53 protein-coding genes (1 of these 53 only partly in view) are annotated in these 56,745 nt (G+C 72.1%); 22 read left to right on the top strand and 31 right to left on the bottom strand.

The window, feature by feature from the left end; translation table 11 throughout:
- On the top strand, positions 1–46 hold the 3' portion of the coding sequence (locus tag D452_RS0115555; RefSeq protein WP_017545078.1) for a hypothetical protein. 548 nt of this gene lie to the left of the window's left edge; the window shows 46 of its 594 coding nt (coding positions 549–594); its start codon lies beyond the left edge, outside the window; it ends in the stop codon at positions 44–46.
- A gap of 66 nt (positions 47–112) precedes the next feature.
- On the opposite strand, the gene D452_RS0115550 is transcribed toward D452_RS0115555, so the two are convergent.
- The 4 genes from D452_RS0115550 to D452_RS0115535 all read right to left on the bottom strand — a co-directional run bounded on the left by D452_RS0115550 (position 113) and on the right by D452_RS0115535 (position 4,021).
- A complete protein-coding gene (locus tag D452_RS0115550; protein WP_017545077.1) occupies positions 113–655 on the bottom strand; it encodes a hypothetical protein in 543 nt (180 codons plus the stop codon).
- Positions 656–1,258: 603 nt separating this feature from the next.
- Positions 1,259–1,864: a response regulator transcription factor gene (locus D452_RS0115545; protein WP_017545076.1), complete on the bottom strand. Its 606-nt coding sequence runs from the start codon at positions 1,862–1,864 to the stop codon at positions 1,259–1,261.
- Positions 1,861–3,030: a sensor histidine kinase gene (locus D452_RS0115540; protein WP_017545075.1), complete on the bottom strand. Its 1,170-nt coding sequence runs from the start codon at positions 3,028–3,030 to the stop codon at positions 1,861–1,863. Before D452_RS0115540 ends, D452_RS0115545 begins: the two co-directional genes overlap by 4 nt.
- Before the next feature lie 16 nt (positions 3,031–3,046).
- On the bottom strand, positions 3,047–4,021 hold the full coding sequence (locus D452_RS0115535) for a CPBP family intramembrane glutamic endopeptidase (protein ID WP_017545074.1): 975 nt from the start codon (positions 4,019–4,021) through the stop codon (positions 3,047–3,049).
- Positions 4,022–4,191: 170 nt separating this feature from the next.
- Between D452_RS0115535 and D452_RS0115530 the strand changes: the two genes are divergently transcribed.
- Both D452_RS0115530 and D452_RS0115525 read left to right on the top strand, forming a co-directional pair.
- Positions 4,192–4,431, top strand: a complete 240-nt coding sequence (locus D452_RS0115530) for a hypothetical protein (protein ID WP_017545073.1) — start codon at positions 4,192–4,194, stop codon at positions 4,429–4,431.
- Entirely contained in the window at positions 4,428–5,354 is a 927-nt protein-coding gene (locus D452_RS0115525; RefSeq protein ID WP_017545072.1) for an SRPBCC family protein, read from the top strand. Before D452_RS0115530 ends, D452_RS0115525 begins: the two co-directional genes overlap by 4 nt.
- 27 nt (positions 5,355–5,381) lie before the next feature.
- Here the strand turns inward: D452_RS0115525 and D452_RS28385 are convergent, their stop codons facing one another.
- The gene (locus D452_RS28385) at positions 5,382–6,035 is read right to left on the bottom strand and encodes an IclR family transcriptional regulator (RefSeq protein WP_017545071.1); all 654 of its coding nucleotides are present in this window, start codon (positions 6,033–6,035) and stop codon (positions 5,382–5,384) included.
- Between the two features lie 121 nt (positions 6,036–6,156).
- Here D452_RS28385 and D452_RS28380 point away from each other — a divergent pair, with 121 nt between their 5' ends.
- The 4 genes from D452_RS28380 to D452_RS0115500 all read left to right on the top strand — a co-directional run bounded on the left by D452_RS28380 (position 6,157) and on the right by D452_RS0115500 (position 11,001).
- Positions 6,157–7,617, top strand: a complete 1,461-nt coding sequence (locus D452_RS28380; protein ID WP_017545070.1) for an aromatic amino acid lyase — start codon at positions 6,157–6,159, stop codon at positions 7,615–7,617.
- A gap of 100 nt (positions 7,618–7,717) precedes the next feature.
- The gene (locus D452_RS0115510) at positions 7,718–8,647 is read left to right on the top strand and encodes a helix-turn-helix domain-containing protein (RefSeq protein WP_017545069.1); all 930 of its coding nucleotides are present in this window, start codon (positions 7,718–7,720) and stop codon (positions 8,645–8,647) included.
- A 117-nt stretch (positions 8,648–8,764) separates the two neighbouring features.
- Entirely contained in the window at positions 8,765–10,177 is a 1,413-nt protein-coding gene (locus D452_RS0115505; protein WP_017545068.1) for an amidohydrolase family protein, read from the top strand.
- A gap of 71 nt (positions 10,178–10,248) precedes the next feature.
- On the top strand, positions 10,249–11,001 hold the full coding sequence (locus D452_RS0115500; RefSeq protein ID WP_239646400.1) for an Atu4866 domain-containing protein: 753 nt from the start codon (positions 10,249–10,251) through the stop codon (positions 10,999–11,001).
- Between the two features lie 56 nt (positions 11,002–11,057).
- Here D452_RS0115500 and D452_RS0115495 read toward each other — a convergent pair whose 3' ends face one another.
- The 15 genes from D452_RS0115495 to D452_RS0115425 all read right to left on the bottom strand — a co-directional run bounded on the left by D452_RS0115495 (position 11,058) and on the right by D452_RS0115425 (position 27,199).
- Positions 11,058–11,621, bottom strand: a complete 564-nt coding sequence (locus D452_RS0115495; RefSeq protein WP_017545066.1) for a dihydrofolate reductase family protein — start codon at positions 11,619–11,621, stop codon at positions 11,058–11,060.
- A gap of 208 nt (positions 11,622–11,829) precedes the next feature.
- On the bottom strand, positions 11,830–12,492 hold the full coding sequence (locus tag D452_RS0115490; protein ID WP_017545065.1) for an SRPBCC family protein: 663 nt from the start codon (positions 12,490–12,492) through the stop codon (positions 11,830–11,832).
- Positions 12,493–12,494: 2 nt separating this feature from the next.
- Positions 12,495–12,830, bottom strand: coding sequence for an ArsR/SmtB family transcription factor (locus D452_RS0115485; protein WP_017545064.1), 336 nt, complete (start codon positions 12,828–12,830; stop codon positions 12,495–12,497).
- Between the two features lie 116 nt (positions 12,831–12,946).
- Positions 12,947–14,047: a cytochrome P450 family protein gene (locus D452_RS0115480; RefSeq protein WP_026129349.1), complete on the bottom strand. Its 1,101-nt coding sequence runs from the start codon at positions 14,045–14,047 to the stop codon at positions 12,947–12,949.
- On the bottom strand, positions 14,029–15,366 hold the full coding sequence (locus tag D452_RS0115475; RefSeq protein WP_239646399.1) for a cytochrome P450: 1,338 nt from the start codon (positions 15,364–15,366) through the stop codon (positions 14,029–14,031). Before D452_RS0115475 ends, D452_RS0115480 begins: the two co-directional genes overlap by 19 nt.
- Before the next feature lie 347 nt (positions 15,367–15,713).
- On the bottom strand, positions 15,714–16,619 hold the full coding sequence (locus D452_RS0115470) for an aminoglycoside phosphotransferase family protein (protein ID WP_017545061.1): 906 nt from the start codon (positions 16,617–16,619) through the stop codon (positions 15,714–15,716).
- Between the two features lie 109 nt (positions 16,620–16,728).
- Complete coding sequence (locus D452_RS0115465) at positions 16,729–17,817, bottom strand: peptidase C39 family protein (RefSeq protein ID WP_017545060.1); 1,089 nt, start codon at positions 17,815–17,817, stop codon at positions 16,729–16,731.
- 55 nt (positions 17,818–17,872) lie between these two features.
- A complete protein-coding gene (locus tag D452_RS0115460; RefSeq protein WP_017545059.1) occupies positions 17,873–19,975 on the bottom strand; it encodes an iron ABC transporter permease in 2,103 nt (700 codons plus the stop codon).
- Positions 19,975–21,027, bottom strand: coding sequence for an iron-siderophore ABC transporter substrate-binding protein (locus D452_RS0115455; protein WP_017545058.1), 1,053 nt, complete (start codon positions 21,025–21,027; stop codon positions 19,975–19,977). Before D452_RS0115455 ends, D452_RS0115460 begins: the two co-directional genes overlap by 1 nt.
- Before the next feature lie 102 nt (positions 21,028–21,129).
- On the bottom strand, positions 21,130–21,939 hold the full coding sequence (locus D452_RS0115450; RefSeq protein ID WP_017545057.1) for an ABC transporter ATP-binding protein: 810 nt from the start codon (positions 21,937–21,939) through the stop codon (positions 21,130–21,132).
- 165 nt (positions 21,940–22,104) lie between these two features.
- Positions 22,105–22,950, bottom strand: coding sequence for a helix-turn-helix transcriptional regulator (locus D452_RS0115445; protein WP_017545056.1), 846 nt, complete (start codon positions 22,948–22,950; stop codon positions 22,105–22,107).
- A gap of 146 nt (positions 22,951–23,096) precedes the next feature.
- Positions 23,097–24,065, bottom strand: coding sequence for an arsenic resistance protein (locus D452_RS0115440; protein ID WP_017545055.1), 969 nt, complete (start codon positions 24,063–24,065; stop codon positions 23,097–23,099).
- A gap of 14 nt (positions 24,066–24,079) precedes the next feature.
- Positions 24,080–25,033, bottom strand: a complete 954-nt coding sequence (locus tag D452_RS0115435) for an alpha/beta fold hydrolase (RefSeq protein WP_017545054.1) — start codon at positions 25,031–25,033, stop codon at positions 24,080–24,082.
- Positions 25,034–25,442: 409 nt separating this feature from the next.
- Entirely contained in the window at positions 25,443–26,240 is a 798-nt protein-coding gene (locus tag D452_RS0115430; RefSeq protein ID WP_017545053.1) for an ABC transporter permease, read from the bottom strand.
- On the bottom strand, positions 26,237–27,199 hold the full coding sequence (locus D452_RS0115425; RefSeq protein ID WP_017545052.1) for a daunorubicin resistance protein DrrA family ABC transporter ATP-binding protein: 963 nt from the start codon (positions 27,197–27,199) through the stop codon (positions 26,237–26,239). Before D452_RS0115425 ends, D452_RS0115430 begins: the two co-directional genes overlap by 4 nt.
- Positions 27,200–27,310: 111 nt before the next feature.
- On the opposite strand from D452_RS0115425, the gene D452_RS0115420 reads away from it, so the two are divergent.
- Both D452_RS0115420 and D452_RS0115415 read left to right on the top strand, forming a co-directional pair.
- A complete protein-coding gene (locus D452_RS0115420; RefSeq protein ID WP_017545051.1) occupies positions 27,311–28,411 on the top strand; it encodes a TetR/AcrR family transcriptional regulator in 1,101 nt (366 codons plus the stop codon).
- A 370-nt stretch (positions 28,412–28,781) separates the two neighbouring features.
- Positions 28,782–29,999 carry a PP2C family protein-serine/threonine phosphatase gene (locus D452_RS0115415; RefSeq protein WP_026129346.1) on the top strand — a complete coding sequence of 406 codons (1,218 nt, stop codon included), beginning with the start codon at positions 28,782–28,784 and terminating at the stop codon, positions 29,997–29,999.
- A gap of 12 nt (positions 30,000–30,011) precedes the next feature.
- On the opposite strand, the gene D452_RS0115410 is transcribed toward D452_RS0115415, so the two are convergent.
- On the bottom strand, positions 30,012–30,812 hold the full coding sequence (locus tag D452_RS0115410) for a cyclase family protein (protein ID WP_026129345.1): 801 nt from the start codon (positions 30,810–30,812) through the stop codon (positions 30,012–30,014).
- Between the two features lie 164 nt (positions 30,813–30,976).
- Positions 30,977–32,251 carry an MFS transporter gene (locus tag D452_RS0115405; protein WP_017545048.1) on the bottom strand — a complete coding sequence of 425 codons (1,275 nt, stop codon included), beginning with the start codon at positions 32,249–32,251 and terminating at the stop codon, positions 30,977–30,979.
- 179 nt (positions 32,252–32,430) lie between these two features.
- Between D452_RS0115405 and D452_RS0115400 the strand changes: the two genes are divergently transcribed.
- From D452_RS0115400 to D452_RS0115375, 6 genes are all read left to right on the top strand, one after another.
- On the top strand, positions 32,431–34,104 hold the full coding sequence (locus tag D452_RS0115400) for a glycoside hydrolase family 13 protein (RefSeq protein ID WP_017545047.1): 1,674 nt from the start codon (positions 32,431–32,433) through the stop codon (positions 34,102–34,104).
- Between the two features lie 82 nt (positions 34,105–34,186).
- Positions 34,187–35,425 carry an FAD-dependent monooxygenase gene (locus D452_RS28375; protein ID WP_017545046.1) on the top strand — a complete coding sequence of 413 codons (1,239 nt, stop codon included), beginning with the start codon at positions 34,187–34,189 and terminating at the stop codon, positions 35,423–35,425.
- 210 nt (positions 35,426–35,635) lie between these two features.
- A complete protein-coding gene (locus D452_RS0115390) occupies positions 35,636–36,661 on the top strand; it encodes an iron-siderophore ABC transporter substrate-binding protein (RefSeq protein ID WP_017545045.1) in 1,026 nt (341 codons plus the stop codon).
- A gap of 14 nt (positions 36,662–36,675) precedes the next feature.
- A complete protein-coding gene (locus D452_RS0115385) occupies positions 36,676–37,698 on the top strand; it encodes a FecCD family ABC transporter permease (RefSeq protein ID WP_017545044.1) in 1,023 nt (340 codons plus the stop codon).
- Positions 37,695–38,816 carry a FecCD family ABC transporter permease gene (locus D452_RS0115380; protein WP_017545043.1) on the top strand — a complete coding sequence of 374 codons (1,122 nt, stop codon included), beginning with the start codon at positions 37,695–37,697 and terminating at the stop codon, positions 38,814–38,816. The genes D452_RS0115385 and D452_RS0115380 overlap by 4 nt, the downstream gene beginning before the upstream one ends.
- Positions 38,813–39,619, top strand: coding sequence for an ABC transporter ATP-binding protein (locus tag D452_RS0115375; protein WP_017545042.1), 807 nt, complete (start codon positions 38,813–38,815; stop codon positions 39,617–39,619). Before D452_RS0115380 ends, D452_RS0115375 begins: the two co-directional genes overlap by 4 nt.
- A gap of 2 nt (positions 39,620–39,621) precedes the next feature.
- Here the strand turns inward: D452_RS0115375 and D452_RS0115370 are convergent, their stop codons facing one another.
- Positions 39,622–40,206 carry a GbsR/MarR family transcriptional regulator gene (locus D452_RS0115370; protein ID WP_394297089.1) on the bottom strand — a complete coding sequence of 195 codons (585 nt, stop codon included), beginning with the start codon at positions 40,204–40,206 and terminating at the stop codon, positions 39,622–39,624.
- Between the two features lie 252 nt (positions 40,207–40,458).
- Between D452_RS0115370 and D452_RS0115365 the strand changes: the two genes are divergently transcribed.
- Positions 40,459–41,073, top strand: a complete 615-nt coding sequence (locus D452_RS0115365) for a TetR/AcrR family transcriptional regulator (RefSeq protein WP_017545040.1) — start codon at positions 40,459–40,461, stop codon at positions 41,071–41,073.
- Positions 41,074–41,179: 106 nt separating this feature from the next.
- On the opposite strand, the gene D452_RS0115360 is transcribed toward D452_RS0115365, so the two are convergent.
- Genes D452_RS0115360 through D452_RS0115345 form a run of 4 tightly spaced genes read right to left on the bottom strand, consistent with a single transcriptional unit; the run spans position 41,180 to position 44,951 of the window.
- Positions 41,180–42,391: an acyl-CoA dehydrogenase family protein gene (locus D452_RS0115360; protein WP_017545039.1), complete on the bottom strand. Its 1,212-nt coding sequence runs from the start codon at positions 42,389–42,391 to the stop codon at positions 41,180–41,182.
- A gap of 6 nt (positions 42,392–42,397) precedes the next feature.
- On the bottom strand, positions 42,398–43,411 hold the full coding sequence (locus tag D452_RS0115355; RefSeq protein ID WP_017545038.1) for a phosphotransferase family protein: 1,014 nt from the start codon (positions 43,409–43,411) through the stop codon (positions 42,398–42,400).
- Positions 43,408–44,190, bottom strand: coding sequence for an SDR family oxidoreductase (locus tag D452_RS0115350; RefSeq protein WP_026129342.1), 783 nt, complete (start codon positions 44,188–44,190; stop codon positions 43,408–43,410). Before D452_RS0115350 ends, D452_RS0115355 begins: the two co-directional genes overlap by 4 nt.
- A 5-nt stretch (positions 44,191–44,195) precedes the next feature.
- Positions 44,196–44,951 carry an SDR family oxidoreductase gene (locus tag D452_RS0115345; protein ID WP_017545036.1) on the bottom strand — a complete coding sequence of 252 codons (756 nt, stop codon included), beginning with the start codon at positions 44,949–44,951 and terminating at the stop codon, positions 44,196–44,198.
- 147 nt (positions 44,952–45,098) lie between these two features.
- Here D452_RS0115345 and D452_RS0115340 point away from each other — a divergent pair, with 147 nt between their 5' ends.
- On the top strand, positions 45,099–45,380 hold the full coding sequence (locus tag D452_RS0115340) for a GNAT family N-acetyltransferase (protein ID WP_017545035.1): 282 nt from the start codon (positions 45,099–45,101) through the stop codon (positions 45,378–45,380).
- Between the two features lie 28 nt (positions 45,381–45,408).
- Positions 45,409–46,323: an LLM class flavin-dependent oxidoreductase gene (locus D452_RS0115335; protein WP_017545034.1), complete on the top strand. Its 915-nt coding sequence runs from the start codon at positions 45,409–45,411 to the stop codon at positions 46,321–46,323.
- A 264-nt stretch (positions 46,324–46,587) separates the two neighbouring features.
- Here the strand turns inward: D452_RS0115335 and D452_RS0115330 are convergent, their stop codons facing one another.
- Positions 46,588–47,547: a quinone oxidoreductase family protein gene (locus D452_RS0115330; protein WP_017545033.1), complete on the bottom strand. Its 960-nt coding sequence runs from the start codon at positions 47,545–47,547 to the stop codon at positions 46,588–46,590.
- A 96-nt stretch (positions 47,548–47,643) separates the two neighbouring features.
- On the bottom strand, positions 47,644–48,966 hold the full coding sequence (locus D452_RS28370; protein ID WP_449289520.1) for an LURP-one-related/scramblase family protein: 1,323 nt from the start codon (positions 48,964–48,966) through the stop codon (positions 47,644–47,646).
- A 343-nt stretch (positions 48,967–49,309) separates the two neighbouring features.
- On the opposite strand from D452_RS28370, the gene D452_RS0115320 reads away from it, so the two are divergent.
- Positions 49,310–50,824, top strand: coding sequence for a carboxylesterase/lipase family protein (locus D452_RS0115320; protein ID WP_017545031.1), 1,515 nt, complete (start codon positions 49,310–49,312; stop codon positions 50,822–50,824).
- Positions 50,825–50,902: 78 nt separating this feature from the next.
- Positions 50,903–51,646, top strand: coding sequence for a GTP pyrophosphokinase (locus D452_RS0115315; protein ID WP_026129341.1), 744 nt, complete (start codon positions 50,903–50,905; stop codon positions 51,644–51,646).
- Between the two features lie 286 nt (positions 51,647–51,932).
- Here the strand turns inward: D452_RS0115315 and D452_RS0115310 are convergent, their stop codons facing one another.
- Positions 51,933–54,368 (bottom strand): Tex family protein, encoded by a 2,436-nt coding sequence (locus D452_RS0115310; protein WP_040693923.1) that lies wholly within the window; start codon positions 54,366–54,368, stop codon positions 51,933–51,935.
- Between the two features lie 223 nt (positions 54,369–54,591).
- The gene (locus D452_RS0115305) at positions 54,592–54,939 is read right to left on the bottom strand and encodes a hypothetical protein (RefSeq protein ID WP_017545028.1); all 348 of its coding nucleotides are present in this window, start codon (positions 54,937–54,939) and stop codon (positions 54,592–54,594) included.
- 183 nt (positions 54,940–55,122) lie between these two features.
- On the opposite strand from D452_RS0115305, the gene D452_RS0115300 reads away from it, so the two are divergent.
- A complete protein-coding gene (locus D452_RS0115300; RefSeq protein WP_017545027.1) occupies positions 55,123–55,815 on the top strand; it encodes an ArsR/SmtB family transcription factor in 693 nt (230 codons plus the stop codon).
- Between the two features lie 51 nt (positions 55,816–55,866).
- Positions 55,867–56,745: MFS transporter (locus tag D452_RS0115295; RefSeq protein WP_017545026.1), on the top strand; the 879-nt coding region annotated here is incomplete at its 3' end.

Below are 56,745 nucleotides of genomic sequence, written 5' to 3'. Positions count from 1 at the left end.
GACCGATCTGGGGTGGAGCGATTTCGGCACCTGCCCCGAGGATTAAGCATGCCGACTGGCCCATCCCCAGACGGGTGCCCCCACCACCCGGACCGGTGGCGGGGGCTGGTGCCTACTCCGTCTCCTCACCGGCGGGGAGCGGGAGCGGGAGCGCCGGTGGACCGACCGGGAACTCCCCCTCCAACGCCCTCCAGGCGGCCGCCCACCGCTGGAAGTCGGCGGACGTGCCCTCAAGAGCGACGACGAAGGCGTTGAGCAGGGCGAACGTGGGGAGCCTGTCGGATCGGAGCGCCTCGCAGAAGCGGGACGAGGACCTCACACCCACCCGGTCCGCCATCACCCTGAAGGACGGCGATCCGGCCCAGCGCCGGTACTTGTTCATCAGTTCGATGAACTCGGGGACGCTCTTGGCCTGCACCGGGTCCGGCTTCATCCCGGCACCGGGCAGATCCTCGGGGACCTCGGGTACGAATCGCGCCTGCACGAAACTCCGCTCACTCGGGGACCAGATGTGGGTCCGGCGTTCGGGACCGACCGGTCCCTGGACCAGGAGGACGGGGACTTCGCCCCAGAGGTTGCCGTCCTCGTCCATACGGATGTTCTGGGGGTCGACGTCGGTCTGGACGACGTACCTGGGTCCGCGTGCCTGGTCCATCAGCTCGCCTCCCGGGAACGTCGGTTTCCCGGGGAATCCGGGTGTCGATGTGCGGTCAAAATGGGAGAACCCTTCATGGCTGTTTTTCATGTTCGGGGTTTTCGTGGTCGGCTGGATGATCGCCTGGCCCATTTGTGTGCAGATCGGGGCGAGGGATTGGAGACGCCGCAGACCGGCTGGGAGGTGACCGATGACCGATGAGGGGAAATTACCTCACCAAGAGGCCGCATGCCCACCAGGACACTGGAGCTATGTCCGCCCCTGGTCGCTTAGGTGTCGTAATTGACTGTGTCGCCATTAGGCATGGATTTGTCGCCGGTGCAGTCCTATGGTGTTCGGAAGTGTTCGATAATGTTCGTTTGGCATCGAATGTCGTTCGATGGCTTTAGAATGTGAACTGATGGGTATGAGTGCGTTCGGTCGCGGGTCTTTGTTCGGTCCATTTTCGGTCTTGCGGATACCCGCATTGCGGCATAATGCCAAATGGGAGGGACGGCTGGATGACGGTCGGTTGGGACTGGAGACCCCAGTCGACCGGCGACGGGTCCTCCACGCACAAGGGCCGCACCCCGAGGGGTGCGGCCCTTGCTCACGGCGAACCGGTCAGATCCAACCGTGCTCCGAGGCGATCCGCGCGGCCTCATGACGGTTCGAGGCGTCGAGCTTGGAGATCACCGAGGCGAGGTGGTTGCGCACGGTCCCCCTGCTGAGGCAGACACGTCGGGCGATCTCCTCGACCGGCGCGCCGTCGCGCGCCAGGGCGAGGACGTCGGACTCACGCGGACTGAGCGGGGAGTCCCCCGCGCTGATCGCCTCGGCGGCCAGGTCCGGGTCGACGTGCCGACCACCGTTCGCGACCTTGCGCACGACCTCGGCGAAGGTCCGGGAGGACACGGTCTTGGGCAGGAAGCCGCGCGCGCCCGCGGCGAGTGCCGACTTCAGGTAACCGGGGCGTCCGTGCGAGGTGACGATCACACAGCGACATCCCGGCAGCTCGGTCGCGAGCCGACGGGTCACCTCGATGCCGTCGGGCCCGGGCAGTTGCAGGTCGAGCAGCGCCACGTCGGGGCTGACCCGAAGCGCCGTGGCCAGTGCCTCGTCGCCCGACGCCGCCTGGCCGACCACCTCGAAGTCGTCCTCCAGGGCGAGCAGTCCGGCGATGGCGTCCCGGATGAGGTGTTCGTCATCGGCGACGAGGAGACGGATCACGCCTGGCCCCCTCTGCGGAGCGGGATCGCGGCGTGGAGCCGGAACCAGTCCCCGTCATGGCCGGTGCGCACCCGTCCGCCGATCGCGCGCACGCGCTCGGACATCGCGTCCAACCCGGTCCCCTCGGCGAGCCGCGCGGGATCGGCGGGACCGGCTCCGTCGTTGGCCACGCTCAGGTGCATCTCGTTGTCCTCCTCCTTGGTGGTGAGCGTGACCCGAGTCGCCGCCGAATGACGCAGCAGGTTCGTCACGCCCTCTCGTACGACCCGTGCCAGCGCCTCGGCGTGCGCCGCGGGTACGGGATCCCCGGTCACCGTGCAGCGGATGCCAGCGGACTCCAGGAGGGACCTCGCTCCCGACAGTTCGTCCTCCCAGGTCGTGCGGTGTTCGCCCCGCACGACCCGGCGGACCTCGCTGCCCGCGTCCTCCGCGAGGCGCCGCACCTCGGTGATCTCCGCCGCGGCGCGTTGGGAATGGCCACGATGAATGAGCTCCGAGGCGAGAGAGCTCTTGACCGCCATGGTCGCCAGGGTCCGGCCGAAGACGTCGTGGAGGTCGCGGGAGATGCGCAGGCGTTCGTTGGCGAGGGCGAGCGCCGCGCGGTCCTCGTGTGCGGCCTGGAGGTCCAGGAGTACCCGAAGCATCCACGCGCTCGACCAGCAGAGCCACAGGACGACGGTGACCATGACCAGCCCGACCACCAGGAGAACGGGATCGCCGAAACCCACCAGCGCGACGGTGAGGGCGAGCGCCGCGGCGTTGAGCAGCAGCATCCGGTCTCCGCTGAGGGAGAGCCCGATGCTGGCGCCGCTCGCACCGATCGCCGCCGCGACGGTCAGGCCCGGAGCGGGGAACGGAAGCGTGAGGGTCACCGCGACGAAGGCGGCGAGGACCAGTACCCACGCTGACACCCAGATCAGGGGGAACCGCCCCGCGCGGCCGACCACGGAGTCGACGCTCCAGTTGGCGACGAGGACGTTTCCGGTGACCAGGACCAGGGTCAGCGCCCCCAGCGCGACCAGTGACACTGTGGGCGCCGCGGTCGGGCCCCCGGCCTCGACCACGCTCCTGAAGAGGGTCCCGGAGGGGATCGTGGTGGCGAAGTAGGTGGACCAGCGCAGGTACGCCTCGAACCTGCGCGGGCCGACCGAGGGGGAGGCGTTCATGGCCCTCATTCTCCCCTCACCGCTGCTCGGGGTGCGGGCTCGCGGGGGTCAGGGCCGGTCCGGTCCTGTGCGAACGCCACCACACCACGGCGGCGATCACGGCGACGGTGAGGGTGGGAACCAGCAGGACCGCGGACCCCGCACCCGCGGACCGGTCCGTCACGGCGGAGCCGATGTCCGTGTGCAGGGCCGCGGCGATCACGAAGGTGACCGTGTTGAGCAGGGCGTGGATGACGACCGCGATCTCGATGCCGCCGGTGCGCCAGGTGATGACGGCCAGGCTGGCCGCGAGCGTGAAGTACCAGAGGTTGATCCAGGGGTCGTCCGCACCGTGGAGGACCGTGAACAGTGCGCTGGAGACGAGGACGCCGAGGAAGAGCGAGACGCGTGGTCCGCGTCCCCAGCTCCCCGCGATCCGGAACACGAGGCCGCGCAGCCCGTACTCCTCACCCGCTGATTGCAGGGGGGTCAGCAGGAGGGTGATCACGATCAGGACCACCAGAGAGGCGGCCGACCAGTGCGTCCGTTCCCCGGCGGGGGACAGGTTCAGGACGAGTAGCGAGAGCAGCCAGACCGGGCCGATGAACACGAGGGCCCGACCGAGGACGTCGAACCTGAACCGGGAGGCCACCGAGTGCAGAGAGGCTCCCCTGCCTCCGTAGAGCCAGCGCTGGAGCACCATGCTCCACGGGATCAGGAGAGCGAGGGAGAACATGGTCGCGCCGTGGTAGAGCGGTGTGTAGTCGGTTCCGCCCATGGCCGGGTTGACCCTGCCCATCCTCAGGTCGGCGAAGCCCGCTGCCTGGGCGGCGGCGAAGCTGAGGACGAACATGCCGAGGATCAGGAGCGCGATGGCGAGGAGCCCGCGTCCGACGCGGCGTTTCCTTCCGGCGAGGACCCGGTGGTACTCGACCCCGGGCGGGACGTGTCCGCGTGCGCGGACGTGCTGTTCTCCGGCTTCGGGCTGCGGAAGCGTGTCGTTGAGGCTCATGTCCCGAACCTAGGCAGACGAAGCCCTGTCACACAGTGTCACCAGTCAGGGTCTGGTTCGGTGTTCCGCATGGAGTGGCCATGACAGATGTCATGGGCCGGATCGGCTGTCCCGGCCCGGTGCGCAACCTGGGTTGACAAAGATCGGCCGCGCAACCTAGGTTGACACCCATGGACGCGATGGAACTGGCGGCCACCGCCTCGGACACCTCCACCCCCGTCGAGGGGCTGCGCGCGGTCTCCTCGCTGCGCACCCTGGTCGACGCCCTGGAGCTGCGGCAGGTGGAGGAGGCGCTGCGATCCGGAGAGTCATGGACCTCCATCGCGGCGGCCCTCGGGGTGACCCGGCAGGCCGTCCACAAGAAGTACGGGAAGAGACTGCGCCACATCACGGAGAGAGGCCGGGCATGACCAACCAGTCCGCGAGACAGGGCCTGCTGAGCATGGGGAGCGACCGCGCCGCCATCGAGATCGCGGCGGGCCGGGAGGCCTCCCTCGCCGGTCACGCCGAGGTGGGGTTCGAGCACCTTCTGCTGGGCGCCCTCGTCAGTGGCGGTCCCGGCGCCCGCCACCTGATGGACGCGGGGCTGGACCTGACGGAGGCGCGTGCCGCCATCCGTACTCTGATGCGTGACGATCTCGCCCTGCTGGACATCGACACGTCGCTGACCGCCCAACCGGGCGGCAAGGAGGAGGCCGTCCGGCTTCCCCAGTCCGAACGCGTGAGTGAACTCCTCGTCGACTGCCCCTGGGCCGGAGGCGACGTCGCCCTGATCGCCGCGCTCATCGACGACGAGGGAGGGCGGGTCCGGCGTCTGCTGGAGCGTTCCGGGGTGGACCCCGACCTCGTGCGCGAGGGCCTCGACGGGCTCTCCCCGGACCCGGCGGAGCCCGTCGGGGCGGCCGATCCGGGTTCCGTGCCGGACGGGTGGGACAGCCTCACATACGAACGGGAGGTTCCGGTCTCGGCCGCGCGCTTGTGGGCGCTGGTCTCCGACCCTGAGCGTCGGGCGGAGTGGGAGCCCGGCCCGACCGAGGCGCGGGTGGTCGGTGACGGAGCGGTCGACCTCGTGTCGCCGGACCAGCCCGTGCGGAGGGAGGCGGTCACGCACCGGGTCGAGGGGCGGGAGATCGTCTGGACGCGGGGCGACGAGGGGGCAAGTCAGGCGCTCCTGATCGTCGTCGAGCCGCTCGGTGAGCGCGCCCGGCTGCGGGTGCGCAGGAGCTGGCCGAGCGCGCTACGCCACCGGCGGATCGCCAACCGCCTGCTCCACTGGATCGTCCGCAAGCAGCTGCGGATCCACGTCCAGACCATCACCCAGGCCGCCGCCTAGGGCGATCGTCCGCGCCCCGAAGCGCGTCTAGGACTCTGCGCTGAGGAGGGCGGACACACGCTCGGCCTCGGCCGTCAGGAGGGCGCCCAGTTCGGCGACGCGGGGCTGGTCCAGGCGATAGACCGGACCCACAACGCTGAGGGCCGCGACGATTCCCGTCGCGGCCCGCACCGGGGCGGCGACGGCCATGACCTCGGGTTCCACGATGGAGACCGTGGCGATGAACCCCTCGGGAGGGGGGGCGTCGCGCAGGGCCTGACCCACGGCGGACCCGTCCTGCGGGAAGCGGTGCCCCACCCAGCTGACGTGGCGGATCGTGTGGCTGCCCTCGGCCTGGGCGATGTACAGGACTCCCTGGTCCGGCGTGCCCACGCACAGGTAGCTGGACTCGCCGGTCGCGCGGGCCAGCTCGCCCAGGGACGGCTGCGCGAAGGCGACGAGTGAGTCGTGGCTCAGCGCCCTGGCCCCGATGCCGATCAGCCGGTGACCCGGGCGAAAGGCACCGTCCTCCCCTCGGAGGGCGAACCCCGTGGACTCCAGGGTGCGCAGCAGGCGCAGGGCGGTGCTGGGCGCCAGGTCGGTTCGGCGCGCGCACTCGGTGAGCGAGACCTCGCCCTGTTCGGCGACGACCGCCAGGAGTTCCAGGGCCCTCTCGACGGTCCGGGTCGACTGCTCAGCCACGTCGTTCCTCCGGTGAGAAATCCGCCCGGGAGACGGGCGAACATCGGGTTCGTTTCATACAATGGAATCAAGCTGCCACCTGATGGCAGACTATCGCCCCGGGAGGTTGAGGGAGGCGGGCATGCTGAACCTGGACGGATCTCCTCTGGACTGCGGCCGGATCGCGCGGGCGGCACGGTTCGAGGAGCCCGTCGCGTTGACGTCCGAGGCCTGGGCGCGGGTCGCGGCCGCGCACCGCGGGGCCGCGAGGGCCACGGAGCGCGGTCCGGTCTACGGACGCAACACCGGGGTGGGTGCGAACCGGGACGTCGCGGCCGGAGCCGAGGGGCACGGCCTGCGCCTGTTGCGAAGCCACGCGGCGGCGGGCGGGGCGCCGTTGCCCGGGGAGGCGGTGCGCGCGATGCTCCTCGTGCGGATCAACCAGATCGCGGTGGGCGGCTCGGGGATCTCCCCGCAGACCACCCGGGCACTTCTCAGCATGCTCAACACCGGCGCCCTCCCCAGCGTCCGGGAGCACGGCACCGTGGGCACCGGTGACCTGGCGGCACTCGCCGGGGCGGGGCTGACGTTGGTGGGCGAACGGCCGGCGGACGCCCCCTGGGCGCCGATGCGAGGTTTCCCCGAGACGGACGCGTTGGCGCTGATCAGCAGCAACGCACTGACCCTGGGCAGGGCCGCGCTCGCGGTCGCCGACCTGGACCCGCTGCTGCGCGTCGCCACGGTGACCACGGCCCTGTCCGCGCTGGCCTGCCGGGCCAACCCGGAGGCCTTCTCCGCTGAGGCCGCCCGCGCCGCCGTCGTGCCGGGCGCGGCCACCGTCGCCCGGGGGCTGCGTGAACTCATGGGACCCGTTCGGCCCGCACGGGTCCAGGACGCGTTCGGGTTCCGAGCGGCGCCCCAGGTCCAGGGGGTCGTCGTCGACGCGCTGACCGAACTCGCCGGGCTGGTCGGCTCGCTCACCGCCGCCGCACAGGAGAACCCGTTGGTCGTGGCGGACGGGGTCGTGCACCACGGCGGGTTCCACATGGCCGGGTTGACCCTGCGTCTGGACGCCCTGAGGCTGGGCCTGGCCCAGGCGGCCCCGTCGCTGTTGGGGCGGTTGCGTGCCCTGTCCGACCCCGCGGTCACCGGGCTGCCCGCCTTCCTCGCCACGGGGCCCGCGGGTTCCTCGGGCACCATGATCATCGAGTACACGGCGGCCTCCGCCTACGGTGTCCTCCGAGCGTCGGCGGCCCCGGCGTCCCTGGAGACCGTGGTCCTGTCCCGGGGCGCGGAGGAGGACGCCAGTTTCGCGCCGTTGGCGGTGCGGCAGACGGAGACCGCCACCGCCGCTCTGCGCACCCTCCTGGCCTGCGAGCTCCTCACCGCCCTGCGCGCGCTGTCGTTGCGGGGGAGCGACGCGTCCGTGTTCCACCGGGCCCGGCACGCCCTGCGCGCACAGGGCGGTGCGGACGACGACACCGGCGACCGCGACCTCCAGGAGGACCTGGACGCGGCCGAACGCGCGCTCCCGCAGCTCGGGGGGCCGTTGGCAACGCAGTGGGACACCGCGTCGGAGCGGGCGCAGGCAAGCGGGTTCTGACTCGCCGAGGGGACCGGGAGACGGGCCGGGCGTTGGGTGGGTGCGGCCCACCCACCCTCACCACTTCCGGCCGAAACCTCCCGGACCTAGCCTTGACGGCATGGGCACTGACCGAAGCTCCGATCCCCGGTTCCACCTGGGGGAGTTCCTGAGCGCCAGGCGTTCACGGCTGCGCCCCGAGGACCTCGGGCTGGTCACGTACGGCCGCCGCAGGGTTCCGGGCCTCCGCCGCGAGGAGGTGGCGCTCCTGGCCGGGGTCAGCACCGACTACTACATGCGCCTGGAACAGGGCCGCGAACGGCATCCCTCCGCGCAGGTGGTCGAGGCGCTGGCCAGGGCTCTGGAGCTGGACGGGGACGCCGCGGACCACCTGCGTCGACTGGCACGCGCCGAGGGACGTCCGCACGGCCGGGCCCGCCGGGACTCGCGGGTCTCCCCGCACCTGGCCCGCCTCCTGGAGCGCTGGAGTGACACTCCGGCCTTCGTGCTCAACAACCCCCTGGACATCCTGGCCCGTAACCGCCTCGCCGAGGCCCTGCACTCCGACTTCGCCCTGGACGACAACCTGGCGCGCATGGTCTTCCTCGACCCGGCCGCGCACCGATTCCACCGCGAGTGGCGCCGGACCGCCTCGGCGACCGTCGCCGAACTCCACCGCGCGGCGGGCCTGAACCCGGACGATCCCCGGCTGAACGAGGTCGTCGGTGAGCTCGCGCTCAAGAGCGCGGAGTTCCGTTCGCTGTGGGCGCGACACGACGTGCGGGGCAAGACAGGCGACGCCAAACCGCTGCACCACTCCGAGGCGGGCGACCTGGACCTGCGCTACGACAGCTTCACGGTCAACGGCGCCCCCGGGCAGCAGCTGATCGTCTACCAGGCGGAACGGGGGAGCCCCTCGGAGGGCGCTCTGGCCCTGCTCGGATCCCTGCACGCCGATGTCCACGATCGGGGCGACCAGACGGAGCTGGACCGCAACGGCCGGGACCGGTTCGATTCGAGACCGGGGTTCCGGGAGGCGCCGCCCCGGTGACTGGGAGTCGCGCACCAGGGATGACGGCGACCTGGTTGCCCCGGCGGAGCGGGACGAGACTTCGGGGTGAAGGCGGTGGAACCCTCCACCGCGCGGCATCCGACCGAGGAAGCATTCATGAGCTCCGAGACCATCGAACACGACCCCGGGAGCCCCGTCCTCCTGGAGGAGATCCGGCGTCGGGCCGACGACCCCGGGCGGCGTGTCCTGTTCACCAACGCGACCGTGGTCACCATGGACCCGGAACTCGGGATCCTGGAGCGCTCGGACGTTCTGGTCGAGGGGGACTCGATCGCCCAGGTGGGTCCCGGCCTGGAGGCGGGGAACGCGGTGGTGGTCGACGCCACGGGCACGATCATCACTCCGGGTTTCGTGGACACCCACCGGCACGCCTGGCAGTCCCAGCTGCGCAGGATCATGCCGGACGTGGACGATCTCGTGGACTACGTGACCACCACGCTGGCCGGTTACGCGCCTCTCTACGAGCCCCGGGACATGTACGTCGGCACCCGGCTGGCCGCGCTGTCGGCGATCGACAGCGGCATCACCTGCATGCTCGACTTCTCGCACAACTCGAGGTCGCGCGAGCACTCCGACGCCGCGGTCCGGGCGCTGGTGGACAGCGGCGTCCGCGGTGTCCACGCCGCGATGGGGCCGCACTTCGGTTCCTGGGACCAGCAGTGGCCCGGGGACCTCGCCCGGCTCCGGGAGGAGTACGCGGACGGTTCGGACCGGATGCTGACCCTGCGGGTCGGGGCGCTGGCCACCGACGAGATCGCCGGACCGTCCCTGGCCTACGGGCCGGAGCTGGCGCGCGTCGCCAGGGAACTGGATATCGGGGTCAGCGTTGACGCGGTCTTCGGTACCGCGTCGTCCCGGTCCGTGCGGGCCTGGGCAGACCAGCGGCTCCTGGGCCCGCACGTCACCCTGATCCACGCCACCGGCCTCACCGACGAGGCGTGGAGGCTGATCGGGGACACCGGGACCACGGTCTCCCTGGCACCGACCTCCGACGCCCAGATCGGTCTGGAGACCGCGATCCCCGCCGTCGACGAGGCACTCGCCGTGGGAGTGCGCCCGGGGCTGAGCATCGATGTGGAGGTCGCCCTGGCCGGGGACATGTTCACCCAGATGCGGGCCCTGCACACCGTGCAGCGGATGCGCGCGGTCAACGCCGCCTACGGCGCCGAGACCGAACCGGTCCGGATCGGCGTGCACGACGTGCTGGACTTCGCCACCCTCCAGGGGGCACGGACCAACGGGCTGGCCGGAGTGACCGGTTCGCTCACCCCCGGCAAACGCGCCGACCTCCTGGTCATCGGCGCCGAGGACCTGAACAACATGCCGCTGAACGACCCGGTCGGCACCGTGGTCCTGGGCGCGGACGCCCGCAACATCACCGCCGTCCTGGTCAACGGCGAGCCCCGCAAATGGGGCGGAAGGGTGCTGGACGTCGACCTGGCCGACCTGCGGGAACAGGTCCACGTCTCACGGGACCGGCTCCTCGGTCAGGCGAGGGCCCGGAGATGACCGCACGAGCGGAACCGAGCGACCACCGACGCGTGAACGCCACCAAGCGAGAACAGGACACACGGAGCACCATGAACAACATTCCGACGACCACCCCCGCGTCGAGCGGCACGGGGCCCGCGATCCAGCCGAGGCGCGACGAGGCGCTGCTGGCCCAGGTAGGTGAACCCGGCGGACGCCCGCTGCTGCTGACCGGCGGCGTCGTCATCACGAACAACCCGCTGATGGGCGACTGGCAGCGGGCGGACGTCCTCATCGGAGGAGAGGTGATCGTCGGGGTCGGTCCGGGCCTGCTGACGGCGGCCGGAGACGACGGCATGATCGTGGTCGACTGCTCGGGAACCGTCGTCCTGCCCGCCACCCTCGATCTCACCCGGGACCACGTGGGCGGCACCCTGACCCCGGGCGGGCCCGCGGATGTCGCCGTGTTCCGGGTCGCCGACGAGCCCGGAGCCCCCAAGGGAACCGCCCCGGCCGGGAACGGCCGCCTCGACGTGCAGATCACCGGCGGGCGGGTCCGGGTCTGGGACGGACAGCCGGTCCAAGGGCCGGGCTCCGCCCCGGAGCGGGGGAAGGAGCCCGTCCATGACCCGCACCACCCCCACACGGGGCTGTGGGTGGAGGAGAACGGGTTCGTCCGCCAGGAGCTGCTGCCGAACGGTCGCTACGACGAGGCACGGGGGGACAGGGAGAGCGCCTACACCGGCCGGTACTGGATCGACGGATCCCGGATCGACTACCTCGACGACCTGGGTTTCTGGGCCTTCGGAGAGTTCGACGGAGACGTGCTGCACCACGCCGGATACCGCTTCACCAGGCGCTGAGGTGCTCGGGCGGCGCCGAACGGTCACGGGCTGACATGGACGGTGCCGCCCGGGACTCACCGCACGACGTCGAGGATCTGCTTCTGCACGCCGTTGGAGTACACCTGGTGCTCGACGAGTGCGAGCCGGGTCAGGTCCTTGTCGGTGTCGCTGAACAGCCGCTTGCCCGCTCCCAGGAGCACCGGGAAGACCAGCAGGTGGTAGCGGTCGACCAGTCCGGCGTCGGCGAGGGCGTGGCCCAGGGTGGCGCTGCCCTGGACGGAGAGCGGACCGCCCTCGGTCCTCTTCAGTTCGGCGACGTCCTCGACCGTGCGCAGGATCGTGGCGGGCCAGCGCGGGTCCTCCTCGGTGAGCGTGGTGGACACCACGTAGCGCGGCTTGCGGTTGTACCCGGCGAACTCCTCCATGCGGGGCCACACCCCGGCGAACGCCTCGTAGCTGCGCCGGCCCAGCAGCAGGGCGCCAGCCTCCTCCTGTTCCCGGCCCTTGATCTCGAAGGCGGCCTCGTCAGGCTCCACGGAGTTCATGGTCCAGCCGGAGTTGCGGTACCCGCGTTCTCCGCCCGGGGCCTCCATGACCCCGTCGACGGACACGAAGGCGGTGACGATCAGGCTGCGCATGGTGGCTACCTCGCTGCTGGGGCGTTGGCTGTCCCGGGTTTTGTACCACCGGGGTCCGACGATCCGGGGTAGGCGGCCGCCATGCCGGCGGCGCGTCGAACACGCCGAGCCGGGGACATGGGTTGATCCGGTGGGGTGACCGGTGACAGGCTCCTGTGCGAGGAGACCGCCACGACAACGGCGTCGTGGCGGCCTCCCTCCGCACCGTTCAGTCCCGGCTCGGCGGTTCCTCTCCGAGGAAGAAGGCGGTGGTCCGGTCCCGGGCCGCCTCGGCCTGGGGACGCGATTCCCCGGAAGCCACGCCGGCCTCGGCCCACTGCGCGCTGCTCGCCGTGATGAATCGGCGGCCCTCGTCGGTGCGCTCCCAGCCCTCCGCCTCCTGAGGCGTGAGCGCGCCCGCGTGCAGGTGCTGGGCCAGCCCGAGCAGGGCCAGGTCCCAGCCCACACCGGTGGCGCCCGGGCCGAACTGCTCCCAGAACTGAGCCACCGAGTCCGCGTCCGCGGTGTGTTCGAGGGTCAGCCGCGCGCCGTCGCCGTCCGGGTCCACCCGGACCGCGATCCAGCTGACGTCCCCGCCGTACTCCCAGGTGGCGCTGAAGGAACGGGGTGCCTCACAGGTCTCGACGGTGCCGTTCGCGTTGCCCTCCACCTGGTATCGGCCGCCCGGTCGCAGGTCGCCCGAGACGGGGGCGAACCAGCGGGGGAGCCGTTCGGCGGAGGTGCAGGCCTCCCACAGGTCCTCGACCGTGGTGGAGTAGCGCTGGCTGATGGACGACACCAACGTCCGGCGTCCGTCACGTTCCCCGGTCTCCAACGCTCGGGAGACGGCTTCGATCTGCCCGTCCACGTCGACGGGGTCGCGCTCGCTCATGGTCACTCCTGGGTGCGTCGTTGTCGCTTTCCCCGGGCGATCTCGGTCTCCAGGGCGGCCAGCCGCGGCGCCCAGAACCGGCGGAACGGATCCAGCCAGTCGTCCACGGGGCGCAGCGCCTCGGCGTCGAAGGAGTACAGCCGCCGGGCCCCTTCGGCGCGCACGGTCGCGAAGCCGTGGTCCCTCAGCACCCGCAGGTGCTGGGAGACGGCGGGCTGGCTGATCCCGAACTCCTCGCGGACCACCGTGGTGAGTTCGCCGGAGCTGAGCTCCCCGTCGGAGAGCAGTTCGAGGAGCCGCCGTCTGACCGGGTCACCGAGAACGTCGAAGGCATGCATGACCAGAGTATATCAACCTTGGCTTATATAAGTGGAGGCTGAGGTAAAGGATCTCGGGGACGACGGAGCCCCGCGAGCCGACCGTGCGGCTCGCGGGGCTCCGTGGGGAGTCGGGGTCAGCCCAGGACGACGGGCAGGCGGTCGAGACCGCTGGAGACGATGGAGGCCGTCTCGGGGAACTCCTCGCCCTCGGCCAGGCGGAGGTTCGGGAACCGCGTGAACAGCTGCTCCAGCGCCGTGACCCCCTCCAGTCGGGCCAGCCCGGCGCCGAGGCAGAAGTGCGGGCCGTGCGAGAAGGCCAGGTGCGAGTTCTGGGCGCGGCGCAGGTCGAAGACGTCCGCGTCCCCTCCGTGCTGGGCCGGGTCGCGGCCGGCGGCACCGAAGCCCATCAGCAGGGCCTCGCCCTTGGGCACGCTCACCCCGCCCAGGGTGACCTCCTCGGCCGTGTAGCGCAGGGGCATGTACTGGACGCTGGCGTCCCAGCGCAGGGTCTCCTCCACGGCGTCGGCCCAGGACGCCTCGCCGCTCCGGATCAGGGCGAGCTGGTCCGGGTGGGTGAGCAGGGCGTGGACCGCGTTGCCGATGAGGTTCATCGTGGTCTCGTAGCCCGCGCCGATCATGAGGATCAGGGTCCACACGAGTTCGCTCTGCGACAGCCGCTCGTCGCCCTCGGCGCGCGCGTCGAGCAGGGCACTGGTCATGTCGTCAGCCGGGTTCCTGGCCTTCTCTGCGGCCAACTCGCCCAGGAAGCTCTGGAGGTCCGCGTTGGTCTGGGCGGCCACCTCGGGGGTGATGGTCGCGTCGAAGACCCGGTGGATCAGCGTGTGCAGGGTGTCGCGGTGCTCCTCGCCGACACCGAACAGCTCGGAGATCACCGTCATCGGCAGGGGCAGAGCCAGGCCCGCCCGGAGGTCGACCGGACCCGGCCCGGCGGCCTCGACGGCGTCGAGCAGTCGCGCGGTGATCGCCTCGACGCGGGGACGCAGCGCCTCGACCCGGCGCGGGGTGAACGCCTGGGACACCAGGGCGCGCAGTCGCCGGTGCCTGTCCCCGTCCGCCGTGAGCATGTTGTCCGGGGCCACCCAGGAGATGAGCGGCCAGTCCATGGGGATCTCGCCCTCGGCCCAGGGACGCCAGTGACGCGCCTCCTTGCGTACGCCGGGGTGGGAGAGCGCCTCCATGAGCACATCGTGTCCGGTCAGCGCCCGAACAACCACGCCACCAACGATCTCAACTTCGACGACGGGGCCTCGGGAGCGGAGTTCTGTGGTCTGTCGGTGGAGGTCGTAGGGGTGGAGGACGGGGATGTCTGTTGCCATGGAGGTGTCGTGCCCTTCGAAGAGACGGGGGTGAACGTTACCGGCAGCTGGGAGAGAGCCAGGGCGAACGGGGCGGGTCGTCGGTGGACGTCCTCCTTGTTCGTCCGTAGGTCGGGCAGACGCTTGGTGAGGGTCTCGACTCCGACCTGCGCGATAGCGTACGCGAACCCCTGTGCCGGGCATCGGTGAGGTCCGACCCCGAACGCGAGGTGTGCGCGGTTGCCCGACTCGATGTCCGGGCCCTCTCCGGCCATGGTCGCGTGCGCGGCCGCGTACCCGAGCAGGATCGGCTCACCGGCCCGGATCACCGTGCCCGTGCTGACCCGCACGTCCTTCACCGGGTACAGGACGGGGTAGTTGTTGACCGGGGGGTCGATCCAGAGCAGCTGGTCGATCGCCTCGCCGATCCCCACGCGGGCACCTCGGAAGGCCTGCCGGACCTCGTCGTCCGCGAGGAGGGTGTGGGTGGTCCCGGAGATGAGGTTCGCGGTGGGTTCGGCCCCGGCCCCGATCGTCACCACGAGCTGGTGCAGGAGCTCCTCGTCGCTGAGTCCGGACCGGTGCTGGAGAAGCCAGGAGGTGACGTCCTCGCCGGGCTGGGCGTGCTTGGCGGAGATCGCGTCGGACAGCGCCCGCTCGTACTCGCCGTTGGACTTGACGACGTCGATGCCGTCCCACAGGGCGCTGAGGGAGTTCAGCACGCGCTCACCGACGTCGCGGGAGAAGCCGAAGATCTCGCACAGGACCAGGAGCGGAAGCAGGCGGGCGTACTCGGAGACGAGCTCGGCCTCACCGCGTTGGCAGAAGGCGTCGATGAGGATGTCGGCGTGCTGGCGGGTGATGTCCCCGATCCGGCTCTCCGGGACGCGGCCCAGGGAGTCGATCACCGAGCGCTTGAGGCGGGCGTGCTCGTCGCCGTCGGAGTACAGGAGGTTGGGCCGGTGCATCATCATCGCCACGACCGGGGCGTCGTCGGGGATGCGGCCCTCACGCCAGTCGAGCCACAGGCGTGAGTCGCGGCGGAAGGTGCGGGTGTCCCGGCACCACGCGGTGATCAGTGCGTAGTCGGCGACGACCCAGGCCTTGATCCCGGGGAAGATCTCGGCGGGGAACACGGGGCCGTGTTCCTTGACCATGCGCCGGTTGACCGCGTGCGGGTCGGCGGTGAATTCAGCGGAGTGCAGCTCGGCGTACGGGCATCGGGGGGCCACGGGCATCCTGTTCTGGGAGGCGACGAAGCGCCCAGTCTAATGAAACTTTGGGTACTTTTTACATCTTGCGTCACTCCCAAATCTCTTGCCCCAGGGGGTCTGCGGTCTGTGGACTCACGCCGGGCGGGTTCGGACATCAAGGTGAAAAACGGGCGTCATTGCGCTGACCAGGCAGGCCGCTGGCGAACTCGCCCCCATGGCCTGGAGGGGCCCGCCAGTGAGTTCGGCCGGTGTTCGGCCCGCGTTGGGGAACCCTTCGGATCGCCGGTGACCGGCACCACCACCGGTCCGCTCCGCCCCGTCGCCGGGCGTCCGCGCGTTCGGGCGGTCGTGCAGTCGGGCGGTCGGTGCACCTAGCCGAGGAGGGCCTGTTCGATCTGACGGGTGGTCTGCGCGGCGATGTCCGGGTGCGCGGCGGCGTGGACGACGTGCGCGATCAGACCGGTGGCCAGGGCCCAGCCCCGGCCGCGCGCCCACAGCGCGTCATCCTCCCCGGGACCCAACCCGAGCTCCGTTCCGAGTTCCGCGCGAAACTCCGCCCGGGTGGCCGGGGACATCAGGGTGAAGGCCATCATGAGGTCGCGTGCGGGGTCGCCCAGGCCCAGACTGCCGAAGTCGATCACCGCGCTCACCTCACCACCGGTGGTCAGCAGGTTGCGGGTGTGGAAGTCGCCGTGGAACCAGACCGGTGGCCGGTTCCACGCGGGGGCGTCGAGCGCGGACTCCCAGAGCGAGGCCAGGGCCCGTGCGTCGAAGGTGTCGGCGACCATGGCGATGGAGGACCGGGTGTCCGGGTCGCGAAGCGCGAGTGGTTCACCCGCCAGGCGTTCCGGGACGTCGCGTGGTGTGCTCCGCTGGAGGGCGGCCAGGAAGCGGGCGAGCCGTCGGGCGCAGACGGCGCTGTCCGCGAGCGCCTCGACCGTCGCCGTCTCACCCGGCAGCCAGCGCGACACCGCCCAGGGCCACGGGTACCCGAACCCCGGTTCGCCCACGGCCACGGGTTCCGGCACGGCCAGCGGGAGGTGCGGGGCCAGGCGCGGCAGCCACAGTGACTCCTTGTCCGCCTGCCCGGCCGCGTCCGCGTGGCGGGGGAGCCGGACGGACAGGTCCTCGCCCAGCCGGTGGATCACGTGGTCGAGGCCGCCGGGGCGGACCGGCCGCAGCGGCAGCCCGGCCCACCGGGGGAACCGGTCGTCCACGAGCCGCCGGACCAGACGGGTGTCGATCTCGGGGCACCCGGGTGGGGCGGTCTCGGTCATCAGGGGCCACGTCCTTCTCTTCGTCTGCTCGTGAGGCGGTACCCCCATCCCACTCCCCGGCCCCAGGGTCCGTCCACTGCATTTCCCCGTGCGAGGTGGTGGAGCCTGGTCAGGTCCCGGGGCCGGTGGCGTGGCCGAGGGCCACCGCGCCCCGGTAGCCGTCCGGACCCATCGTGGACATCGCGTCGAGAGAGGCGTCGGGGACGGGCAGCAGGTGCGCGTCCACCCAGGTGTCGCCCGTGGCGGCGTTGGTCCAGGGGTCCTCGACCACCACGGCCCCCGGCACGGCGCCATGGCAGAGCACCCAGTGGGGTACGTCGAACCCCTGCATCGTGGCCAGCGAGAGCAGCAGGAGGACCTGTCCGCCCCCGGTGACGGTCGCGCGCAGCTCCTCCGGGGACAGGCGGCGGGGGTCGACCGGCAGCCCGGCCCGGGCCGCGTCGGCCCGGGAACCGCGCTGGAGGACGGCGCGCCACTCCCGCTCGTCCCCGGAGTAAGAGTCGAGCAACACGGGGGCGTCGGTGTCGAGACGCACCGTGACGGTCGCGTCCGGCCGCGCGCGGTGGACAGCGAGGCCCAGGCCGACGGGTTCGCAGGCGGGGAAGTTGGTGGCCTCACGCCACAGGGCCAACTCCGCCGCGCGGTCGAGGGACCCGGCTGACAGCGCCCCCGCCCGGACACCGGCGGTGAGCGCGGTGACGGCCGCGCAGGTGAAGTTGGTGGTCTGCCGGTAGTACGGGGGCTCGGCCACCTCGGAGTCCACCAGCCAGCGCACATGGCCGGAGGATGGCTGACCGGGGTCGTCCACCTGACCGCTCGGGCTTTCCAACGGGGTGAAACCGAGGGCGCCCGCCTGCCCGGGACTCACGGTCCACCCCTCCCACTTGACCTGGGAGAGCCCTCGCTCGCGCGCGAACGCGACGACCGCCCCGACGGTGCGGGGCCCGTCCCCCACGGCGTCGACGATCTTCGCGTACGCCGAACCGGGCCGGGAGGTCACCAGGGCCGCCCCGGTCCAGGCGCCCGACGCCCCGTCGGTGACGGCCACGATCTCGGGGGAGTGGGTCGAGCGGTCGGGAGCCCCCCAGCGTTCACGTACCCCGGCCGGGACGACCGGCACCAGCTCCGGTGGCGGCGCGGCCGGGTCGAACGGGACGACGACCCGGTGCACCGGAGGTCGCGCGTGGTGGGAGTGCATTCGGTACTCCGTGAGTTCTCGGGGCGGACGGGCGCCACGCGGGCGCCGTCGCCGTTCATGCGCGCGAGCGGCGCAGGATCCAGATCAGGTAGGGGCCGCCGACCAGGGCGATCATGAGTCCCGCCGGGACCTGCGCGGGGGCGATGAGGGTGCGGCCCAGGGTGTCGGCGACGCAGACCAGCAGCGCACCGGAGACCATCGCCACCGGCACACTCCGTGCGTGCCGGGCCCCGACCAGGGCGCGCGCCAGATGGGGAGCCACGAGCCCGACGAAGCCGACCACCCCCACCGCGACCACACTGACGGCGGCCAGGACGGCGGCGACGGTCAGCAGGGCCAGCCTGGTCCGGCCCACCCGCATGCCGAGGACGCGCGGGGTGTCCTCGTCCACCGCCAGCAGGTCCAGGTGGCGGCTCAGCACCAGCACCAGCGGTGTCGCCACGAGCAGGACCACGGCGACGGGCAGGACGTCGGGCAGGGTCCGGCCGTACGTGGTCCCGGACAGCCATGTGAAGATGCGCGGTGTCTGCCAGGGATCGGCGCGCAGCAGGAGGAACGTGGTGACGGCGCTCAGGCTGTACCCGCACCCGATGCCGATCAGGACGAAGCGGTCCGGGCGCAGCGCGCCCCGCCAGGCGAGTACGCAGATCAGGGCGAAGGTGGCCAGGCCCGTCAGTACCGCCATCGTGGTGAGCGAGGCCACGCCCCCGGCCGGGTTGGAGGTCACGACGATCACCGCGCCCAGGCCCGCCCCGGCGGTGATGCCCAGCAGGCCGGGCTCCGCGAGGGGGTTGCGCACGGTGCCCTGGACGACACTTCCGGCCAGGGCGAGCGCGGCTCCCGCGAGGACGGCGGCGGCCACACGCGGAAACCGATCGTCCAGGGCCCGGCCGACCAGGTCCGGGGCGGTCCCCTGGAACCAGAGCGCGAGGTCCCCTGTGCGGAGCCACAGGCTGCCAGCGAGCACGCCGACCAGTGCGGCCGCCGCCAACAGGGCGGCCACCACGAGCAGGACCACCACGAACCGCCGTGTGGAGCGCGGACCGGCCCCCGCCCCCGGTGGGCGGCGGAGCGGGCCCGCGTCGCGCAGGCGCAGGGCCAGCACGACGATGAGGAGGCCGCCGAGCAGCGCCGTGGGCACGCCGGTGGGAATGGAGGCGGCGCCCTCGGCGCCCATCAGCGCGCGCAGGGACGCGTCCGCGAGCAGGATCAGCGCGGCGCCGAGCAGCCCGGAGACGGTCACCAGGAACAGGTGCCGGTGCAGGGCGGGAACGCGGGAGGCGATCAGCCGCGCCAGTACGGGGGCGCCGAGCCCGACGAAGGCGATCGGACCGGCGAGCGTCACCGACGCACCCGTCAGGATCACCGCGCAGACCACCGCCGTGATCCGGGTGGAGCGCACGGGGACACCGAGTGAGGACGCGGTGTCCTCGCCCAGCCCGAGGACGTCCAGCCGACGGCTCAGCAGCAGCGCCACCACCAGCACCGCCACGATGAGCGGCATCGCGCGCAGGGACGCGTCGACGTTGAGCTGGGCGAGGGATCCGCTGCCCCAGGCGAAGAGCCCGGTGGTGTTCTCCTTGAACAGGATCAGCAGCATCCCGGTGGCCGCGTCCAGGGCCATCGCCAGCGCCGAACCCGCCAGCACCAGCCGTGTGGTGGCGGTTCCGGCGGCGCTGCCCGCGATCGCCAGCACGAGTGCCGCCGCCAGCAGGCCGCCGCCGAAGGCCACCAGGCCCGACGCCCAGAGCGGCACGGCGAGGCCGAACGAGGCGACCAGGGTCAGCGAGAAGTAGGAGCCCGCCGTGACCGCGAGCGTGTCGGGGGAGGCCAGCGGGTTGCGTGTGACGGACTGGAGGAGTGCCCCGGCCACGCCCAGGGCGAAGCCCACGGCCACACCGGCGAACAGGCGGGGGAGCCGCGAACCCTCCAGCACGTGGCCGACGGGCACCCCGCTGACCTCCTCCCGGTCTCCCGCGAGGAACCGTACGAGGTCCCACCACCCCACACCTGAGGTGCCCTGCGTGAGGTGCCACAGGCCCAGCGCGCAGATCGCGGTGACCAGCGCCGTGACCACCGCGGCCCCGGCGGCCCCGCCGCGCGGGCCGGGGCCCGGGGACGGAACCGGCCGGGGCCCGGCGGAACGGAGTTCGCCCATTACCGCGTGAGGGAGTCGACGAAGGCGTCGATGGCCTGGGCGGTCGAACGCGGGCCGCCCGCGCCCCACACCCTCGGGGGGAAGGCGTGCGCCCGCTCCTCCTTGACGGCCGGGAGGGAGGTCCAGATCGGGTTCTTCTCCAGCTCCTCCACGTAGCCGCCGACACCCTCGTCGTTGGCGTAGAAGAGGGTGGCCTCACCCACGGCGGTCAGGCCCTCGACATCGGTCTGCGCGAGACCGTAGGAGGGGTCGACGCCGCCGTCGCCGTAGGCGTCGTTGATGTCGTCGGTCCAGGCGGAGGTCATCCCGAGCTCCTCGCCGAGCGCGGTGAACAGGGCGCCCTGACCATAGGGGCGGATGGTGAGGTTGCCGCCCTGGAGCCATCCGTCGAAGAACAGGAAGTCGGTGGTGGGGAGGTCGACGTCGGCCACCTGCTCGCGGGCCCCGGCCAGGTGGTCCTCGAACTCCCGAACGACCTCGTCGGCCCGTTCGGTGCGGCCGGTCGCCTCACCGATCATCTCGAAGACGTCCAGCATGTTGCCGATGGGGTCGGCCGGGTCGGCGCCGCGGGTGACGAGGACCGGCACGCCGCGCTCCTCCAGACGGGCGATGATCTCGTCGTCGGGTCCGGCGGCCTCCACGACCACGAGGTCGGGGTCCTGCGCGTACAGGGTGTCGAGGTCGGGCTCCTCGCGGTTGCCGATGTCCGTCACTCCCTCGGGCAGCTCCTCCGCGCTCACCCACGTGCTGTAGCCCTCGGGGTCGGCCACGGCCACCGGGGTGACGCACAGCGTGAGGGCGTCCTCGACCTGCTGCCACTCCAGGACCGCGACGCGTTCGGCGGGCTGGTCGAGTTCCACCTCCCGGCCGACGCCGTCGGTCAGCGTCACCGGGTCGGTCGAGGTGGCCGTGGCGTCCTCGGCGCAGTCCTCCGAAGGGGGCGCCGCGAGGGCCTCGGGCTCGGTCTCGTCGACACTGGTCGTGCCGCACCCCGAAGCGATCAGGGCGACGGCCACGGCGGTGAGGGTCGCGAGTCTGCTGGCACTGGTCATGGTGGGTTCTCTCTGCTTCGAACTGCTCTGGGGACTTCGCTGAGGGGTGGGGACGCCGGGCACGGGCAAACGGGGGGCGGTGCCGGTCAGGAAGGGGAGGACCTACCGGTGGGCCGGGTGACGGCCGACCGGGTCCATGCGGAGCCGGCCGGTGGGGTCCCGGGTGACCTCGATCCGGAGGCCGTAGACCTCGCTGAGGTTGTCGGTGGTGAGCACTTCGGAGGGCGGTCCCTCGGCGTGCGCGCGACCGGAGCTCAACAGCAGCACCCGGTCCGCGACGCGAGCGGCGTGGTCCAGGTCGTGCAGGACGACCCCGACCGCGACCCCGTGGTCCTCGGCCAGGTCCCGGATCAGGTCGAGGGTCTCGATCTGGTAGCGCAGGTCCAGGTGGTTCGTGGGTTCGTCGAGCAGCACCACTCCGGTGTCCTGGGACAGGCAGGCGGCGAGCCAGACGCGTTGCATCTCCCCACCGGAGAGCTGCCCGGCGGCCCGGTCGGCCATGTCCCGCACCCCGGTGACCCGCATCGCGCGTTCGATCGCTTCCCGGTCCTCGGCGGACGGGCCCGCGAAACCGCGGCGGTGGGGGTGGCGACCGAAGGCGACGACCTCGCTCACCGTCAGTCCCTCCGGCACGGGCCGGGACTGGGCGAAGAGGGTGACCTCCCGGGCGAACCGGCGTGCGCTGAGCAGGGACACCGGACGGTCCGGCGCACCGTCGCCGCCTCCGAGTGTCACCTGGCCGCCGTCGACACGGTGGAGGCGGGCCAGTGCGCGCAGGAGGGTGGACTTTCCGCTGCCGTTCGGTCCGACCAGTGCGGTGACCTGACCGGTGGTCAGGGTCAGCGAGGTTCCGTGGACGACGGTGGTCCCGCCGTAGCGCAGGACGAGCCGGTCCCCGTTCAGGGCGCTCACGCGCGGCGCGGTGCTCGGCGCACCACCCGCCAGAAGAGTGTGGCGCATCGGACGTGAGCAGGGCCGACGCAGCAAGAAGTTAGGTTAGCCTTCACTCACTCAGAATAGGTTCGGGTGCGTCCTGGCTGCAATCAGGACATCCGGACAGCCGATACGGAGAACCGGTCACTGCCCGCGTGAGTGACCCGTGAACGCGCCCGGGGTCGTGCCCATCACGCGTCGGAAAGCGTCGATGAACGTGCTGGTCTGGGCGTATCCGAGCAGTTCGGAGACCTCCTGGACCTCGTTTCCCTCGCTGAGCAGCGCCAGGGCCCGGTGGACGCGCAGTGACTGTCGCCACTGCGCGAAGGACAGACCCGTGGAGGCGCGGAACACACGAGTGATCGTGCGGGGGCTGGTTCCCAGGCCGCGCGCCCACTCCTCCAGTGAACGGTCGTCCGAGGGATCCGCCATGAGTGCCCCGGCGATGCTGTCGGCGCGGGCGTCGCCCGGCAGTCGCAGTGCCAGGCGCGGAGCGGTCGGCTCCAGCAGGTCGAACACGACCGCCTCCGCCCGCGAACGCGCCCCGGTGCCGATGTCCGTCCGGGCCAGGTGGATCAGCAGCGACTCCAGCGCCGGGGTCATCGCGATGGCCGTCGGCTCCGCGAAGGCGAGGGGCGTGCGGTCCGGGGAGAAGAAGGCGTTGTGCAGCCCGGCTCCGGCCGTCAACCGACCCGTGTGCACCTCACCGGCGGGCACCCAGAGCCCGCATCCCGCCGAGACGGTGAACAGGCGGTCTCCCGCACGGGCGGTCAGCGCTCCTTGGCGCACCCACACCAGCTCGTGTGCCGGATGCGCGTGCGGCTCCCACTCCGTGGGTCCTCCCGGCTCGTGCGACTCGGAGACGATCACGAAGGGGGAGGGTGCTCCCTCGGGCAGTGCGGAGGCCCGGCGCAGACGGGTCCTGGGCTCACGGCGCCAGGCCCCCGCCCCGGCGCCCTCGGAGGCCACGGCGAACTCGGTCACACCCACTGGCGCCCCACTCCCTCCGCTCCGGGAAGCCACCGCCGACGACCTGCGCCGACACCGTAAAAATAGCCGAATTCCCCCAGGTCATCACATCGGGGTCGGCACACGCGCACTTCGGGTGCGGGTGGTTCCCGGAGGGGGCACACGGGTCAGGTCGTGGTGCTCCCCTGCCCGCTCCGGTGGCGCACCAGTTGGGCGAGCAGGGCCAGAACGGGCAGTTCCAGGAGTGGTCCGACCACCAGGGCGACCGCGATGAGCGGCCGGTCGGGGAAGGCCGCGACCGCGATCGCCAGAGCGATGGGCGAGTTGCGGGCGGTGGTGACCATGGTCAGGGCCACCCTCTGGTCGGCGGGCAGACGCGCCAGCCGGGACAGACCGACCGCGACCAGCGGCAGGACCACGAAGAACACCGCCAACGGGAGGAGCAGCGCGAACAGGTCGCCGAGGTGTTCCAGGACGGTGCGCGCCTGCCAGGCGAACATCGCGAACACGGCCGCGTACAGCAGCGGTAGCACCAGGCGCCCGGCCGGTCCGGTCACGTGGCGCTCGCGCCAGTCGGCGTCCCGGAACCGGGCCGCTCCCCACCGGACCAGGACCGCCACAGCCAGCGGCACCACCAGCACGAGCAGGACCGCCTCGGCGAGGGTGCCCGCGTCGACCATGGCGGCCCGCCCGCCCAGCAGCAGCACGTACACCGGCAGCAGGGCCAGCTGGAGGACCAGGTTGACCGGTAGCAGGGCGGCGGCGATACCGGTGTGGCCCCGCGCCATGGCGGTGAAGACCAGGTACCAGTCCGTGCAGGGGGTGACCAGCAGCAACAGCAGACCGATGCGCAGGTCCGGCTGCCCGCCGAGCAGGCCCGCGCCCAGGGCCCAAGCCAGTGCCGGGGTGAACACGAAGTTCAGGACCAGGCTGAGGACCACCAGGGTCCTGGCCCGCCGGACCTCGCCCACGTGGGCGGCGTCCATCTGCACGAACACGGCGGCGAGCATCACGAGCAGCGCGGGCAGCACCACGTGTTCGGCCGCCGGGCCGATCGGCACCAGCAGCCCCGCCACCAGGCCGGCCACGGCGGCCAGGGCCACGAACAGGCTCTGGAGGCGTTCGGCGATCGACATCGGTCAGGTTCCGTTCACAGTGCGGCGAGGAAGTCCAGGAGGGCCCGGTTGACCTCCTCGGGGCGTTCCTGCTGGGTCCAGTGGCCGCAGCCGGGCAGAGTCAGGTCGGTGTGGAGCTTAGGAGCGATCAGGGTGAGCGCCGCGCGGAGTTCGGGCACGCCCCGGAGGGCGGAGACCATGTCGCGGTCGCCCACCGCGTACAGTGCCGGAACCTCGATGCGCAGCCCCTGGAACGCGGCCATCAGGCCCTGGTTGCGGTCGATGTTGCGGTACCAGTCGAGGGGGCCGGTGAAGGCGTCCGGTGCCGCGTAGTCCCCGGCGAACACCTCGACGTCCTCGGCGGTGAGCCACGCGGGCAGCTCCTCCGGCTCGGGCAGGGTGTCGATCAGCCGTACCCCCTCGGGGACGACCCACGGCCGCGGCGGGCTGGCCCCGGAGGCCCCCACCAGGATCCGCCGCAGCGTCGAGGCCGGGTCCGCCGACATCTCGGCGTCGGCTCGGCCGGGCTCCTGGAAGTAGGCCTGGTAGTAGCCCTCGCCGTAGGCACGGCGAGAGGACTCGACGGAGGGCAGCCCGGCGGGCGGCAGCGGCGGAACGCTGAGCCCGGCCACGGCACGGACCAGATCGGGCCGCAGCAGCGCCGTGGTCCACGCGACCACCGCTCCCCAGTCGTGGCCGACCACCACGGCCTCCTCGGCGCCGAGCGCGCCGATCAGCGCGGTGACGTCGCCGACCAGGTGCGGCAGTGTGTACTCCTCCGAGCTGGGCGCACGGTCGCTTCGAGCGTACCCGCGCTGGTCGGGGGCGACCACCCGGTACCCGGCGTCGGCGAGGGCGGCGAACTGGTGCCGCCAGGAGTACCAGCTCTCCGGGAACCCGTGCAGCAGCAGGACCAGTGGTCCCTCGCCCTGTTCGGCGACGTGCAGGCGGAGGCCGTTCACCTCGACGTGGTGGTGCTGGACGCTCAACGCGACTCCTCTCGTACCCCCGCCGGGAAACCCGACGAGGGGGACCGGACCGGCGGGGGTCAGCCTAGGGGAGCGGGGCGGACGTCGGCACGCCGCCGCCGCCCCGGTCCGGGGACCCGCGGTCGGCTGGGGGAACGATCACCGGGGTGCCCGACTCCGGGGCGGTGAGCCCCGAGGGCTCCACCGGGAACACCTCGTGGAGCGCGCCTGCGCCACCACTTCGGACGGCGGCCCCTGTGCGCCGACGCGGCCCGCCCGCATGGCCACGACGTGGAGGGCGTACCGGAGGGCCGGGTCGGGGTCGAAGGGCACCATGGTGCCGCCGCGCTCCCGGGTGGCGGCGGCACTACCCCTCCCCGGCCACCCGGGGCAGTCGAACCCACGGGCCGGGCCGCGTGCGGGACCCGGTTCAGCGTTCGCGGTTGAAGGCCCAGACCGACAGCGGGGCGAACACCGTGACCAGCGCGGCCGACCAGACCAGCGTGAGGGCGACCGAGTCACCCGCCGGGGTGCCGGTCAGCAGGGCTCGGGCGGCGTCCATGGCGTGGGTGACCGGGTTGGCCCCGGCCCAGGCCCGCAGCCAGTCCGGCAGGGTCTCGACCGGCGCGGCCATGCTGGTGCCCAGCAGCAGCGGCAGGATCGCCACGAAGGTGATGGCCATGACGGCTCCCTCGTCGCGCAGCAGCACGCCCAGGAACACCATCACCCAGCTCAGGCCGAATCCGAAGCCGATGGCCAGCGCGCAGGCGGCGATCGCGGAACCGGGGTCGGTCTCCACGCGAAAGCCCATCAGGTGCCCGATCGCGAACAGGACCAGCACCGTGACGAGGTAGCGGACCAGGTCGGCCAGGACGGAGCCGAGCAGAGGGGCCGAGCGGCCGATGGGCAGACTCCGGAAGCGGTCGTAGACGCCCTTCTTCATGTCGATGTTGATGGTCAGTCCCGACGAGAGCATTCCAGCGATGCCCGCGCCCATCACCAGGACGCCCGGGAAGAGGTACTGGAGGTAGGCGCCGGTGGAGCCGGACACCGACCCGCCGAACAGGTACACGAACAGGATCATGAACAGGGCCGGGGTCATCACGCCGTTCACGAGCGAACCCGGGTTGCGCAGGGATTTGGCCAGGCCGCGCCGGGCCAGCACCAGGCTGTGCCGGACGAGGGGCGCGGGGCGAGGGGCGGCCGTTCGTGTCTCGACGGTGCTCATGCGGCGGACTCCTTCTCCGTGTCGGTGTTCCGGGGTGCTCCGGTCAGCGCGAAGAACACCTCGTCGAGGCTGGGCAGGTGCAGGGAGAACTCGGTCACCGTGATCCCCCGCTCCCGCAGTTCCCCGGCCACGTCCCAGGCCGAGGAGTCACCCTCGACCGGGACGGACAGGGTGTGGCGGGTGTGCTCGGGTTCACGGCCCGTGACCCGCCGCATGACCTCCGCGGCCTCCTCGGCTCGAAGGGGGTCGGCGGTCCGGAGGGAAACGGCCTGCCCGCCCACCACGCGTTTGAGTTCGGCGGGCGTGCCGTCGGCGATCACGCGGCCCCGGTCGATCACCGCGATCTCGTCGGCGAGGGCGTCGGCCTCCTCCAGGTACTGCGTGGTGAGCAGCACGGTGGTCCCCTCCGCCGTGAGTTCGCGGACCATCCGCCACAGGTCCTCGCGCCGTCCGGGGTCGAGCCCTACGGAGGGTTCGTCGAGGAAGACCACGCTGGGCCGCCCCACCAGGCTGGCCGCCAGGTCCAGGCGGCGCCGCATGCCTCCGGAGTAGGTGGTGACGGGGCGCCGGGCGGCTTCGGTGAGCCCGAAGCGGGTCAGGAGGTGGTCCGCGCGGGCGTGGGCCTCTCCTCTTCGCAGGTCCAGGAGTTGACCCAGGAGCACCAGGTTGGCGTGACCGGAGAGTTCGTCGTCGACCATCGAACCCTGGCCGGTCAGTCCGATCAGGCGGCGTGCCCTTGGTGCCTCGCGTACGACGTCGAAGCCGCCGACCGAGGCGGTGCCCTCGTCCGGGCGGGCGAGGGTGGCCAGGACACGGACGGCGGTGGTCTTGCCCGCGCCGTTGGGGCCCAGGACGCCCAGGACCGACCCGGGCCGGGCGGCCAGGTCGACCCCGGACAGCGCGGTCGTCCGGCCGAACCGTTTGACCAGGCCGCGGGCCTGGAACGCGTATTCAGGCATGATTCACTCCCTCTTCCGGAAGTTCAGATGATGTTGTCATTTGGATGTTGAGGGTATCTGAGTGCTGCTGGTATCTCAACGTAGGATGGGGGGACCGAGACGAGGAGGAAGATGGTCCGGCTCAGCAGGGCACAGCAGCAGGAGGCCAACAGGGCGCGCGTGCTCGTGGCGGCGCGCGAGGAGTTCGCCGAACGCGGCTTCCGCGAGACCAAGATCGACCGCATCGCGGACCGCGCCGACCTGACGCGGGGCGCCGTCTATTCCAACTTCCCGGGCAAACGCGCCCTGTACTTCGCCGTGCTGGCCGAGGCCGCCGAGCGCGAACCCCTGGCCGAGGCCGCGGAGCCTGTCGGCGACGCCCCCCGGGCCCTGGGTGCCTTCGCTCGCGCGTGGGTGGCCCGCCTGCCCCTCACCGGCACCGACGATCGGGTCGGGGCCGAACTCATGGCCGAGGTGACCGCCGACCCACGCGTGAGCCGGGTGTTCGCGCAGGCCACGGCGGTGCAGGCGATTCTGCTCGGACGCGCATTGGAGAGTCTGGCCCCCGAGTCCCCTGCGGGTCGGCGCCGGGTCAGGGTCGCCGAGAGCGTGCTCACCAGCCTGCACGGGGCCGGGCAGTTGGCCGCGGCGGCTCCCGGGTTCGTCGACCCCTTCACGGTCATCCGGTCCTGCGAACGCCTGGCCGGGGTGGACCTGGACGACGGTTGGCCCCTGCCGCACATCGCCCACGTCCCGGACGCCCGCCCCGTGGACGAACCCTGGTCGGCACCCACCGCGCGCGACGTCCTGCACGGTGAGCGGTTCCCGGTCGAGGACGGGATCGTGGCGGTGTTGGGGCTGCACCGGTTGGAGGCAGTGGAGGAGGCACTGCGCGCCGTCTCCGAGGACGTTCCGGTGACGATCGTGCCCGTCACCTCCGAACCCGCCGAACTCCTTCCCCTGGTCCGGCTGGTCCTGGCCGAACTCCGCTCCTGCCTGTTCTCGTCCTTTCCCGCCGGGGCCTGGGCGGGGCCGAGGATCGTGCTCGACCCGGGGCTGGCCCTGGCGGTCGGCGTCACCGACCCGCACGACGACACCGAGAGCGCGCTCCGTCTGCACCGTGGCCGGGTCGTCGCCCGATCCGAGGGGCGCGGTGCGGCCCACGCGGTGGGCGCCCTGGTTCCGCAGGGAGGCGCGAGGAAGGGCGGGAACGGGGCTCGGACCGCTCGCTGATCGAGGGGACCGCCGGGGGTGCCGTGCGTAACCGGTGAAGGGTGCTCTCGCCCGCCGGGGCGTCGGAGGGCCGCACGGGGTCCGCCTCGTCTGCTCACGGGTTCGGGTGCGGGATCGTCGAAGGTGTGGGTCATCGGTCCTCCCTGGGTCGTGGAGGGGGCGCGGGTGTCGCCAACCCCGCCTCTCGTCAATCTAGGTTGACTTCCCGAAAAAGTCAATCAAAGTTGACTCTCGTGGAGTGAGGGGCGAATCCACCGGTTTGACCTGCTAAGGGACACGCCAGTCGAAGGCTGGGAGAGCGGCGTCCCCGGTGCGACACTGGGGTGCGGAAGCCGGGGACCCCCGACCGGCCCGACCGGTGGGGGTGGGCATGGACGAGGAACACGACGAGGTACCGCTCGGGGAGAGCGAACTGCTGTTCCAGAACCTCGTCAGGTCAGTGCACGTCAGCGGCCCCATCGAGGTGCTGGAGGCCGCCGACCGCTACGGAGCGGCGATCGGCCTCGGCAAGATCACCGTCCACCTCGTGGACCTGCAACAGCGCCTGCTGGTTCCGCTCACCGGGGGACCCATCCTCGACGTGGAGACCACCGTCGCCGGGGAGACCTACCGCTCCGACACCCTGCGACTCGCGGAGGGCGGCGCGGACGCGCTCAGTCTGTGGCTCCCGCTCAAGGACGGTGCCGACCGCATCGGGGTCGTGCACATCCGCACCTCCTGGCTCGACGAACCCACGCTCCGCCGTTGCCAGACCCTTGCCGCCCTGCTCGCCCTGGTCATCACGTCCAAACGCGCGTACAGCGACACCTACGTGCGCCGCACCCGCGCCCGGGACGTGCAGCTGCGCGCCGAGATGCTGCGCGCCTTCCTCCCGCCCCGCACCCTCGGAACCCGGCGCGGGGTCTCCACCGCCGTCCTCGAACCCGCCTACGAACTGGGTGGTGACGCCTTCGACCACTCCCTCACCCGCGACACCCTGCACGCCGTCATCCTGGACGCCATGGGCCACGACCTCGCCTCAGGCCTGACCGCGTCGGTCGCCATGGCGGGGGCACGCAGCGCCCGCCGCAACGGGGCCGACCTCGCCGAACTCACCGAGAACGTGGAACGCGCACTGGTCACCTGGCTCCCCGAGCGGTTCTGCACGGCCATCTTCGCCACCCTGGACCTGTCCACCGGCGTGTTCTCCTGGGCCAACTGCGCCCACCCCGCGCCGCTGCTCATCCGCCACCAGCGCCTGGTGGAGGGCGCCCTGGACCGCGCCCCCGAGCTCCCGCTCGGACTGGACGGGGTGGTCGCCGACACCACTGCGCGCACCGTCCACCACACCACCCTCGAACCCGGCGACCAGGTGCTGCTCTACACCGACGGCGTCACCGAGGCGCACGACAGCGACGGAAGGATGTTCGGGCTGGAGCGCTTCGCCGACTTCGTCATCAGAGCGGCCTCCGCCGACGAGCCCGCCCCCGAGACCCTGCGGCGCCTGATCCACGACATCCACGCACACCAGCGCGGCGGATTCACCGACGACGCCACCATCATGCTGCTGGAGTGGACCCCGGGCGGAGCGGTCCGGGGCCACCTCTGAGCCCCGGAGGGCTCACCAGAGGGCGAGGACCCGGCTGGGACCCCCGGAGGCGTCGAGCCCGGGCAGCACGCCCACCGTGATCAACGCCCCGCTCGGCGGGAGCCGGTCCAGCCCGGTCAGGGCCTCCAGTCCCCAGCGGTCCGCCCGCCCCACCACCTCATGGGCGGCGAAGTCCGTGGAGGAGCCGGGGTCCGTGCTGAGCGTGTCCACCCCGGTACCGGCGACGGCCCGCTGCGAGACCAGGAAGTCGCAGGCCTCGGGTGAGAAACCGGGGAAGTGCCAGGAGCCGTCCTCGGCCACGCCCCGGACGCGGTCGTCACCCTCCGACCAGCGTGCACTCCACCCCGAGCACATCAGGACCGCCGCCCCGGCGGGGATACGCCCGTGGACGCGCTCGTAGGCGTGGACGTCGTCCACCGTCACCGTCGTGTCGGGGTCCTCGGCGGCCCGGGCGCGGATGTCGATCACGGCGGCCGGGGCCACCAGCTCGGCCGGGTCGATGTCGGGCACGAGACGGCCCCCGCCGATCACGTGGCCGGGCGCGTCCAGGTGCGTCCCCGTGTGCTCGGTCATGCTCCACCGTTGCAGGTAGAGCCCGAACTCACCCGGGGCCGCGCTCGGGACGACGGTCTCCCGGACGGGCTTCTCCTCGTCCCACGACGGCATGTCGGGGGAGATGGTGTGGCTGAGGTCCACGACCCGCCGGAACCCCTTCGGCCAGGGGAGGGGGCTGACGGGCGCGGTCGGTGGCCCGGCGGGCGCCGCGTGCTCCGTTCGGGCCCTCACGGTCTCACCTGTTCCGTGCAAGCACATGGCGTCCCCTTCGTCGAGCGAGTCCCCGGGAGTGCCCTGGGGAGAGTCGGGTCAAAAGTAGCGGCTCGGGGAGGTCGGCGCCGAGCGAATTCGTTCACGGTCCCCACGGTCACCGGTGAGCGGGTCACGCACCGGCCCGCCACCGTCACGGCCGGGGAACCCGGTCAGGAACGTGCTGAGGGGACCGAGGGCAGGTTCCGGACCGGGCGCAGGAGCAGCAGGGCCAACCCCACCGCGACCGTCACGGTCCCGCCGACCAGCAGCACCGTCCGCGCCCCGAGGACCTCGGCGACCGGACCGGCCAGGGCCTGGCCCACCGGGAGCATCGCCAACGAACCGGCCACCTCGTAGGCGTGGATACGCCCCAGCACGGGGCCGGGAACCTGTGTCTGCACGCTGGTCATCCACATCACTCCCCAGAACCCCATGGCCGCGCCGCTCACCGCCGCGCCCAGCGCCAGCGCGGAAACCCCCAGCCCCAGCCCGACCGCCACCGAGTACGCGCCCGCCCCGAACAGCGCGATCGCTCCCACACGCAGGGGAAAACGCGGCCGGATCCGCATGGCGAGCACCCCGCCCAACGCCGTACCGCCCCCCAGTGCGGAGCTGACCAGCCCGAACGCCTGGGCGCCGTGCCCGAGGACGATCTCCGCCGAGGTCAGGGGGATCTGCGGACCCCACATGGTCACCATCAGAACCATCCACAGCAGGATCACCGACCACATCCAGGTCCGCGAACGGAACTCGTGCCACCCCTCCAGCAGGTCGGCCAGATACCCCGGCCCCTCACCCCGCCGCCGGGCGGGCTCGGGGAGCCGGATCAGCGCGAGCAACAGCGCCCCCACCGCGTAGGTGGCCGCGTGCACACCGAGGACCCCGGCCGCCGACACCACCGCCACCAGCAGCCCCGCCACTGCGGGGCCGACCAGCATCGCCAGCGCCTCCGCGGTGCGGATCACCCCGTTGGCGCCCTGCACGTCCCGGGCCACCCTCGGCACCACCGAGGCCACCCCTGGCTGGAACGCCCCGGCCGCGATCCCGTTGACCGCGCCGACCACGCAGATCTGCCACAGCACCACGTGCCCCGACAGGAAGAGGACGGCGGCGGTCCCCTGGGTGACCACGCGCACCAGGTCGGCGGCGACCATCATGCGGCGGGCGCCCCAGCGGTCGGAGAGCACCCCGCCGAAGGCCACGAACCCCACGAAGAAAGCCGAGAACGAGGCCATCGCCAGCCCGACACCGGCGGCCCCCATCCCGTGCGCGAGCAGCCCGGCCGCCAGCGCCACCGGGAGCATCCCGTCACCGGTCTTGGCCACCGCCCGCGCGGCGAAGAAGAGAGCGAAGTCCCGGGACCACAACCGGGGCCCGGCCTCCGTCTGTCGCTCCGGTCCTCCTGCCGCCCGGTCCAGCCCTTCCGTGGGTTCGCCACGCTCCATGGGAGCACCCTTCCGTCACCCCGCGCGCATCGTGAGGGCCCGTGCACCCTACCGGTCCAGACCAGTTCCCTCCAGAGGCTTCCCCCGCGAAATCCACCGACGGAAGCCGCCGCGATTCCCCTCCCCAACGGGAGCCCGGAACGATTGAATGGTGAGCCGGCCACGAGCGGAAGGAACACATGCCCGAACCCAGCGCCGACTGGTGGAAGTCAAGCGTCGTCTACCAGATCTATCCGAGCAGCTTCAACGACAGTGACGGCGACGGTGTCGGCGACCTGCCCGGGATCATCGAGAAGCTGGACTACCTCAGGCTGCTGGGCGTGGACGTGGTGTGGCTGTCGCCCGTCTACCCCTCGCCGTGGGACGACAACGGTTACGACATCAGCGACCACACCGGCATCGACCCCCGGTTCGGCACCCTGGAGGACTGGGACCGGCTGAGGGACGGCCTGCACGAGCGCGGCATGCGCCTGGTGATGGACCTGGTCGTCAACCACACCAGCGACCGGCACCCCTGGTTCACCGCCTCCCGTGAGGGTGACGAGGACAAGCGCGACTTCTACTTCTGGCGGCCCGGCCGCGACGGCGGACCGCCCAACAACTGGGGCTCGGTCTTCTCGGGCCCGGCCTGGACCTACGACGAGGGGCGCGGCGAGTACTACCTCCACCTGTTCAGCCCGTCGCAACCCGACCTGAACTGGGAGAACCCCAGGGTGCGCGCGGCCGTGCACGAGGTCGCCCTGTGGTGGCTGGCCCGTGGCGCGGACGGCTTCCGCATGGACGTCATCAACTTCGTGTCCAAGAACCCCAAGTTTCCCGACGGGCCGGAGTCGGGCGACCACGGTGACTTCGCCGAACACGCGGTCAACGGGCCGCGCCTGCACGAGTTCCTGCACGAGATGCACGGGACCGTCTTCGCCGGGCGCGACGCGCTCACGGTGGGGGAGATGCCCGGGGTGAGCGTGGAGCAGGCGCGCGTCCACACCAACCCGGTCAACCGCGAGCTGGACATGGTGTTCCAGTTCGAGCACGTCGACCTGGACCACGGGCCCGGCGGCAAGTTCGACCCGCGCCCGCTGGACCTGGTCCGGCTCAAGGCCTCGCTCAACCGCTGGCAGTCGGGGCTCAACGACCGGGGCTGGAACAGCCTGTACCTGAACAACCACGACCAGCCGCGCTCGGTCTCGCGGTTCGGCGACGACGGCCGGTACCGGGTGGAGTCGGCGACGGCGATCGCCACCACGCTGCACATGATGCAGGGCACCCCGTACGTCTACCAGGGCGAGGAACTGGGCATGACCAACGCCCACCTGGACGACATCGCGGACTACCGCGACCTGGAGACCCTCAACTACCACCGCACCATGGTGGAGACCGGCAAGGTGGACGCCGGGGCCGCCATGGCCGGGATCGCCCGGATGAGCCGGGACAACGCGCGCACCCCGATGCAGTGGACCGCGGGGGAGCAGGCCGGGTTCACCACCGGTACACCGTGGATCGGGGTCAACCCCAACCACGTGGACGTCAACGCGGAGGACGCCGTCGCCGACGAGGGGTCGGTGTTCCACCACTACCGACGTCTGATCGCGCTCCGCAAGGAGTACCCGGTCATCGTGTACGGACGGTTCGCCCCGCTGCTGGAGGAGGACCCCCGTCTCTACGCCTACACCCGTGCGTACAACGGCCAGGTGCTGCTGGTGCTGGCCAACTGGAGCGACCGGACGGTGGAGGTGGACCTGCCCGCGGACGTGGCGGGCTCCGACCCCGAGCTGCTGATCGGCAACCTTCCCGACCCCGGAGCGGTCCTGGCCCCGTTGCGCCCGTGGGAGGCCCGCGTGCACCTGGCTCGATGATCCACCTCTGAGGGGCCCTGCTCCCGCGACCGGTCGGTGAGTACTGTGTTGGGCAGCCGATCGAGCGGGAGCGGGGACCTTCATGAGAGTCGTCATCGTCGGAGCCGGTGTGGGCGGGCTCGCCCTGGCCCGGGGACTCACCGGACGGGGCCACGAGGTCGAGGTCCACGAGCGCGCGTCCGAACCGCGCTCCGGAGGCGCCGGACTCGGCCTCCACTCCAACGGGACCGCCGCCCTGCGGGCCCTGGGGGTCGACCCCGGCGGGATCGGCCGTCGCCTCGACGGACTGGAGAACCGGGACCCCGCAGGGCGGCCGCGCTACACACTCGACGTCGACGCGGTGAGCGACCACTACGGGTTCGAGAGCCGCACCGTGCCCCGGCGCGCACTCCTGGACCTGATCGCGGACGGACTGCCCGAGGGCACCGTGCGGTACGGCCGCGTGTGCACCAGGGTGCGGATCAACTTCGACGGCACGGTGAGCGCGCTCTTCGGGGACGGCACCAGCGCCACGGGTGACGTGGTGGTCGGCGCGGACGGCGTGCGTTCGGCGGCCCGGCGCGACCTGTGGGAGAGCGATCCGGCCCGCCCCACCGGCTGGGCGAGCTGGCAGGGGCTCACGCGGGTGCCGACGGACCTGGCGGCGGGCACGGTCGCGGCCGTGGTCCAGGGGCGCCAGGGCGTGTGCGGGATGATGCCCGCCGGGGACGGGCTCGTCCAGTGGTGGTTCGACGTGCGCTGGCGCCCGGAGATCCCCCGGCCCACCTCCCCGGCCAGGGTGCTGCGCCGCCTGTTCGAGGACTGGACCGACCCCGACGTGCGCGCCGTCCTGGACCACGCGAAGGACGAGGACCTCACGCTGTTCGAGCACGTCCGCCACCGGGTCCGCCGGGTCTGGGGCGAGGGCGGGGCGACCCTGCTGGGCGACGCCGCGCACGCCTTCCCGCCCTCCACCGCACAGGGCGCCAACCAGGCACTGGAGGACGCGTGGGCGCTGAGCCTGGCGCTCTCCGACGAGGCGTCCGCGGCCGACCCCGCGGCCGCGCTGCGCCGGTACGAGTCGGTGCGGCGCGGGCCGGTGAACCTGGCGTCGCTGGCCTCGGGCGCGGAGGCGATCACGCGCCTCACACCGCCCCGGTTCCTCGGCCGCGAACGGCTGGGTGNGGGCCCCCCGCCAGTTCATCGGCTACCTCGGCGGGGTGAGCAACGTTCTCACGGACCGCCGCCCGTGAATCGCGGTCACACACCGGTGGCGGTGGTCGCGCCCCCCGTCAGCGGTACGAAGTCTCATACCCGGCGCGAGGTCCGGCCAGGGCCGTGACCGGGCGCTTCCGAACCGGGAGGGGACAGCCCCTCCCGGTTCAGATTTTTTGAAATCCCCCCAAGTGAGGTTAGACTAACCTTGCTTGATGTCGGGGTTCTCCCGTTTTGTTGGTTCCCTCGTGCTGCCCTCCTCCGAGGACTCCCCCTGCGCGCAAGCGGCCCGCCCTGAGCGACGCGGCCGCTCCCCGTGACTAAGAAAGCAGTGAGCATGTACTCCACCCTGCGCCGAGTCGGCGGCATCGCACTCACCTCGGCCCTCGCCCTCGGCCTGGCCGCCTGCGGCACCGACGGCGAGGACACCCCCTCGGAGGCCAACGCGGACGGGACCTTCCCCGCCACCATCGAGAGCGCCCTCGGTACCGCCGAGATCCCCGAGCGCCCCGAACGTGTCGTCACCCTCGGCCAGGGCTCCGCCGAGACCGCCATCGCCCTGGGCACCGTTCCGGTCGGCATCGAGAGCTACGAGTGGGGCAGTGACGACACCGGCTACCTGCCCTGGATCCACGAGGCCGTCACCGAGTCCGGCGAGGAGCTGCCCGAGCAGTTCGCCGGGGCCGACGACATCGACTTCGAGGCGATCATCGAACTCGCCCCCGACGTGATCCTCGCCCCCTGGTCCGGAGTGACCCAGGAGCAGTACGACATCCTCACCGACATCGCCCCCACGGTCGCCTACCCCGACCTCGCCTGGAGCACCGACTGGGACGAGCAGATCGAGATCATCGGCCGGGCGCTCGGCCAGCCCGAGGAGGCCGAGGACCTCGTCACCGAGATCGAGGGCCGGTTCGAGGAGGCGGCAGCCGAGAACCCCGAGTTCGCCGACCTCACCTTCTCCTACGTCTACACCGACGGTCCCGGCACGCTCGGCGTCTTCCTCCCCGACGAGCAGCGCGTGGCCATGGTGCGCGGTCTGGGCCTCGAGGTCGACCCGGTCGTGGAGACCTTCCCCGAGACCGAGGGCACCGACTCCGCCCTCATCGGCCTGGAGAACGCCGACCAGTTCGGTGGCAGCGACCTCATCTTCACGTTCTACTCCGACCCCGAGACGCGCGCCGAGATCGAGTCCCAGGACCTGTACGGCTCCATCCCCGCCATCGAACGCGGCTCCGTGGTCACCAGCGACGACAACTCCTTCGTCACCGCCTCCTCCCTGATCAACCCGCTCACGGTGCCCTGGGTCATCGACCGCTACGTCCCCCTCATCGAGGAGGCCGCCGGGACCCTGGACGACTGAGGCGACCCGACGACGTGATCGTGAAGACACTCGCGGCACCGCCCCGTACGGGCCCCGCCCGCGCCGCGCTGGTCCTGGGCGCGGCCGGGACGGTCCTGTTCGCGGCGGTCCTGCTCAGCCTGGTCGCGGGCAGCAAACCCACCTCACCGGTCGAGGTGTGGCAGGTGTTCCTCGGCGAGGCCGACCCCCACACCACCGCCGTGGTCGAGAGCCGCTACCCGCGCACCCTCCTCGGCATCGTGGCCGGGGCTGCGCTGGCCCTGTCCGGCACCCTCATGCAGGGGGTGACCCGCAACCCGCTGGCCGACCCCGGCCTGCTGGGTGTCAACGCGGGGGCGGCCGCCGCGGTGGTCACCGCCACCGCCCTGCTCGGCCCCGCATCCACCACCGCCACCGTCTGGTGGGCCCTGCCCGGCGCGCTGCTGGCCGGGTTGGCCGCGCACACGGTGGGCACCCGCGGTGGCGACGGCGGCATGGTCCGCCTGGTGCTGGCCGGTGCGGTGGTCTCGGCGGTGCTCATGGCCTACGTCCAGGCGGTCTCACTGAGCATGCCCGACGTCTTCGACAGCTACCGCTACTGGGTGGTGGGCTCTCTGGCCGGTCGCGGCTACGACGTGGTCCTCGCCGTCCTGCCGGTGATCGGGGCGGGGGCCCTGCTCGCGCTGCTGGTGATGGGGTCGCTCAACGCCCTGGCCCTGGGGGAGGAGGCGGCCGTGGCCACCGGCGCCAACGTGTTCCTGGCGCGCTCGGGAGGGCTGCTCGCGGGCACCGTGCTCGCTGCCGGGGCCACCGCGGCGGCGGGCCCGATCGCCTTCGTTGGCCTGGCCGTCCCGCACGTGGTGCGCGGGCTGGTCGGGGTGGACTTCCGTCTCCAGGTGCCCTTCGCACTGTTGGTCGGCCCCTCCCTGCTGCTGGTCGCCGACGTCGTGGGCCGCGTCCTGGTGCGGCCCATGGAACTCATGGTGGGCGTGGTCACCGCCTTCGTGGGGGCGCCCGTGCTGTTGTACGTGGTCCGGAAGTCGAGGTCGGCGACGTGAACCACCCGCTGCGATCCGCGTCCGCGTCCGACCGGGCCTCCGAAGCCCCGACCGGCACCCCGCCGGAGCCCTCGCCCGCACCGCGTCCGCCGTTCCCGGTCCTGCGCCTGGGCCGCCGCGTCGCGCTGCCCCTCCACCGGCGCTCACTCGTGGTGGGCCTCCTCGTTCTGGTGCTCCTGCTCGCGGCGGCCGCCGTCACCCTGAGCCTGGGGCGGCTGGGAGTGCCCCTCACCCAGCTGCCCGCGGTCCTGTCCGGGCGGGGTGAGGCCACGCACCTGTTCGCCCTCGAACGGCTGCGCGGCCCCCGGCTCTCCGTGGCCGTGGGAACGGGCGTCGCCCTGGGACTGGCCGGGGCGCTCTTCCAGTCCGTGACCCGCAACCCGCTGGGCAGCCCCGACGTGATCGGACTGGGCGCCGGTGCGGGGGCGGGCGCCGCCCTCGCCGCGCTCATGTTCCCGGGGATCGTGCCGGTACCCCTGGGGGCGTTGGCCGGGGCCGCCCTGGCGGTGGTGGTCGTGGCCGCGGTGACCGGCACCGGGTTGCGCGACCCCGGACGGCTGATCGTCGCGGGCATCGGTGTCGCCGCCATGGCCCAGGCCTTCACCCACTTCGTGGTGTCGGTGATGGCCCGCGACAAGGCCAGTGTCCTGGCCGCCTATGTCAACGGCAGCCTGGGGGCCCGCTCCTGGGAGCACTCCACCACCATCTGGCTCACCCTGGCGCTGGCGATCCCGCTGGTCGTGGCCCTGGCCGGAGCCATCACCGTCAACGAGATGGGCGACGAACTCGCCGACTCCCTCGGCGCCCGGGCCGCGAGCAGCCGCACCGCCGCCGTCGTCCTGTCCGTGGTGCTGTCGGCGGCGGCGGTGAGCGTGGCCGGGCCGATCGCGTTCGTGTCCCTCACCGCGCCGCAGATCGCCCGCAGGCTCAGCGGCGCGCCAGGACCCAACCTGGCGCTGTCCGCCCTGGTGGGCGCGCTCCTGCTGGTGTCCGCCGACCTGGCCGTCCAGCACGCGCCCGTCGCGGAGGGCCTGCCCGTGGGCGTCCTCACCCTGGCGATCGGCGGCGTGTACCTGGGCTACCTGCTCATCCGTGAATGGCGAAAGGGACGACTGTGAGCCAAGAGACCGCCCCGGTCCTGGCGGCCGAGGGCCTCACCCTGGGCTACGGCGCGGACCCGGTCGTGCGCGACCTGGACCTGACCATCGCCGAGGGCGAGTTCACCGTGATCGTGGGCCCCAACGGCTGTGGCAAGTCCACCCTGCTCAAGGCGCTGGGACGGGTCAACCGGCCGAGCACCGGAAGGGTGCTCCTGCACGGCCGGGACGTGCGCGCGCAGCGGCCCAAGGCGGTCGCCCGCCAGCTGGCGCTCCTGCCGCAGAGCCCGTTGGCGCCCGAGGGGATCACCGTCCGCGCGCTGGCGGCGCGCGGACGCTTCCCCCACCACACCCTGTTGCGGCAGTGGAGCCCGGAGGACGAGACCGCCGTCTCCCGTGCCCTGGAGCTCGCCGGGCTCACCGACCTCGCCCAGGTCCAGGTGGGGTCGCTCTCCGGAGGGCAGCGCCAGCGCGCCTGGGTGGCGATGGTCCTGGCGCAGGACAGCGGCACCCTGCTGCTGGACGAGCCCACCACCTACCTGGACATCGCGCACCAGTACGACCTGCTGGAACTCTTCGCCGACCTGCACCGAAGCGGTCGCACGGTGGTCGCGGTCCTGCACGACCTCGCCCAGGCGGCCCGGTTCGCCACGAGGGTGGTGATGATGGACGGGGGAGCGGTGGTGGCCGACGGCACCCCGGAGGAGGTCGTCACAGCCGAGCGGGTGGCGTCGGTGTTCGGGCTGGCCTGCGACGTGGTCCCCGACCCCCGGACCGGCACCCCGTTGGTCATCCCGCACGAGAGGGCGCCCGCGTCAGCCTGACCTCAGGAGGGCCCTTCGGGCTCGGCGTCCGTGGTCACCGGATCCGGCGGGGTGCGCTGGTCACGGGCGGCCTTGTACTCCTCCCAGTGCTCCAGCAGCACGTCGTGGTAGCCGTCGAGCCAGGTCATGTAGTCGTACATGTTGTGCAGCCGGGTGCGGGAGGACTCGCCCAGGTCCGGAAGGCGATCGAGCGCCGAGGCGGCGAGGTCGCGCTGTTGGCGCAGGTAGGAGCGCTCGTTGCGCAGGAACCCGCCCCAGACGTCCTCGTCCATGCTGATCAGCCGTGAGCGGTGGTCGGGGGAGTCCACGAGAGTGACGAACCCCAGCTCGCGCAGGCGGCGGACCGACTGCGAGACCGAGCCCCGGCTCACCCCCGCGCCCTCGGCGACGGCCTCCGCGCTGACCGCGTCCCGGTCGGCCACCAGCAGGTAGCCCACGATGCGGCCCTCGGCCTTGGGCCGTCCCTGGGACTGCCAGTAGGCGGCGAAGCGGGCGACGAAGTCGTCGCGGAACGCCTCCGCGCCGTCCCCGGCCCCGTCCACCGCACCCGCCTCCAACGCCCGCTCCCCCCGTACACCCTGCGTCATGGGGGCCACGATATCGCCCACGCGGGCGGCCTTCCGTCGGTCGGGGCAGGTTCGCTCAGGGGGCGGCTCAGGGGGCGGTGCGCAGCGACTCCGGCCTGGCGTTCGCGGGTCGATTACACGCCCACCTCGTCGCCTTCGCCCTCCGGTCGGCTGCTGGCGCGTGCTCGGGGTACCATCCGGTCGGTATGCTGGCCGGGTTGGTGTTCGACACCCCGCCGGGGGAACCGTGGGGGACACGAGGTGAGGCGGGACATGGCGCGAGGACGGCGGACGACCGAGGTCGAAGCCGGGCGCGGATCCGTGCCCGAACGACTGCTGGAGGCGGCCACCCGGCTCTTCGCTGAGCAGGGGTTCGAGAGCACCTCGGTGCAGGAGGTCGTGGCTGCGGCGGGCGTCACCAAGGGGGCGATGTACCACTACTTCGGCTCCAAGGACGACCTGCTCCACGAGGTCTACGCCCGCGTCCTGCGGATGCAGACCGAGCACCTCCGGGAGATCTCCTCGCGTGAGGCGCCCGTGGCCGAACGGGTCCACGCGGCCGCCGCCGACGTCATCGTCACCAGCGTCGCCAACATGGACGACACCAAGATCTTCTTCCGTTCCATGCACCAGCTCGCGCCCGAGAAGCAGCGCAGCGTGCGCGCCGAACGCCGCGGATACCACGAGATCTTCCGCGCGATGATCGAACAGGGCCAGAACGAGGGAGTCTTCCGCACCGACGTTCCCGCGGACCTGGTCGTGGACTACTTCTTCGGTTCCGTGCACCACCTGGGCACCTGGTACCGGCGCGACGGCGAGCTCACCGGCGACGACGTGGGCCGCCACTTCGCCGACCTGCTCGTCGCGGGCCTGCGCCCGCAGACCTGAGCGGTGGAGGGGCCCAGCGGCGGTGGGTGACACGCACAGGGGCCGGGGGCGCAGGCCCCCGGCCCTCTCACGTGGACCCGCACGCGCGGCTACCGGCGTTCCTCTCTCACGCGTACTTGCGCAGCTCCGCGCGTGCCAGCGAGCGCAGGTGCACCTCGTCCGGACCGTCGGCCAGCCGCAACGAGCGCACCCCCGCCTGCCACCCGGCCAGCGGGGTGTCCTGGCTGACCCCGGCCGCGCCGTGCGCCTGCACGCACCGGTCCAGGATCCACTCGACCGTGCGCGGGGTGGCGATCTTGATCGCCTGGATCTCGGTGTGCGCCCCCTTGTTGCCCACGGTGTCCATCAGGTAGGCGGTCTTGAGCACCAGCAGACGCAGCTGCTCGATCGCCACCCGGGCCTCGGCGATCCACTCGCGGACCACGCCCTGCTCGGCCAGCGGGCGGCCGAACGCCACCCGTCCCAGCACCCGCTTGCAGGTCAGCTCCAGGGCGCGCTCGGCGATGCCGATCGAACGCATGCAGTGGTGGATGCGCCCGGGGCCGAGGCGGGCCTGCGCGATCGCGAACCCCTCGCCCTCGCCGCCCACCAGGTTCCCCACCGGCACGCGGACGTCCTCGAAGAACACCTCGGCGTGGCCGCCGTGGTCGCTGTCGTGGTAGCCGAACACGCTCATGCCGCGCTCGATCCGCAGCCCCGAGGTGTCCCGCGGCACCAGCACCATGCTCTGCTGCCGGTGCCGCTCCGCGTCCGGATCGGTCCGGCCCATCACGATGAGAACCTCGCAGGCCGGGTTGAGCGCCCCGGTGATGAACCACTTGTGCCCGTTCACCACGTACTCGTCGCCCTCCCGGACGATCCGGGTGGTGATGTTGGTGGCGTCGGAGGAGGCCACCTCGGGCTCCGTCATCGCGAAGGCGGACCGGATCCGCCCGTCCAACAAGGGCTCCAGCCACCGCTCCCTCTGCTCGGGGGTGCCGAACATCGTCAGCACCTCCATGTTCCCTGTGTCCGGGGCGGCGCAGTTGAGCGCCACCGGGGCCAGCTGGGGACTGCGCCCGGTGATCTCGGCCAGCGGAGCGTACTGGAGGTTGGGCAGACCGCCGTGCTCGGGGTGCCCGGCGAGGAAGAGGTTCCACAGCCCCCGTCGGCGGGCCTCGGCCTTGAGTTCCCCGACCACCGGCGGGACCGCCCAGGGGTCCTCGCGCTCGGCCAGTTGGGCGGCGAACACCGGTTCGGCCGGGTGGACGTGCTCGTCCATGAAGGCCAGCAGCCGCTCGCGCAGCTCCTCGGTCCGGGCGTCGAATGCGAAGTCCATCGGTCCTCAGTCCTCCCTCAACACGGAGTGGGCGCGCCGCACCAGGGGGACGACCACGTCGCCGATCCCGTCGAAGCCCGATCCCACGGTCAGTCCCCGCTCGTGCCGGTAGTGGATGCCCTCGGCGATCACCGCGAGCTTGAAACAGCCGAAGGCCACGTACCAACCGAGCCGGGACACGTCCCGGCCGGTCGCGGCCGCGTACATCCGGGCCAGCTCGGGGGAGGAGGGGAACCCCTCCGCCGAGGTGGCCGGTCGCCCACCGCCGGTCACCGGCTGCTCCCGGTAGACCAGCATCAGGCCGAGGTCGACGAGGGGGTCGCCGAGGGTGGCCATCTCCCAGTCGAGGACGGCGGTGAGCCGCCCGTCCCGGGTGACCAGCACGTTGTCGAGCCGGTAGTCACCGTGCACGATCGCGGGCGCGCCCTGTTCGGGGAGCGTGGCGGCGAGACGGTCCCGCAGTTCGTCGATCCCGGGGAGGTCCCGGCTGCGGGAAGCCTCCAGCTGCCTGCTCCACCGGCGCACCTGGCGTTCCAGGAAACCCGCCGGGCGGCCGAAGTCGTCCAGGCCCACCTCCCCGGGGGCCACGGCGTGCAGCTCGCCCAGCGTGGTGATGAGGGAGTCGGCCACGGCGCGGACCCCCGGGGCCCCGAGCGGCGCGATCTCGTCCAGGGTGCGCAGGGGTGTGCCCGCCATGTGCTCCATGACGTAGAAGGGCGCCCCCAGCACGTCGGTGTCCTCGCAGAGCAGGTGGGTCCGCGGTACCGGTACGGCGGTCTCCCGCAGCGCGGTCATCACCCGGTACTCACGGGGCATGTCGTGGGCGGTGGCGAGCACGTGCCCGAGCGGAGGGCGGCGCACCACCCACGAACCGGTGCCGTCGGTGACCGTGTAGGTGAGGTTGGACTTGCCGCCGGTGATCACCCGCCCCCTGAGCGGTCCCGCGACCAGCCCGGGCACCCGGCGGTCCAGGTGGGCGCGCAGCCTCCCCAGGTCCAGGCCGGGCAGTTCCTCGCTCATGCCTGCTCCTCGGTGGTGAACACCCGCGCCTGGATGCGGCGCATACCGGCCAGCCAGGCGTCGGTGTCGGTGGCGCGGGCGGCGTAGTAGTCGGCGACCCGGGGGTGCGGAAGGATCAGGAAGCGCCCGTCGGCCAGCCCCGCGATCACGGCGTCGGCGACCTCCTCGGCGCTGATGGCCTCCCCGGCCAGGATGGCCTGCCCCTCCGGTCCGCTGGCGTCGAGCATGTCGGTGCGCACGCCCAGGGGACACAGGCACTGGGTGGTGATGCCCCGGTCGCCGTAGGTGGCCGACATCCACTCGCCGAAGGCCAGCGCGGCGTGCTTGGTCACCGAGTACGGGGCGCTGCCCAGCATGCTGAGCAGCCCGGCGGCGGACACGGTGGTGAGCAGGTGACCCCGGCCGCGCTCCAACCACCCCGGCACCAGCGCGCGGGCGGCACGCACGTGCGCCATCACGTTGACCTGCCAGGCGAGTTCCCAGTCGGCCTCCGGCGCCTCGGGTCCGCCCGTGACGGCGACCCCGGCGTTGGCCACGTACAGGTCGATGCCGCCCAGCCGTTCCTCGGCCTCGGTGATCAGGGCGGTCACGCCCTCCTCGCTCGCGGCGTCACCGGGGACGGTGGTCCCACCGATCTCCCGGGCCACGGCCCGGGCGGCGTCCGCGTCCAGGTCGTTGACCACGACGCGCGCCCCCGCGTCGGCCAGTCGGCGGGCGACGGCCGCTCCGATCCCGTTGCCGCCGCCGGTGACCACGGCTCCGATCCCGTTCGGTTCCATGCCGTTCACATCCCTCCGGTGAGGGTGACCCCACCGTCCAGCACGAGGGTGCGGCCGGTGACCCACGCGGCGTCCTCGGAGAGCAGGAAGGCGACCGCGCCCGCGACGTCCTCGGGCACGCCGAGGCGACCGAGCGGGTACTGGGCGGCGACCTTCTCCTCCCGTCCCTCGTACAGTGCCTCGGCGAAGCGGGTCTTGACCACGGCGGGGGCGACCCCGTTCACGCGGACGCCCGGGCCCAGTTCGACCGCGAGCTCCTCGGTGACGTGGGTGAGCATGGCCTTGGTGGCGCCGTAGAAGCCGATGCCGGGAGCGGGTTTGGTCCCGGCCACGGAGGAGACGTTGACGATGGCGCCGCCGTGCTCGGCGAACCACGCGCGGTGGGCCCTTTGGACCCAGGAGATCGCGGCGAGCACGTTGACCTCGAAGATCTTGCGGGCGGCGTCGAGGTCGAGGTCGACCATACGGCCGTAGACCGGGTTGATGCCGGTGTTGTTGACGAGTAGGTCCACGCTGCCGAAGGCGTCCAGGGTGGCGGCGATCGCGGTGTCCTGGTGTTCGGGGTCGTCGGCCCGGCCGGGGATCCCGATGGCGTGTTCGGGGCCGCCTAGGGCCTCGACGGCCTCCCTCAGGGGTTCGGGCCTGCGCGCGGTGACGCACACGCGAGCCCCCTCGGAGACGAGCCGCTGGGCGACGGCCAGGCCGATGCCGCGACTGGCACCGGTGATGATGGCGGTGCGCCCGCCGAACCGCGATGTCATGCGTACTCCCTAGACCGACTGGTCGGTATGTCACGGAGACTCTATGTCCGCGAGGGCGCGTGCCGCAAGGGGACCGCGGGCAGGCCAGGGGACAATGACTCGGACGCGGGCGCGGTCGCCCGCGTCGCGCACACAGGAGGTTCCACCATGGCCACCGAGGTCACCGACGTTCCCGAGCGCCGCCGCTACGAGGTCAGAGCCGACGGGGAGGTCGCCGGGTACGCGGAGTACATCCTCACCGACGAGCTGATCACCTTCACGCACACCGAGATCGACCCCGCCTTCGAGGGGCGGGGGCTGGGCAGCGTCCTCGTCCGCGAGGCGCTGGACGACGTGCGCACTCGCGAGCTCGCCGTGCTGCCGCTGTGCCCCTTCGTCAAGGGGTGGATCGAGCGCCACCGCGAGTACGCCGACCTCGTGTACCGGTGACGGGCCCGCACGGAAGGGAGCCGCGAGCGTGAGTACCGACTACGGGCGCGAGATCGCCTTCGGGGTCTTCCCCTCCCCGAACGCGGACCCGGACTCCCTGCGACGGACCTGGGAGGTGGTCGGGGCGGCCGAACGCGGCGGCCTCGACTTCGCGGGGTTCCAGGACCACCCCTACCAGCGCCGCCACCTCGACACCTGGAGCCTGATGGCCACGGCGCTGGCCCGCACCGAGCGGCTGCGGGTCTTCCCCGACGTCGCCAACCTGCCCCTGCGGCCGCCGGCGGTCATGGCCAAGAACGCCGCCAGCCTGGACGTGCTCTCCGGTGGCCGGTTCGAACTCGGCCTGGGCGCCGGGGCGTTCTGGGAGGCGATCGAGGCGATGGGCGGTGAGCGCCTGACTCCGCGCGAGGCCGCCGACTCCCTCCTGGAGGCGATGGAGGTGATCCGGCTGATGTGGTCCGACCAGCGGTCGGTCCGCTTCGAGGGGGAGCACCACCGGCTCGCCGGGGTCAAGCCGGGGCCCGCGCCCGTACACGACATGGGGATCTGGCTGGGAGTGGCCGGCCCCCGGCTGCTGGGAGCGGTGGGCCGCGGCGCGGACGGCTGGGTGGCCTCGCACGCCTATGTCGGACCGGACCGGTTGCCGCAGGCGCACGCCCGGATCGACGCGGGCGCCGCCGAGGCCGATCGGGACCCGGCGTCCGTGCGCCGCGTGTACAACCTGTGGGGCACCATCACCGGCCACGGCGTCCAGGGCGATCCGGGTGATCCGCTGCGCGGTCCGGTGGAGGCGTGGGTGGAGGCGATCACGGGGTTCGTGCTGGAGCACGGCATGGACACGTTCGTGCTGGGTCCGGCGGAGGACTCGGCCGCCCAGGTGGATCTCTTCGCCGCCGAAGTGGCTCCAGCGGTCCGCGAGACGGTGCGGGCGGCGCGGACCTGACGGGCCGGGGCGATTCCTCCGTTCCGGGGCACCGATCCGGAACGGAGGAAATCGGGCAATAGTGAATCTACTTCGTAAAGGTGGCGAGGTGGAGGATCCGCTCCCGGGGCGTCTTCCTTGATGCCTTCGGCGGTGCCAGCGGAGCCCTCTCCGTGCGAGCGGCCGTCTTTCCTACTGCTGCGCCCCGCTACGCGGACACCGCGGGCGTCCGTCGAGGGTGCTGGCGGGCGACGGGTGGAGGGAACGGTCCACCGAACAGCACATCTAGGCCGAGGGGTCGAGCGTCAGTTTGCCCACGGTCCCGCGGGACCGCAGGTCCTCGTGAGCGCGCCGGGCCTCGGAGAGGGGATAGATCGTCCCGAGCACCGGCCGGAGGGCTCCCTCCGAGACCAGGCCGAAGAGCTCCCTCATCGCCTGACCGACCACGTCGCCCGGCAGCAGGAAGGCGTGCGGCAGCCACATGCCCCCCACCGAGGCGGAGTGCCGCATCAGGTTGGGCAGCTTCACCGGGGAGGGCAGCTCGCGCGAGGCCATGCCGTAGAAACCCAGTCGGCCGAACGGAGCCAGCGCGTGCAGGCTCTCGTCGGTGATCCGGCCGCCCACCATGTCCAGGACGATGTCCACCCGCCTGCCCTCGTTGGCGTCGATCAGCGCGGTGGTCATGTCCGGAGCGGAGGAGTCCACGACGGCGTCCGCGCCCAGCTCCAGGGCGAGGTCGCGCTTGTCCCCGGTGCTCGCGACGGCGATCACCCGACCGGCGCCGAACCGCTTGGCCAGCTGCACGGCGAGGGTGCCCACGCCGCCGCCCGCGGCGTGCACCACGACCGACTCCCCGGGTTCGATCCGGGTGGTCCTGCGCAGCAGAACCCAGGCCGAGGCGCCCTGCACGATCAGGGCGAGTGCGGCCGCGTCGGTCACGTCGTCCGGGATGTCGTAGGCCAGGTTGGGGTCGGCCGCCGCTCGCTGCGCGTACCCCCCGCCCCCGTTGAGCAGGGACACGACCCGGCGGCCGTCCGCGGTGCGCCCGGCGACCTCGCTGCCGGGGACCATGGGCAGCGACGAGGGGGAGAGATAGCTGTTCTCGGCCTGGTGCGTGTCGGCGAAGTTCACCCCGCTGAGGGCGACGTCGACCAGGACCTGGCCGGGGCCCGGCTCCGGGTCCGGCAGCTCCGTGGGCACGAGGACCTCGGGTCCGCCGAACTCGGTGATCTGGATGGCGCGCATGGTGGGCCCTTCCTGATGGTGGAGCGGTGTCGGGCGCACATCATACCGACCAGGTGGTATGTACCGTGGGTGTACCCCTTCCATGGGCGTGTGGCGTCAGGAACGGAACAGGCCCCTCGCCCGCGGTCGGTCACCGGGACGAGGGGCCTGTGCGCGCGTGGCGGTCGCTACCTGCGACGAGAGGAACCGCCACTGGAGCGCCCGCCTCCGGAGCGGCCGCCGCTCGACCGGCTNCCCCGACCGCCCGCCACTGGACCGGCTGGACCGGCTGGACCGGCTGGAACCACTCCCCCCGGAGCTGCGGAAACCACCCGAGGCGCGGGCCGCCCCGCCCCGCGAGACGGAACTCCGGGACGAGGTGCCGCGCGACGCTGAGGCGCTCCGTGACGATGAGGACGAGGTCCCCCTTGAGGAGGTCCCCCGTGACGATGAGGTGCCGCGCGAGGAGGACGACCCGCGGGAGGAACTGCGCGAGGAACGGTTGATCCCCATGGGCAGGCTCCAGGAGGAGCCGCCGGAGCTCCCGGTCATCCCGTCCTTGGCGCGTGCGGCCGTCCTGTTCCCCGACACGTCCCGCTTGACCCTGGCGGCACGGGAGGTGCCTCCTCCGCCATGGGAACGTCCCTGGCGTTCGCGGCGGGAGGTGGAGCCGCTCGCCGGGGCCTCCGACCTCGAGGCGAACCCCGCCCCGCCCCTGCGCTCCACCCTCGGGGTCCTGGTGGCACGGGGCGCGGGGGCCTCGGAGCGGCTGGACAGCGGTCGGTAGCCGCGCCGGGAACCCCCGACGGACGCGCTGGGGGTCGCGCGGGACCGGCGGCGCACCGGCTGGAAGGTGTGGACCACCAGCGGGCGGCGCTGGCGCCGGGTGACCACGTAGCCGCGCCGGGGGTGGTGCCAGTGGTGGCGCGGCTGGTACCCGTACTCGGGGTAGCGGCGGAAGTCCGCGTAGTGCGAGTGATAGAACTCCGGTTCGCGCTCGTGCAGCAGCACGTCGATGGTGATCGCGGCGCCGATCACCAGGCGGCGCAGCGGCCAGGGCAGGTCGAAGGCGAACTCCAGCGCGTAGCGGTCCTCGGTGGTGAAGAACTGTCCGCCCAACCCGGGGTGCTCCTTGCCGATCCGGGCGATCTCGATCCCGGCGTGGTCGAGGACGGTGAAGTCCCAGCCCCTCCAGTCGCCCCGGATCTCGGCGACGGTGTGGCCCCGGGGGTCGTTGAGCCGGAACCGCGAGCCCAGGAAGGAGCGGTCCTGGACGATGCTGCCGTAGGGCTCGTTGTGCGGGCCGCTCACGTGGATGTAGGGGCGGCCGCGGTCCCAGGGCTTGTCCAGGGTCAGGAGGGGGTGGCCGTCGGGCGCGTAGATCGTGAACCGGTGCGGAAGCTGCGAGCTGCGCCGGTGGGAGTGCGACCACGCGGTCATGTGTTCGTTCACGTACGCGAGCGGCTGGCCGTGGTCGCTGAGGACCTCGTAGTGGCCCTCGGCGGCGAACAGGCGGCGGGGTTGTTCGACCAGCAACACGGGCGCGGTGAACAGGGGTGCGTGCATGTGGGGGCCTTTCCGGCGCCGTCGGCCCGTGGGCGACGTGGTCGGTTGGGTGCGAGGCGGTTGGGTCTGTGCAGCGGGGAAATTCGGGATAATCCAGCTGAAAACCTATCGTCGCTTCGACGACGTGGTGCCCTCGCGGGTTCCGCCTGTTCGCGTGGGTCTTGCGTGGACAAACCTAACGGTGTTAGGTGGTGGTACCGACCCCCTGGAGGCATCCGTGAACGCCGAGCACATCGTGGAGACCGCGAACGGACCGGTGCGCGGCACCTCCTCCCCCCGGTCCGAGGACGGACGGGTCACCGTGCACCGGGGCATCCCCTACGCCGCCGCGCCCTTCGGGGAACACCGCTTCACCGCCCCCGCGCCCGCTCCGGCCTGGGACGGGGTCCGCGACTGCACCCAGCCCGGTCCGCCCGCGCCGCAGAGCGCCAGCTTCATCGGTACCGAGCCCTGGGACGCGGGCACCTCCCTGGACTGCCTGGTCCTCAACGTCTGGTCGCCGACCACCGGGATCGGCCCCGCGGACGGCACGGCCCCGGTCATGGTGTGGATCCACGGCGGTGCCTACATCGTCGGCTCCGGTTCCGAGGCCACCTACGACGGCACCCGTCTGGCCGAGACCGGGATGGTCGTGGTCAGCGTCAACTACCGGTTGGGCTTCGAGGGCTTCGGTCACGTCCCCGGCCGCCCCGACAACCGGTGGCTCCTCGACCAGGTCGCCGCACTGCGCTGGGTCCGTGACAACATCGCCGCGTTCGGCGGGAACCCGGCCGACGTCACCATCGCGGGGGAGTCAGCCGGGGCCGGTTCGGTGGTCTGCCTGATGGCCTCACCCGAGGCGCGCGGGCTCTTCCACCGCGCCATCGCCCACAGCGTTCCCGGCGACATGATCACCGTGGACACCGCGCGCGAGGTCGCCCGGGGTGTGGCCGACATCGTCGGGGTGCCGCTGGAGGCCGGGGCCCTGGCCGGGGTACCGCCGGAGAAGCTGCTGGCGGCGACCGACACGATCCTCTCCGGCACCGGAAGGACCGGCAAGGGCGTGCGGACCAAGGCGTTCACCTGCTACGGGCCCGTGGTCGGCTGCCCCGAACTGCCCGAACCGCCGCTCGAAGCGATCGCTCGGGGCGTCGCGGCCGACGTGGCGCTCCTGGTGGGCCACAACACCGACGAGTTCACCCTCTTCACCGGCCTGGGCCAGAAGGTGGAGGTCGAGGACGAGTCGGCCCTCGCGGTCACCGCCGACAGCCTCGGTCTGGGGGAGGACGCGGTGGAGGTCTACCGCGCGGCCCACCCCGAGGCGTCCCTCGCCGAGCTGTACGTCGCGATGCGCGGTGACGCCATGTTCTGCGAGTACTCCACCCGTGTCGCCGAGGCGCAGGCGGCGGCGGGCGGCAGCGCCCACCTCTTCCGGTTCGCCGCGCGCAGCCGGGTCCTGGAGGGCACCCTGGGGGCCTGCCACGCCTTCGACCTGCCCTTCGCGTTCGGGAACATGGACTGCGAACTGGCCCGGTTCCTGTGCGACGGCCCCCCGGACGCCGCCCACCTCGCGCTGTCCGACAGGATGACGGCGGCCTGGAGCGCCTTCGTGTCCGGCGGCGACCCCGGGTGGGTTCCGGTCCGGCCGGGAACGACCACGGCCCGGGTGTGGGACCTGAAGGACTCACTGAGCGAGGGGGACCGCTCCCCGCTGCGCGCCCTGTGGTCCGGGGCGACCTTCGCACCGAGGTAGCTCCCGCATCCCCGTGGGCTCCGGTGGTCGATAGCATTCGATTACGGGGTTTGGTACTGGTGTGACGGGGGTCGATTCGTGGTGGAAGACGTTCCGGAGGCGTTGCTGGCGGCTCGTGACGACGTCGCGCGCTTCCTCCTCTCGTACAAGTTCGCCATCGACACCGTGATGGCGAAGGTCAACATCCTCAACGAGGAGTTCCGCTACACCCACGACCACAACCCGATCGAGCACGTGAGTTCCCGGCTCAAGACCCCGTCCAGCATCATGGAGAAGGCGCGGCGGCGCGGGGTGCCCTACGACCTCAACGAGATCCGCGGGTCCATCCTCGACATCGCCGGGATCCGCGTCACGTGCAGTTTCGTCTCGGACACCTACACGATCCGGGACATGCTGGCCGGGCACGAGGACATCCGGGTGATGGAGGAGCGCGACTACATCCGCTCACCCAAGCCGAACGGCTACCGGAGCCTGCACCTGTTGGTGGAGACGCCGGTGCGGATGTCGGACCGGACCGAGGACGTGCCGGTGGAGATCCAGATCCGCACCATCGCGATGGACTTCTGGGCCAGCTTGGAACACAAGATCTACTACAAGTACGGGAAGTCGGTTCCGGTCGGTCTGCTGGACGAGATCCGCGAGGCGGCCGAGACCGCCAACCAGCTGGACGTGACCATGGAGCGCCTGCACGGCGAGGTCCGGGAACAGGGGGACCGGGCCAGGGGGCCGCTGCCCGGCCCGGAGGAGCTGCGCAAGCTGCCCCTGGCCGACGAGCTGCTGCGGGCGCTGGCCCAACGGGTCAACTCCGAGCGCTCCGACTGACCGGCGGGTCGAAGGACCCGGCCAGTACGCGCGCGACACGTGCGGGTCGTCCACTGTCGGCCGCCAGGTGTCCGAGGCCCTCGGACTCCACCCGGCTGGCGCGCGGCAGAGCCCCCTCCAGGGCGTCCAAAGCCTCCCTTGGGTCGTCGGCGCTTCGGGGCCTTGACACGGATCCGCCGCGCGCCACGTGGATCGCGGTCACGTCCGAAGCAGGGGAAAGGGGGCCCCGACCGGCGGGAACCCCCTCACCACACCTCGCGCGCCCCCGTCGTGGGGGCGGCGCGCGTTACTTGCCCAGGCCCGCGCGGCGGAGGGCGTCGGCCATCGCGCTCGAGGGCGCCGGCGCGTTGTCCCGTCCTCCGTTGCCGCGGCCGCCGCCGTTGCCACGGCCGCCGTTGTTCTGACGACCGCCGCCACGGCGCTGCTCACCGCCGCGACCGCCCCCACGGGGCTGGCCGCCGCCCTCGCCGCCACGGTTGCCGCGCTCGCCGCGACCGCCGCCCTGACCGCCGGCGGCCGGGGCGTCGTCGTCCAGGCGCATCGTGAGCGAGATGCGCTTGCGCGGGATGTCGACCTCGCGCACCTTGACCTTGACGATGTCACCCGGCTTGACGACGTCGCGCGGGTCCTCCACGAACTTGTGCGACAGCGCCGACACGTGGACCAGTCCGTCCTGGTGCACGCCCACGTCCACGAAGGCGCCGAAGGCGGCCACGTTGGTGACCACTCCCTCCAGGATCATCCCCTGCTCCAGGTCGTCCAGCTTCTCCACGCCCTCCTTGAAGGTGGCGGTGGTGAAGGCGGGACGCGGGTCGCGGCCGGGCTTCTCCAGCTCGCTGAGGATGTCGGTGACGGTCGGCAGGCCGAAGGTGTCGTCGACGAAGTCCTCGGGACGGACACCCTTCAGGGCCTTCTTGTCACCGATCAGCGACGGCAGGTCGCTGCCGGTCCGGTCCAGGATGCGCCGCACCACCGGGTAGGCCTCGGGGTGCACCGCGGACGTGTCCAGCGGGTCGTCGCCGCCCGGCACGCGCAGGAAGCCCGCGCACTGCTCGAAGGCCTTGGGGCCCAGCCGGGGCACCGAGCGCAGGGCCTCGCGGCTCCGGAACGGGCCGTTGGCGTCACGGTGCGACACGATGTTGCGGGCCAGGGTCGAGGTCACACCCGAGACCCGGGTCAGCAGCGGGACGGAGGCGGTGTTGACGTCCACGCCCACGCCGTTCACGCAGTCCTCGACCACGGCGTCCAGCGAGCGCGACAGCTTCGCTTCCGCGAGGTCGTGCTGGTACTGGCCCACGCCGATGGACTTGGGATCGATCTTGACCAGCTCGGCCAGGGGGTCCTGGAGGCGCCGGGCGATCGAGGCGGCCCCACGCAGGGACACGTCCAGGTCCGGAAGCTCCTCGGAGGCGTAGGCCGAGGCCGAGTACACGGAGGCGCCCGCCTCCGACACCATCACCTTGGTGAGCTGGAGTTCGGGGTGGCGCTTGATGAGGTCGCCCGCCAGCTTGTCGGTCTCACGCGAGGCGGTGCCGTTGCCGATCGCGACCAGCTCGACGTCGTGGGCGGAGCACAGCTTGGCCAGGCGGTCGATCGAGCCGTCCCAGTCGCGACGCGGCACGTGCGGGAAGACGGTGTCGGTGGCCACGACCTTGCCCGTGGGGTCGGTGACGGCGACCTTCACGCCGGTGCGCAGGCCCGGGTCCAGGCCCAGGGTGGACCTGCTTCCGGCGGGCGCGGCCAGCAGGAGGTCGCGCAGGTTGGCGGCGAACACGTTGACGCCGTCGTCCTCGGCCTGCTGCCACAGGCGCATGCGCACGTCGATGTCGAGACGGACCAGGATCCGGGTGCGCCAGGCCCAGCGCACCGTGTCCTGGAGCCAGCGGTCGGCGGGGCGGCCCCGGTCCACGATCTCGAAGTGGGAGGCGATGGCGTTCTCGTAGGAGCTGCGGGGGACGGTGCCGTCCGCGCCCGTTTCGGGGGTCTCCTCCGGCTCCAGGTTGAGGGTGAGGACCTCCTCCTTCTCGCCCCGGTACATCGCCAGGACCCGGTGGGAGGGGAGCGCGGTGAGGGGCTCGGAGAAGTCGAAGTAGTCCGCGAACTTGGCCCCGGCCTCCTCCTTGCCCTCGCGGACCGTCGAACCCAGACGGCCCTTCTCCCACAGCCGTTCACGCAGCGTGCCGGTGAGGTCGGCGTCCTCGGCGAACCGCTCCACCAGGATCGAGCGGGCCCCGTCGAGGGCGGCCTTGACGTCGGTCACGCCCTTGTCGGCGTCGACGTAGGCGGCGGCGACCTCCTGCGGGTCCTGGTTCGGATCGCCGATCAGCCCCTCAGCGAGCGGTTCGAGACCGGCCTCGCGCGCGATCTGGGCCTTGGTGCGGCGCTTGGGCTTGTAGGGGAGGTAGATGTCCTCCAGACGGGCCTTGGAGTCGGCCTCGTTGATCCGGGCCTCCAGAGCGTCGTCCAACTTGCCCTGGGAACGGATCGACTCCAGGATCGCGCTCCGGCGTTCGGCCAGTTCACGCAGGTAGCGCAGCCGCTCCTCCAGGGCGCGCAGCTGGGCGTCGTCCAGCGCTCCGGTGGCCTCCTTGCGGTACCGGGCGATGAAGGGCACGGTCGACCCGGCGTCGAGCATGTCGACGGCGGCACTGACCTGGTGCGCGCCCACGCCGAGCTCCTCGGCGATGCGCTGGTCGATCGTGGGTGTCACAGGGGTCGTCACGAGTTAACGTCCACTCTCTGGCTGTTCGGTGCGCGGACATTCTCGCGGTGCGCGGGACCGTTGTCATCCCGGCGCGTCGCCGTCCGCACTCCCAGGTTCCCGCACGATCACCCCTGCCCGGACCCGGGGGCGTGGGGAGGCGGGTAGGGAAGCCGGGCGGGTTCGGGTGGTTCGGTGGGATTAGTGGTGAATCGGGTTTGTGAGGCGTGTGTGGAGGCGTGACTCAGGGGCCGGTGCCGTCGAGGTAGTCGGGGGCGTAGTACTCGTCCACGGGGAGCGGGCCCCGGTAGCCCTGGCACATGCACTGGCGGTAGGTGGAATTGGCCTGGCCGGTCCAGCGGCCGGGGATGACGACCTGGGTCTGGCAGCGCTTCGTCTCGTGGTCGTGGAAGACCAGGTTGTGGCCGCAGCCGCAGACCGGCTGGGGGGTGCGCTGCCCGCGGTCCGGGATCTGCGGGGTGCCCTGGTGCTGCTGGAGTTCGCGGCGGGCCTCGCGGCGAGCGGTGCGCCGCCCCGCCAGGAAACCGGCGGCCGCGATCGCCGCGCCGATGACCATGAAGAACGGCTCCATGAGCTGACACCCTCCTCGGTTCCGGGGTCCCGTCCCGCCACGGGGTTGCGCCCATTGTCGCCCATGGGTGCGCTTTTCAGGGGGTGGGGTGCCCCGGTAGGTCGAACCCGTACGCCGAAAGTTTTCCAAAGAAAGCTCTGCAAAGTTCTTTTTGCAAAGAAGTCTTTGGAGTACGGTTCAGGCATGTACGAGGAAGAGCAGCCGGAAGCGACGGAACCGGATCACGCGTCCATGGAGGTGGGGGCCGAGGCCCTGCGCGGACTGGCCCACCCCCTGCGGGCCCGCATCCTTGACGAACTCACCCTCGAGGGGGCCGCGACCGCGACCATCCTGGCCGAACGACTGGGCGAGAGCAGCGGCTCCACCAGCTACCACCTGCGCCAACTCTCGCGGTACGGGTTCGTCGAAGCCGACCCCGGCCACAGCGGGCGCCGCGACCGCTGGTGGCGCATCCGCCCCGGCGGCTGGCGCATGAGCGGCCTCGACCACCTGCGCAACCCGGCCACCCGCGAGGCGGCCGAGATCGTCCTGGACCGCTACTACGGCGGCCGACGCGAACGGCTCGACCAGTGGCGGAACCGGGTCAGGACACAGCCGGACGACCCGGTGGTGCGGCGCTGGCAGACGGCCATGCAGGACTCCCTGTCCCACGCGCGGATGACCCCGGAGGAGACCGAGGAGTTCGCCGGAGCGCTCCAGGAGTTCGTCCGGTCCTGGACCCGCCGCTTCGAGGGCCGCACCGCCCGGAGCCACCCCGACACCGAGTCTGTGGAACTGCACACCGACCTGTTCCCCCACCTCGGCGGGGCGCCCGACGCGGACGACGGGAAGCCCCCGGCACGGAGCGGCGAGGACGACGGCCCCACGTCTCGCTGACCAGGCGAAGCCGTGACGCCACCTGAACCCACCCCCCCACTCAGGAGCCCCATGACCACCGCACCTCCCACCACGCGCCCACCCCGATCCGAACGCCTCGGCGCGGACTTCCACCGCTTCTGGGGCGCCGGGGTGTTCACCAACCTGGCGGACGGCATGCTCGTCGTGGCGCTGCCGCTGATCGCGGTCTCCCTCACCCAGGATCCGCTCCTCGTCGCGGGCCTCACCGCCGTGCGTTTCCTGCCCTGGCTGCTGTTGGCCCCGCTGTCGGGCGTACTCATCGACCGGGTGCACCGCGTGCGGGCCATGGTCGTGTCCAACACGGTCGCCACCCTGGTCATGGCCGGTCTCATCCTGGCCGTGGTCACCGGGAGCCTGTCCGTGTGGCTGCTGTACGCCGCGATGTTCGCGCTGATCTGCTGTGAGACCGTGACCGACCCGGCGAGCCGGATCGCCGTGGTCCAGCTGGTCCCGGCCCGGTTGCTGGACCGGGCCAACAGCCGGGTGGAGGGGGGCCGACTGGTCGCCCAGGAATGCCTCGGCCGCCCGGTCGCCGGGTTCCTGTTCGCAGCCGGTGCCGTCGCGCCCCTGGTGGGGATCGCGGGATCCTACGCGCTGTGCGTGGTGCTGCTGTGCGCCGTGCCGCTGGTGTGGCGCCGCGCCGTTCCCAGCGAAGGGGAGCCCGCGCGGACCGAGGGCTTCCTGCGCTCCACCGGTGAGGGGTTCCGGCAGGTTCTCGGCGATCCGATCCTGCGCGGCAACATGCTCTGCAACGCCGGGATGATGGTCGGCGCGAACATGGGCGGCGCGGTGCTGGTGCTCCACGCGCAGGACGGCCTCGGGGTTCCCGCAGTGTTCTTCGGGGCCTTCATGACCTCCTCCGCGATCGGGGGAGTCCTCGCCAGTCTGACGGCCGACCGGGTGATCACC

This window comes from Nocardiopsis prasina DSM 43845 (assembly GCF_000341265.1).
GTDB lineage: Bacteria > Actinomycetota > Actinomycetes > Streptosporangiales > Streptosporangiaceae > Nocardiopsis > Nocardiopsis prasina.
Note: the sequence above shows the minus strand (reverse complement) of the source record. Positions and strands in the feature narration are given on the sequence as shown.

Excerpts from the sequence above, each read along its gene's own strand:
- D452_RS0115330 (WP_017545033.1), bottom strand. The coding sequence starts at position 47,547 with ATGCGCGCCATCCAGATCACCGAGTTCGGCGGACCCGAGGTCCTCGTG.
- D452_RS0115490 (WP_017545065.1), bottom strand. The coding sequence starts at position 12,492 with ATGAGCGAGCGCGACCCCGTCGACGTGGACGGGCAGATCGAAGCCGTC.
- D452_RS0115500 (WP_239646400.1), top strand. The coding sequence starts at position 10,249 with ATGAACAACATTCCGACGACCACCCCCGCGTCGAGCGGCACGGGGCCC.
- D452_RS0115470 (WP_017545061.1), bottom strand. The coding sequence starts at position 16,619 with ATGACCGAGACCGCCCCACCCGGGTGCCCCGAGATCGACACCCGTCTG.
- D452_RS0115420 (WP_017545051.1), top strand. The coding sequence starts at position 27,311 with ATGGTCCGGCTCAGCAGGGCACAGCAGCAGGAGGCCAACAGGGCGCGC.
- D452_RS0115390 (WP_017545045.1), top strand. The coding sequence starts at position 35,636 with ATGTACTCCACCCTGCGCCGAGTCGGCGGCATCGCACTCACCTCGGCC.
- D452_RS0115350 (WP_026129342.1), bottom strand. The coding sequence starts at position 44,190 with ATGGAACCGAACGGGATCGGAGCCGTGGTCACCGGCGGCGGCAACGGG.
- D452_RS0115495 (WP_017545066.1), bottom strand. The coding sequence starts at position 11,621 with ATGCGCAGCCTGATCGTCACCGCCTTCGTGTCCGTCGACGGGGTCATG.
- D452_RS0115425 (WP_017545052.1), bottom strand. The coding sequence starts at position 27,199 with ATGCCTGAATACGCGTTCCAGGCCCGCGGCCTGGTCAAACGGTTCGGC.
- D452_RS0115460 (WP_017545059.1), bottom strand. The coding sequence starts at position 19,975 with ATGGGCGAACTCCGTTCCGCCGGGCCCCGGCCGGTTCCGTCCCCGGGC.
- D452_RS0115485 (WP_017545064.1), bottom strand. The coding sequence starts at position 12,830 with ATGCATGCCTTCGACGTTCTCGGTGACCCGGTCAGACGGCGGCTCCTC.
- D452_RS0115300 (WP_017545027.1), top strand. The coding sequence starts at position 55,123 with ATGTACGAGGAAGAGCAGCCGGAAGCGACGGAACCGGATCACGCGTCC.
- D452_RS0115345 (WP_017545036.1), bottom strand. The coding sequence starts at position 44,951 with ATGACATCGCGGTTCGGCGGGCGCACCGCCATCATCACCGGTGCCAGT.
- D452_RS0115455 (WP_017545058.1), bottom strand. The coding sequence starts at position 21,027 with ATGACCAGTGCCAGCAGACTCGCGACCCTCACCGCCGTGGCCGTCGCC.
- D452_RS0115410 (WP_026129345.1), bottom strand. The coding sequence starts at position 30,812 with ATGTGCTTGCACGGAACAGGTGAGACCGTGAGGGCCCGAACGGAGCAC.
- D452_RS0115400 (WP_017545047.1), top strand. The coding sequence starts at position 32,431 with ATGCCCGAACCCAGCGCCGACTGGTGGAAGTCAAGCGTCGTCTACCAG.
- D452_RS0115355 (WP_017545038.1), bottom strand. The coding sequence starts at position 43,411 with ATGAGCGAGGAACTGCCCGGCCTGGACCTGGGGAGGCTGCGCGCCCAC.
- D452_RS0115305 (WP_017545028.1), bottom strand. The coding sequence starts at position 54,939 with ATGGAGCCGTTCTTCATGGTCATCGGCGCGGCGATCGCGGCCGCCGGT.
- D452_RS0115405 (WP_017545048.1), bottom strand. The coding sequence starts at position 32,251 with ATGGAGCGTGGCGAACCCACGGAAGGGCTGGACCGGGCGGCAGGAGGA.
- D452_RS0115430 (WP_017545053.1), bottom strand. The coding sequence starts at position 26,240 with ATGAGCACCGTCGAGACACGAACGGCCGCCCCTCGCCCCGCGCCCCTC.
- D452_RS0115525 (WP_017545072.1), top strand. The coding sequence starts at position 4,428 with ATGACCAACCAGTCCGCGAGACAGGGCCTGCTGAGCATGGGGAGCGAC.
- D452_RS0115530 (WP_017545073.1), top strand. The coding sequence starts at position 4,192 with ATGGACGCGATGGAACTGGCGGCCACCGCCTCGGACACCTCCACCCCC.
- D452_RS0115465 (WP_017545060.1), bottom strand. The coding sequence starts at position 17,817 with ATGCACTCCCACCACGCGCGACCTCCGGTGCACCGGGTCGTCGTCCCG.
- D452_RS0115475 (WP_239646399.1), bottom strand. The coding sequence starts at position 15,366 with ATGCCCGTGGCCCCCCGATGCCCGTACGCCGAGCTGCACTCCGCTGAA.
- D452_RS0115540 (WP_017545075.1), bottom strand. The coding sequence starts at position 3,030 with ATGAACGCCTCCCCCTCGGTCGGCCCGCGCAGGTTCGAGGCGTACCTG.
- D452_RS0115360 (WP_017545039.1), bottom strand. The coding sequence starts at position 42,391 with ATGGACTTCGCATTCGACGCCCGGACCGAGGAGCTGCGCGAGCGGCTG.
- D452_RS28380 (WP_017545070.1), top strand. The coding sequence starts at position 6,157 with ATGCTGAACCTGGACGGATCTCCTCTGGACTGCGGCCGGATCGCGCGG.
- D452_RS0115415 (WP_026129346.1), top strand. The coding sequence starts at position 28,782 with ATGGACGAGGAACACGACGAGGTACCGCTCGGGGAGAGCGAACTGCTG.
- D452_RS0115535 (WP_017545074.1), bottom strand. The coding sequence starts at position 4,021 with ATGAGCCTCAACGACACGCTTCCGCAGCCCGAAGCCGGAGAACAGCAC.
- D452_RS0115370 (WP_394297089.1), bottom strand. The coding sequence starts at position 40,206 with ATGACGCAGGGTGTACGGGGGGAGCGGGCGTTGGAGGCGGGTGCGGTG.
- D452_RS0115440 (WP_017545055.1), bottom strand. The coding sequence starts at position 24,065 with ATGTCGATCGCCGAACGCCTCCAGAGCCTGTTCGTGGCCCTGGCCGCC.
- D452_RS0115340 (WP_017545035.1), top strand. The coding sequence starts at position 45,099 with ATGGCCACCGAGGTCACCGACGTTCCCGAGCGCCGCCGCTACGAGGTC.
- D452_RS0115550 (WP_017545077.1), bottom strand. The coding sequence starts at position 655 with ATGGACCAGGCACGCGGACCCAGGTACGTCGTCCAGACCGACGTCGAC.
- D452_RS0115365 (WP_017545040.1), top strand. The coding sequence starts at position 40,459 with ATGGCGCGAGGACGGCGGACGACCGAGGTCGAAGCCGGGCGCGGATCC.
- D452_RS0115505 (WP_017545068.1), top strand. The coding sequence starts at position 8,765 with ATGAGCTCCGAGACCATCGAACACGACCCCGGGAGCCCCGTCCTCCTG.
- D452_RS0115510 (WP_017545069.1), top strand. The coding sequence starts at position 7,718 with ATGGGCACTGACCGAAGCTCCGATCCCCGGTTCCACCTGGGGGAGTTC.